The following is a 56,977-nucleotide window of genomic DNA, read 5'->3' as shown; positions in this document are numbered from 1 at the left end:
AGCTGCGCGACGGCTTCGACGTCGACGGCTCCGGCCCGTACACCCTCCAGGCCGACGTCAAGAACAACGCGATCACCAGCATCACCTTCACCAAGAACCCTTCCTACAAGGGCAACGTGACGGTGCACAACGACGCGGTCGAGCTGCGCTCCTTCAGCGACGCCGACGCCATGGGAACCGCGCTCGGCAAGGGTGACATCGACGTCATGACGCGCACCATGTCGCCCGCGCAGATCCAGAAGCTGGACGCCGGCAGCGACGACAAGGCCGACCTCGTCGGCATGCCCGGCCTGGAGATCCGCTACCTGGCCTTCAACACCAACGCCACCAGCGTGAAGTCCAAGGCCGTACGCCAGGCGATGGCACAGGTCATCGACCGCGGCGAGCTGGTCTCCAAGGTCTACGGCACCCAGGCCGAGCCGCTGTACTCGCTGGTCCCCGCCACCGTGACCGGCCACTCCAACTCGTTCTTCAACAAGTACGGCAACCCCAGCGTCGACAAGGCCAAGAACCTGCTCGCCAAGGCCGGCATCACCACGCCGGTGAAGCTGACCCTGCACTACACGACCGACCACTACGGCTCGGCCACCAAGCAGGAGTTCCAGATCCTCCAGCAGCAGCTCAACGACAGCGGTCTGTTCGACGCCTCCGTCCAGGGCCACCTCTGGAAGACCTTCCGGCCCGCCGAGCAGAAGGGCGCGTACGACGTCTACGGCATGGGCTGGTTCCCCGACTTCCCCGACGCCGACAACTTCCTCGCCCCCTTCCTCGACAAGGACAACTTCCTCGGTTCGCCGTACGCCAACAGCACCATCCAGCGCTCGCTGATCCCGCAGTCGCGCCGTGAGGCCGACCGGCTCGGCGCCGCCAAGAGCCTGACCGAGATCCAGGACATCGTCGCCGACGACGTGCCGGTCCTGCCGCTGTGGCAGGGCAAGCAGTACATCGCCGCCCGGGACAACGTCACCGGGGTCTCCTACGCCCTCAACTCGTCGTCTACGCTCCAGTTGTGGGAGCTCGGCCGTGGTGTGAGCGGCTGACGGCTCTCCGCACCCGGGGGCCAGGGACGGCTGCCCCGGGTCCCGGGGCCAGGACGGCGGCCCCGGGGTGACGAACCGACGACAAGGCACCTTTCAAGTGAACAAGCGCAACCCGTGGCCAGTCCTGCCCCTCGTGGCGGGGCTGGCCTCCGGCCTGTTGACCGGCTGCGGCTCGGAGACCGGCGGTTCCGGGGGAACCGGCTCGGCCGTGGTGATGGGGATGTCCGACGACGTCCTCGCCACGGACCCGGCGTCCGGCTACGACCCCGGCTCCTGGCTGTTGTTCGACAACGTCTTCCAGTCGCTGCTCAGCTTTACCAAGGGCGCGACCGAACCCGGACCGGAACTGGCGAAGCAATGCCGCTTCACCGACACCCGGGCCATGGTCTACCGGTGCGAACTGAAGGACGGCCTGAAGTTCAGCAACGGTGACCCCCTCACCTCCGCCGACGTGAAGTTCTCCTTCGAGCGCATCCTGAAGATCGACGACCCCGCCGGTCCCGCGATCATGTTCCCGATGCTCGGCACGATCGCGGCACCGGACGCGAAGACGGTCGTCTTCCACCTGAAGGTGCCCGACGCCACCTTCCCCAGCAAGGTCGCCTCCGGCGCCGGTTCCATCGTGGACCACCGCCAGTACGACGCGAACGGCCTGCGCACCGACCACAAGGCCGTCGGCTCCGGCCCCTACGAGCTGGACTCCTTCGACAAGGAGCAGGCGGTCTTCTCGGTCAACGACAACTACAAGGGGACCGTCCGGGTCAAGAACTCCGGCGTCACCCTGAAGTTCTTCCACGGCGACCGCACCGCCCTGAAGCAGTCCCTCCTCGACGGCGGCATCGACATCGCCTACCGCGGTCTCTCCGCCTCCGACATCGCCGGCCTCGACCAGCAGAAGGACGACAAGGGCGTCGACGTCATCGAGGGCACCAGCGCCGAGGTCCAGCACCTGGTCTTCAACATGAAGGACCCGGTGGCCGGCAAGCTCGGCGTCCGTAGGGCCATGGCCTACCTCGTCGACCGCGACGCCCTGATCGCGAACGTGTACCAGGGCACCGCCACCCCCCTCTACTCGATCATCCCGGCGGGCATCGCGGGCCACGACACCGCCTTCTTCGACACGTACGGCGCCCGCCCCTCCCGCGCCAAGGCCGCCGCCGCACTGCGCGCCGACGGCATCACCGGCAAGGTCAAGCTCACCCTGTGGTCCACGCCGTCCCGTTACGGCCCGGCCACCGACGAGGAACTGAAGGCCATCGCCGGCCAGCTGAACGCCAGCGGCCTGTTCGACGCCGATGTGCGGTCCGTCCCCTTCGGCCAGTACGAGAAGGAGATCGCCCGGGGCAGGTACGGCGTGTACGTGAAGGGCTGGGTGCCGGACTACCCCGACGCCGACAACTTCACGGCCCCCTTCTTCGGCAAGGGCAACGTGCTGGAGAACAACTACGGCAACCGCACCATCACCGGTTCGCTCCTGCCCGCCACCGCCGCGCAGAGCGACCGGGCCGCGACCGACAAGCAGTTCGGCAGGTTGCAGGACATCGTCGCCGACGAACTTCCCGTCCTGCCGGTCTGGCAGGCCAAGCAGTACGCGGTCGTCCGCGACGGCGTCTACGGCCTGGAGTACTGCCTGGACGCCTCGACGGTGTTCCGGTTCTGGGAAATCAGCAAGAGCTGACGCCGGTCACGACGAAGGGCGCCCCTCGCGCGTGGTGAGGGGCGCCCTTCGCCGTACCGGCGGGCCGGCCGCCTCGCCGCTACTGCGCGCCGGGGCGCACCAGCCCGCTCTCGTACGCGTACACCGCCGCCTGCACCCGGTCACGCAGGCCCAGCTTGGTCAGCACGTGGCCCACATGAGTCTTCACGGTCGTCTCGCTGACGAACAGGTCGGCCGCGATCTCCGCGTTGGACAGCCCGCGCGCCACCAGTTTGAGCACCTCGACCTCACGGTCCGTCAGGGTGTGCAGGGCGTCCGGCACCGGGTCCTCGCCGGAGGGCAGATGCGTGGCGTACTTGTCCAGCAGCCGCCGGGTGATGCTCGGCGCGAGCATGGCCTCGCCGGCCGCCACGACCCGGATGGCCTGCACCAGTTCGTTGGCGGGCGCGTCCTTGAGCAGGAAGCCGCTCGCCCCCGCGCGCAGCGCCTCCACCACGTACTCGTCCAGGTCGAACGTGGTCAGCACCAGCACCTTGGCCGGACCGTCCCGCCCGGGGCCGGTGATCTGCCGGGTGGCCTCCACACCGTCCATCCGCGGCATCCGGATATCCATCAGCACGACATCCGGCTGCAACGCCCGTACCTGGTCGAGGGCCTGGAGACCGTCACCGGCCTCGCCGACGACGGCGAGGTCCTGCTCGGCCTCCAGGATCATCCGGAAGCCGGTACGCAGCAGCGGCTGGTCATCGACCAGTAGGACGCGGATGGCCACGTGACACTCCTTCGCTAGTCCGCGCCCATTGTGCCCTGCGCCACCGCCCCCGACTCGGCCGCCCTCACCGGCAGCGGGTAGGGCGGGGGAGTGCCGCCGAACTCCGGGCAGTGCGCCTGGTGGTCGCACCAGCCGCACAGCCGGGTCGGCCGGGGCCGCCAGTTCCCCGTCTCCGTGGCCTGGCTGATGGCCTCCCACAACGCGTGCAGCTTGCGTTCGACCCGCTCCAGGTCGGAGAGGACCGGGTCGTACGTCAGCACGTCGCCGCTGCCGAGATAGACCAGTTGCAGCCGGCGCGGGATCACCCGCTTCAGGCGCCACACCACGAGGGCGTAGAACTTCATCTGGAACAGGGCGCCCTCTGTGTACTCGGGGCGGGGCGCCTTGCCCGTCTTGTAGTCGACGATGCGCACCTCGCCGGTCGGCGCCACGTCCACCCGGTCGATGATCCCGCGCAGCCGCAGCCCCGAGTCCAGCTCGGTCTCCACGAACATCTCCCGCTCGGCCGGCTCCAGCCGTGTCGGGTCCTCCAGCGTGAACCAGCGCTCCACGAGCCGCTCCGCCTCGGCGAGCCACCGGGTCAGCCGCTCACCCTCCGGATCGTCGGCGAACAGCTCGGTCACCTCCGGGCGGCTCTCCCGCAGCCGGTCCCACTGCCCCGGGATCAGCGCCTTGGCCCGCGGCGCGGTCCGCTCACCGGCGGGCGCGTCGAACAGGCGCTCCAGCACGGCGTGGACCAGCGTGCCCCGCGTCGCCGCCTCGCTCGGCCTCTCCGGGAGCCGGTCGATCACCCGGAACCGGTACAGCAGCGGGCACTGCATGAAATCACTCGCCCGGGACGGCGACAGGGAGGCCGGCGCCACGGCCGCCCGCTCCCCGCCGGCCTCCGGGGGCGCCGGCGGCGGGGCGTCCGGTGGCGTGTGCTCGGCGCCGGCCGGCGGGGCCGCTGCCTCCTCGATGCTGCTGTCCATGTCCACAGACCTTACGGCCCGGCACCGACAGTGACCCGCCCGCCGGCCGCGTCGGCCGGTGAGCGGGCGGCGAACACAAGGGGTGCCGGGGCGGAACGTGCCGCCAAGGCCGCATACCATCGAGCAGAGACCCTTCCGCCCGGCAGGCGCGGGAGACGCTTCGAACGAGGGGACACCGTGGACGTGAGCGGCGGGAGCGGGCAGCCGCGGTCCGGCAACGACGGGCCGGCCGACAACTCCGCCGACCCCACGGCCGAACCCGCCGACCACCCCGCGGACCGGACCCACGACACCCCCGACGCCCCCCGCCCCACGACACCGCACCCCGCCACCCGGCAGACCACCCGCTCCGACGATCCCCACCCGGCCGACGAAGCCACCGAGGCCGACCCGGCCGACGAGGATGAGACGGCTGCCGGGGGCGGCACCGCCGGTACGCCGAGCACACCTGTCCCGGATCACGAGGCCGACGGGGCCGACAGGGTCAGCGACCCCCGCCCGGCGGCGACGGACAGCGCCTCCCGTTCGGCCGGCTCGGGCAGCGCCCCCCGTACGGACGACACGGACAGCTCGCCGGAGGATACGGACAGCTCACCGCGCCAGGCGCATACGGACAGCGCCCACCCCCCGGCAGGGGAATCCGTGCCGCACGCCGGTGACTCCTCCGAGCACCGCTCCCTCGCGCACTCCGGTATCGCCAAGGGCGAGCCGCCCCGGCCGCGGCCCAAGGAGCCCGGCGGCGGCATTCTCATGGGACGGCCCTTCGGCGTGCCCGTGTACGTCGCGCCGAGCTGGTTCCTCGTCGCCGCGCTGATCACCTGGGTCTTCGGCGGCCAGCTCGACCGCGTGCTGCCCGAGCTGGGCGCCGCCCGCTACCTGGTCTCCCTCTTCTTCGCGGTCGCCTTCTACGCCTCCGTCCTGGTCCACGAACTGGCCCACACGGTCGCCGCGATCCGCTTCGAGCTGCCGGTCCGCCGCATCCAGCTCCAGTTCTTCGGCGGTGTCTCGGAGATCGAGAAGGAGGCCGAGACCCCCGGCCGGGAATTCGTGCTGGCGTTCGTCGGCCCGCTGCTCTCCCTCGTCCTGGCCGGGCTGTTCTACCTCGCCATGAAGCCCGTCGAGCCCGGCACCGTCCCCGGCGTGCTGCTGGCCGGGCTGATGGTCTCCAACCTCATCGTCGCGATCTTCAACCTGCTGCCCGGCCTGCCCCTCGACGGCGGCCGCATGCTCCGCGCCGTCGTCTGGAAGCTCACCGGCAGGCCGATGAGCGGCACCGTCGCCGCGGCCTGGGTCGGCCGTGCCCTCGCCGTCTCCGTCCTGATCGGCCTGCCGCTGCTCAACCACTCCGGCGCCCTCGGCGGCGGCGGTGAGGAGACGAACGGCATGGACACGGTCACCGACGCCCTGCTCGCCGCCATCCTCGCCGCGATCATCTGGACCGGCGCCGGCAACAGTCTGCGCATGGCCCGGCTGCGCGAACACCTGCCCGAGCTGCGCGCCCGCACCCTCACCCGGCGGGCCGTACCGGTCGAGAACGACACCCCGCTCTCCGAGGCGCTGCGCCGGGCCAACGCCGCCGGTGCCCGCGCCCTGGTCGTCGTCGACGCCGACGGCACCCCCCTCGCCCTCGTCCGCGAGGCCGCCATCGTCGGCGTACCCGAGCACCGCCGCCCCTGGGTGGCCGTGAGCGGCCTGGCCCAGGAGCTGACCGACGGCATGCGGGTCTCCGCCGAACTGGCCGGGGAGGACCTGCTGGACGCCCTCCGGGCCGCCCCCGCCACCGAGTACCTCGTGGTCGAGCAGACCGGCGAGATCTACGGCGTCCTGTCCGCCGCGGATGTCGAACGCGCTTTCGTGAAGGCGATGGCCCGGCCCACCCCGTAACCGTGGTCGGCGGCCTCCGGAAACGCCGGTAGGCTGGTCACATGTCCGAACCGACCGGTGCCGCCCGCAGGCGCGGGCCCTTCAAGGTCGGGGACCAGGTACAGCTGACCGACCCCAAGGGCCGCCACTACACGTTCACGCTCGAAGCCGGGAAGAACTTCCACACCCACAAGGGCTCCTTCCCGCACGACGAACTGATCGGCGCTCCCGAGGGCAGCGTTGTCCGGACCACCGGCAACGTGGCCTACCTCGCGCTGCGCCCCCTGCTCCCCGACTACGTCCTGTCCATGCCCCGTGGGGCAGCCGTCGTCTACCCCAAGGACGCGGGGCAGATCCTCTCCTTCGCCGACATCTTCCCCGGCGCGCGCGTCGTGGAGGCCGGCGTCGGCTCCGGTTCGCTCAGCAGCTTCCTGCTGCGGGCCATCGGCGACCAGGGCATGCTGCACTCCTACGAGCGCCGCGAGGACTTCGCCGAGATCGCGAAGCAGAACGTGGAGCGCTACTTCGGCGGCCCGCACCCTGCCTGGCAGCTGACCGTCGGCGACCTCCAGGACAACCTGTCCGACACCGACGTCGACCGCGTCATCCTGGACATGCTCGCCCCCTGGGAGTGCCTGGAGGCCGTCTCCAAGGCGCTCGTCCCGGGCGGCATCGTGTGCTGCTACGTGGCCACCACCACCCAGCTCGCCCGGACCGTGGAGTCCATCCGGGAGATCGGCTGCTTCAACGAGCCGACCGCCTGGGAGACCATGATCCGCAACTGGCACATCGAGGGCCTGGCCGTCCGCCCCGACCACCGGATGATCGGCCACACCGGTTTCCTGCTCACCGCCCGCCGCCTCGCGGACGGCGTCGAGCCGCCCATGCGCCGCCGCCGCCCCGCGAAGGGCGCGTACGGCGAGGACTACGCCGGACCCAACGCCGACGGCGGCACCGGCCGCTGACCGGCCCCGCACGCGTACAACGCAAGGGCGCCGTGCCCGAGTTCCCCACCGCATCCGGGAACTCGGGCACGGCGCTCCCGCGTTGAGCCGGTACCGGCATCGGCGCCTCCCGCGCGCGGGTCTGCCGCCCGGAGGGAATCCCGGTCCCCGCCGTTCCCCCGCACCGTGGCGTGTGGCAGCATGCAGGCCATCCCACCGGCACAGCCCTCACAGGAGACACTCCTAGTGCAGCCATCCGCCGTTCCGGAGCTCGCCCACACCCAGACCCGGCCGATCCACTGGGTCCTCACCGCCACGGCCGTCGCCGCCGTGGTGGCGCTCTCCACCGTCGCCCAGCCCGGATCGGCCACGGCCGCCCAGTCCGCCACCGGCACGCGGACGACCACCCAGCCCGCGGCCGCCGCGCCGGGCACGGCCGGGGCGAATTTCCCGCTGGACTGCGGACCGGTCAAGGCCCTGGTCGTCAAGAAGGCCGACGCGGACCTGGACGGTGACGGCAGGCCGGAAACCGTCGCGGTGGTCCACTGCGACGCCCCCATGGGCACCCCGCCGGACGGCGTCTACGTCCTCACCCGCTCCGCGGACGGCAGGCGGCCACGCGTGGTGGCCACCCTCGTCAGGCCCGAGGACCGGCTCACGGTCACCGGCTTCGCCGTACGCGCGCGTACCGTCTCCGCCACGCTGCTCGGCTACTCGTCGGACTCCGTGCCCAGTTGCTGCCCCGACCTGAGGACCCCGGCCGCCTGGCAGTGGAACGGCAGTGCCTTCATCCGCTCCACAGGGGCCGCGGCCCACAGCGTCTGAAGCGGGCTCAGTCCGCCTCGGGGCCGTACACCTCGACCCTGTCCTGAACGCGCCGCACGTGGATGCACTCGCCGGGACACTCCTTCGCCGAGTCCACCACGTCCGCCAGCAGCGGCAGCGGCACCGGCGTGGCCGCGCCCGGGGCCTGGAGCAGCTCGTCGTCGGCGCCCTTCACATAGGCCAGCCCGTCGATGTCCAGCTCGAACACCTCGGGGGCGTACTGGGCGCAGATGCCGTCGCCGGTACACAGGTCCTGGTCGATCCAGACCTCCAGCGCCTCGCCGCCCGGGGCCTCCTGCTGCACGGTCATCTCTCCTGCCGTCGGTTCGCCGGGCGGTCCGGGCGCCACGAGGGCCGGCCGGGTCCGCTCCAGCGGCTGTTGGACACCCTCGACCCTACCTCCGCCCGGTTCGCGCCCGGTCCGGGCCGGTCCGGGGTTTCCGGACCGGCCCGCTCGGGTACGAGCGCCGGGCCGGGACAGGGGTGCCCCGGCGGCCGGATCGATCACTTCAGGCCGCCCCCGCGGTGACAGCCCCTCCCGCTTTCGTCGCTCTGCGTGATGGCCGTGCGAGCGGCCCGAGGGCTGCCCGCAAACGGGCCGATCGGCCCGGAAAGGGCAACTCCGGCCAACCGCGAAGGCTTTCGGCCGCGTCCTGCGTGGAACAGGCTGCTTTCCCTTCACGTTGAGTGGGTATCCCCTCCATGCGAGGGAGTGCGCGCCGGGTGACCGACGACACACCTTGACAGTCTTTGTGATCTAGGGGTTTCAATCGACACCCACCCAGGTAGGGTCTGGAAGCGTCCAGCTCCCCTTGGAGGAGGTGAGGACCGTGGCAGCCCACGACGACGACATGAACCGCGGCATCCGCCCGGGACGCGGGTCCGACGACCCGGCCGGGCAGATCGCCTACCTTGAGCAGGAGATCGCCGTCCTGCGACGCAAGCTCGCCGACTCTCCGCGGCACACGAGGATTCTCGAAGAGCGGATCGTCGAGCTACAGACGAACCTGGCCGGCGTGTCCGCCCAGAACGAACGACTGGCCAACACCCTCCGCGAGGCCCGCGACCAGATCGTGGCCCTCAAGGAGGAGGTCGACCGGCTCGCCCAGCCGCCGGCCGGCTTCGGTGTCTTCCTCCAGGCGAACGAGGACGGCACCGCGGACATCTTCACCGGTGGCCGCAAGCTCCGGGTCAACGTCAGCCCGAGCGTCGAACTGGACGATCTGCGGCGCGGCCAGGAGGTCATGCTCAACGAGGCGCTCAACGTGGTCGACGCCATGGAGTACGAGCGCGTCGGCGACATCGTCACCCTCAAGGAGATCCTGGAGGACGGCGAGCGCGCCCTCGTCCTGGGGCACACCGACGAGGAGCGGGTGGTGCGGCTCGCCGAGCCGCTGCTGGACGTCACCATCCGCGCCGGCGACGCCCTCCTGCTCGAACCCCGCTCCGGCTACGTCTACGAGGTCGTGCCCAAGAGCGAGGTCGAGGAGCTGGTCCTCGAAGAGGTCCCCGACATCGGCTACGAGCAGATCGGCGGCCTCGGCAACCAGATCGAGGCCATCCGCGACGCGGTCGAGCTGCCGTACCTCTACCCGGACCTGTTCAAGGAGCACGAGCTGCGCCCGCCCAAGGGCGTCCTGCTCTACGGCCCGCCCGGCTGCGGCAAGACGCTCATCGCCAAGGCCGTCGCCAACTCGCTGGCCAAGAAGGTCGCCGAGGTCACCGGCCAGGCCCAGGGCAAGAGCTTCTTCCTGAACATCAAGGGTCCCGAGCTGCTCAACAAGTACGTCGGCGAGACCGAGCGGCAGATCCGCCTCGTCTTCCAGCGTGCGCGTGAGAAGGCCAGCGAGGGCACCCCCGTGATCGTCTTCTTCGACGAGATGGAGTCCCTCTTCCGCACCCGTGGCTCCGGTGTCAGCTCGGACGTGGAGAACACCATCGTCCCGCAGCTGCTCGCCGAGATCGACGGCGTGGAAGGCCTCCAGAACGTGGTCGTGATCGGCGCCTCCAACCGCGAGGACATGATCGACCCGGCCATCCTGCGCCCCGGCCGGCTCGACGTGAAGATCAAGATCGAGCGTCCGGACGCCGAGGCGGCGAAGGACATCTTCGGCAAGTACCTCACCGAGCGTCTGCCGCTGCACACGGACGACGTCGACGAGCACGGCGGTGACAAGACCACCACGGTCCAGAGCATGATCCAGACAGCGGTCGAGCACATGTACGCCGAGTCGGAGGAGAACCGCTTCCTGGAGGTCACCTACGCCAACGGTGACAAGGAAGTCCTCTACTTCAAGGACTTCAACTCCGGCGCCATGATCGAGAACATCGTGGGCCGGGCCAAGAAGATGGCGATCAAGGACTTCCTGGAGAAGAGCCAGAAGGGTCTGCGCGTCTCCCACCTGCTCCAGGCCTGCGTGGACGAGTTCAAGGAGAACGAGGACCTGCCCAACACCACGAACCCGGACGACTGGGCCCGGATCTCCGGAAAGAAGGGCGAGCGGATCGTGTACATCCGTACGCTCATCACCGGGAAGCAGGGCGCGGACACCGGACGCTCGATCGACACGGTGGCGAACACCGGTCAGTACCTGTAACGGCAGGGCGGCTGCGGGTGCCCTCGGCGGGTACCCGCAGCCGACTGTTTTCAGGGCCACGACCGGAGCAGCCAATGACGCAAATGATCTCCCCACCAGCGCAAAGGCGTTCTAGGCTCGTTCCTGCCGCCGAGTCGCGCCGTGCGGGAACGGGCACCGCGCACACACCGGAGCGCCAGCGGCACATGAGCGGCGCCCACGACCGAGGGTGCCGCCGGGCAAGGAGGGCCGCATGACCGTACGGCGAGTAATGGGAATCGAGACGGAGTACGGGATCTCCGTCCCCGGCCACCCGAACGCCAATGCCATGCTCACCTCGTCCCAGATCGTCAACGCCTACGCGGCCGCGATGCACCGGGCCCGCCGGGCCCGCTGGGACTTCGAGGAGGAGAACCCGCTGCGGGACGCGCGAGGCTTCGACCTCGCCCGGGAGACAGCCGACTCCAGCCAGCTCACCGACGAGGACATCGGCCTGGCCAACGTGATCCTCACCAACGGCGCGCGTCTCTACGTCGACCACGCCCACCCCGAGTACAGCGCGCCCGAGGTCACCAACCCCCGCGACGCCGTCCTCTGGGACAAGGCGGGCGAGCGGATCATGGCCGAGGCCGCCGAGCGGGCCGCGCAGCTGCCGGGGGCCCAGCAGATCCACCTCTACAAGAACAACACCGACAACAAGGGCGCCTCCTACGGCACGCACGAGAACTACCTGATGAAGCGGGAGACCCCCTTCTCGGACATCGTGCGCCACCTCACGCCCTTCTTCGTCTCCCGTCAGGTCTTCGCCGGAGCGGGCCGCGTCGGCATCGGCCAGGACGGGCACGAGCACGGCTTCCAGCTCAGCCAGCGCGCGGACTACTTCGAGGTCGAGGTCGGCCTGGAGACCACGCTCAAGCGCCCGATCATCAACACCCGCGACGAGCCGCACGCGGACGCGGAGAAGTACCGCCGGCTGCACGTGATCATCGGTGACGCCAACCTCTCGGAGATCTCCACCTACCTCAAGCTGGGCACGACCGCCCTGGTCCTGTCCATGATCGAGGACGGCTTCATCGCCGTGGACCTGGCCGTCGACCAGCCCGTACGCACCCTCCACCAGGTCTCGCACGACCCGTCCCTGAAGCGCCTGGTCACCCTGCGCAGCGGGCGCACGCTCACCGCGGTCCAGCTACAGATGGAGTACTTCGAACTGGCCCGCAAGTACGTCGAGGAGCGCTTCGGCGCCGACGCCGACGACCAGACCAAGGACGTCCTCGGCCGGTGGGAGGACACCCTGACCCGGCTGGAGCGCGACCCGATGAGCCTGGCCGGCGAGCTGGACTGGGTGGCCAAGCGGGAGGTGATGGAGGGGTACCGCCGCCGGGACGACCTGGACTGGGACGCCGCGCGGCTGCACCTGGTCGACCTCCAGTACGCCGACGTCCGCGCCGAGAAGGGCATCTACAACCGTCTGGTGGCCCGTGGGCGCATGAAGCGGCTGCTGGACGAGGACGAGGTCGAGCGGGCCCGTACGAAGCCGCCGGAGGACACGCGCGCGTACTTCCGCGGCCGGTGCCTGGAGCAGTACGCGGACGACGTGGCCGCGGCGAGCTGGGACTCGGTCATCTTCGACCTCCCCGGCCGCGATTCCCTCCAGCGCGTTCCAACCCTGGAACCGCTACGCGGAACGCGAAATCACGTCAAGGAGCTGCTGGACCGCTGCCGGACCGCGGAAGACCTGGTCAGGGTCCTGTCCGGCGGGTGAGCGGTGTCAGGGGGGTACTCGGTGCGCCCCGGGCGGTCGGGGTGGAAAGCCCACCGCCCGGGAATCATCGGGATGGCCCCCCGTTCGTTGGAGAAACTGCGGGGCCGATGTCGGACCCGGCTTGTAGGGTCTGATCATCACCGATCGGCAGGCGAACTGAGCGGGGTGAGGTTTATGGCGACCAAGGACACGGGCGGCGGCCAGCAGAAGGCCACGCGCTCCACCGAGGAGGTCGAGGAGCAGGCGCAGGACGCACAGGCGCAGGACGACCTCAAGGAGCGGCACGAGAAGCTCTCCGACGACGTGGACTCCGTCCTGGACGAGATCGACGACGTACTCGAGGAAAACGCTGAGGACTTCGTGCGGTCCTTCGTGCAGAAGGGCGGCCAGTAGGCTGCTTTCCCCCTCGGATCCAAGGTTCAGGGGCGTCGGAGTCGTGAGCGGCCGGCGAACGGACGACGAAGCACTGCTCGCGGCCGGAGAAGTCCGGGCCGCGGGCAGTCCTCGTCCCCGGGGAACGGCTTCCGCCGGGCAGGTGGATCACCGTCACCGGCCGGGTAAGGTCCGTGGCATACCGTGCTTCAACCGCAATTCGGCCATCGGCAAGTGGGGGAAGACGCCCCGGACCTGCCCGCCGGACTGCCGCTATGTGGAAGGAATCTCGTGGAAGCCAATACTCGTGGCACCGGGCGTCTACCAGCTGCCTTCCTGACGCCAGGATCCTCCTCCTTCATGGACTTCCTCTCCGAGCACCAGCCCGCGCTGCTGCCCGGCAACCGGCAGCTGCCGCCCACGCAGGGTGTCATCGAGGCGCCGCACGGCACGACGATCGTCGCCGTCACCTTCCCCGGAGGCGTCGTGCTCGCCGGTGACCGCCGGGCGACCATGGGCAACGTCATCGCGCAGCGGGACATCGAGAAGGTCTTCCCGGCCGACGAGTACTCGGCCGTGGGCATCGCCGGCACCGCCGGGCTGGCCGTCGAGATGGTCAAGCTCTTCCAGCTGGAGCTGGAGCACTTCGAGAAGGTCGAGGGCGCCCAGCTGTCCCTGGAGGGCAAGGCCAACCGGCTGTCGACCATGATCCGTTCCAACCTCGGCATGGCCATGCAGGGCCTGGCCGTGGTGCCCCTCTTCGCCGGGTACGACCTGGACCGCGAGCGGGGACGCATCTTCTCCTACGACGTCACGGGCGGCCGTTCCGAGGAGCACAACTTCGCCGCGACGGGCTCGGGTTCGGTCTTCGCCCGCGGTGCGATGAAGAAGCTGTTCCGGAACGACCTGACCGAGGAGCAGGCCACCACGCTCGTGGTCCAGGCTCTCTACGACGCGGCTGACGACGACTCGGCGACCGGTGGTCCCGATGTCGCCCGCCGGATCTATCCGATCATCACCGTGATCACCGAGGACGGCTTCCGCCGGCTCACCGAGGAGGAGTCGTCCGGGCTCGCCCGCGCGGTGCTCCAGAAGCGCCTGGAGGAGCCCGACGGCCCCAAGGCCGCCCTGCTCTGAGCCCGGCCCCGGTTCTTATCGAGGTGATCCAGTGACCATGACAGAAAGGGACGGATAACCGGTGTCGACGCCGTTCTATGTCTCACCCCAGCAGGCCATGGCCGACCGGGCCGAGTACGCCCGCAAGGGCATCGCCCGCGGCCGCAGCCTGGTCGTGCTCCAGTACGCCGACGGCATCGTGTTCGTCGGCGAGAACCCGTCCCGCGCGCTGCACAAGTTCAGCGAGATCTACGACCGGATCGGCTTCGCGGCGGCCGGCAAGTACAACGAGTACGAGAACCTGCGCATCGGCGGCGTGCGCTACGCCGACCTGCGCGGCTACACCTACGACCGTGACGACGTCACGGCCCGCGGCCTGGCCAACGTCTACGCCCAGACGCTGGGCACGATCTTCTCCTCGGCGGCCGAGAAGCCGTACGAGGTGGAGCTGGTGGTGGCCGAGGTGGGGGAGACCCCCGAAGGTGACCAGATCTACCGGCTGCCGCACGACGGTTCCATCGTGGACGAGCACGGCTCGGTCGCGGTCGGCGGCAACACCGAGCAGATCAGCAGCTTCCTGGACCAGCGTCACCGCGACGGCATGAGCCTCGCGGAGGCCCTGAAGCTGGCCGTGCAGGCCCTGTCCCGGGACACCAACGGCAGCGAGCGGGAGATCCCCGCCGAGCGGCTGGAGGTCGCCGTGCTGGACCGCACGCGCCCGCAGAAGCGCAAGTTCAAGCGCATCGTGGGCCGTCAGCTCGGCCGCCTGCTGGAGGCGGGCGGCGCGACCACGGAGGCGGAGAGCGCCGACGAGGAGTGACCCCCTCGGACCAGGTGTGCCCCGGCCGGTCCTCCGGCCGGGGCACCTGCCGTTCCGGCGGTGACCGGCAACCGGTCTACGCCTCGCGGGGCGGTGCCGTGGAGCCCCGGACGACCAGTTCGACGGGGATGTCCCCGCTCTGCGGCGCACGGCCCTCCAGCACCGCCAGCAGGGCCCGCATCCCGTGCTCGCCGAACAGCTCGGCGTCCAGCCGTACGGTCGTCAGCTCCGGGTCGAGGGCGGTGGCCAGGGCCAGGTCGTCCAGGCCGGTGACCGAGACGTCGTCCGGGACACGCAGGCCGAGCCGGCGCAGCGCCTTGTACGCGCCCGCGGCGAGCTTGTCGTCGTCGCACACCACGGCCGTGGGCCGGGGGCCGGGCGCGGTGAGCGCGGCCTCGGTGGCGGCCAGCGCGCCCTCGATGGAGATCGGGGCCCGGGCCGTACGCACACGCGTGCCCGGGACCGCGGCCAGGCGCGCGGCCAGCTCGCGCGCGCGGATCTCGAACGTCCAGGACGGCACGTCCGCGGCGAGGTGCAGCACCCGGCGGTGGCCGAGGCCCAGCAGGTGCTCGGCGACCTGGCGGACGCCGTCGGTGATGTCCAGGTTCACGGTCGCCGCGCCCAGGCTGCCCGCGGGATCACTGTCCAGCATGACCAGGGGCAGCTGGTCGCCGCGGATCGCGGTGAGGGCGTCGGCGGCCATCGAGGAGGCGATGACGCCGTCCAGGGCGGCCTGTGCGGAGGCGAAGGGGTCGCGGGCCGGGCCGATGCCCTCGGGCGAGGGGTAGAGCACCACACCGAAGCCGTGCTCGGCCGCCACGCGCGCGGCGCCCGTGTAGACCCCGGCGAAGAACTCCGTCGTCAGGGCGGGCACCACGAGCAGGACGGTGCGGGTGTGGCCGAGGCGAAGGTTGCGGGCGGCGAGGTTGGGCCGGTAGCCCAGCTCCCGCGCGGCCTCCCGGACCCGTTCGGCGGTGGCCTCGGACACCCGGCCGCGCCATTTGTCGCCGAGGACGAGGGAGACGGCCGCCTGGGAGACGCCGGCCGCCCGGGCGACGTCACGGCTGGTCGGGCGGGTGCTGCTGGGTGCCACCGCGGGCCTGCTCCTCTGCTTCGGCCGTCCGTCCGGGGCGCTCGGCGCGCCCGCGGGTCACCGTCGGCCGTCTGGACGTGTGAACAGCGCACATGGTACGTATGGACGGGGACGTTATACGTAACACTTCGGGCCGTCGAGGCGTCCCGCGAGCCACGGAAGGGCTGGACATGGCCACGGGATACCTGGAGATCCTCAGAGCGAGGCACGCGTGCCGGCTGCTCACCGGCACCCTGGTGGGCCGCCTGCCCAACGCCACCGCGGCCATCGCCCTGGTGCTCTTCGTCCGCGCCGAGGGCGGCAGCTACAGCCTCGCCGGCGCCCTCGCCGCGGTGTACGGCGTCGCCAACGCCGCCGGCCAGCCGGTCCTGGGCCGGCTCGTGGACCTGTACGGCCAGCCGCGCGTCCAGCTGCCCGCGGCGGTCCTGGCGGCCCTCTCGATGACCGCCTTCGCCTTCCTGGGCACCGGCTCGCTCCCCGTCGCCCACGCGACCGTGGCGGCGGCCGGCCTGTTCGCCCCGCCCCTGGAGGGCGGCCTGCGCGCCCTGTGGCCGTCCGTGCTGCGCCGCGAGGACCAGGTGCACACCGCGTACGCCATGGACGCGGTCGCTCAGGAGATCATGTTCACCGCCGGCCCGCTGCTGGTGACCCTGTGCGTGTCCCTGTGGGACGAGCGCGCCGCCCTGCTCGTGCTGAACCTCCTCGGCGTGCTGGGCGCGCTCTCCGTGGTCCTCTCGCCGCCCTCGCGCGCGTGGCGCTCCGCCCCGCGCGAGGCGCACTGGCTGGGCGCCCTGCGCTCGCCCGGCCTGCTGGCGCTGCTCGCGGCCTTCCTGTTCGTCGGTATCGCGCTGGGCTCCATCACGGTCGCCTCGGTGTCGTACGCCGACGGACACGGCGGTGACGCCGTCTACGGCTGGCTCATGGCCGGACTCGGCCTCGGCGCGCTCGCCGGCGGCAGCGTCTACGGCGCCCGCCGGTGGGCCGGCGCGCCCGAACGGCGACTGACGGTGCTGGTGGCCCTGCTGGCGGTCTGTTACCTGCCGCTGACGCTGACCCCCGGCACGGTCGCCATGGTGCTGCTGAGCGTGGTCTCCGGCGTCTTCCTGGCGCCCTGCATCGCCTGCGCGTTCATCATCGTCGACCGGCACGCGCCGGCCGGGACCGTCACCGAGGCGTTCTCCTGGCTGGTGACGACGTTCACCGTGGGCGCCTCGGTCGGAACGGGCCTGGCGGGACCGGTCGTCCAGGCCGGTGGCACCCTGTGGGGTTTCGCCCTGCCGGGCGCGGCCGGGGCCGTGTCCCTGCTGGTCCTGCTGGCCACCGGACGGGTCCTGGCGGCTCCCGCGCGGGGCGGGGTCGTTGCGGCTTCATCGGAAAATGATCCAAATCGTGCCGTCGAACCTCGTTTCAGCTCGGGGGATCGGGCGTAATGTTCCCTCATGGACCGCCGCATTTTCGGGCTGGAGAACGAGTACGGCGTCACGTGCACGTTCAGGGGACAGCGCCGTCTGTCTCCTGACGAGGTGGCGCGGTACCTCTTCCGCCGTGTCGTGTCATGGGGCCGCAGCAGCAATGTGTTTCTGCGCAACGGCGCCCGGCTCTATCTCGACGTGGGCTCACATCCGGAATACGCGACCCCCGAGTGTGACGACGTGACCGAGCTGGTCACCCACGACAAGGCCGGCGAGCGCATTCTCGAAGGACTCCTGGTGGACGCGGAACGACGCCTGCACGAGGAGGGCATCGCAGGCGACGTCTACCTCTTCAAGAACAACACCGACTCGGCGGGCAACTCCTACGGCTGCCACGAGAACTACCTGGTGGCCCGGCACGGGGAGTTCTCCCGGCTCGCGGACATTCTCATCCCCTTCCTCGTCACCCGGCAGCTGCTGTGCGGCGCCGGCAAGGTGCTCCAGACCCCGCGCGGCGCCGTCTACTGCGTCAGCCAGCGCGCGGAGCACATCTGGGAGGGCGTCTCCTCGGCGACGACCCGCTCCCGCCCCATCATCAACACCCGCGACGAACCGCACGCGGACGCCGAGCGCTACCGCCGGCTGCACGTCATCGTCGGTGACTCGAACATGTCCGAGACGACCATGCTGCTCAAGGTCGGCGCCACCGACCTCGTGCTGCGCATGATCGAGGCGGGCACCGTGATGCGCGACCTCACCCTGGAGAACCCGATCCGGGCGATCCGCGAGGTCAGCCACGACATCACCGGCCGGCGCAAGGTGCGCCTGGCGAGCGGCCGGGAGGCCTCCGCGCTGGAGGTGCAGCGGGAGTACTTCGACAAGGCCGTGGACTTCTGCGAGCGCCGGGGCATCCGCACCGGCACGGTCGCGGAGGTCCTGGACCTGTGGGGCCGCACGCTCGACGCGATCGAGGCCGAGGACCTCGACCGGATCGCCACCGAGATCGACTGGGTCATGAAGTACAAGCTCATCGAGCGGTACCGGGCCAAGCACAACATGACCATGTCGCACCCGAGGGTCGCGCAGATAGACCTCGCCTACCACGACATCCACCGCCGTCGTGGCCTGTACTACCTGCTGGAGAAGAAGGGCCAGGCCGCCCGGATCTGCAACGACCTGAAGATCTTTGAGGGCAAGTCGGTTCCCCCGCAGACCACTCGGGCCCGGCTGCGCGGCGACTTCATCCGGCGGGCGCAGGAACAGCGCAGGGACTTCACGGTCGACTGGGTCCACCTGAAGCTCAACGACCAGGCGCAGCGCACCGTGTTGTGCAAGGACCCGTTCCGTTCGGTGGACGACCGGGTGGAGAAGCTGATCGCCGGTATGTAGGCGAAGGGCCGGGTCGAGCGTTCCGGCTCCGAAATGCCGGAACGCCACACGGGCGCCGTACGTTTTCCGTACGGCGCCCTTCTCACGCCGTAGAGTTGCGCGCACGCCATCCGCAAGATCGACCGATTACGAGGCTCTCCGTGCGCCGACGCTCACTCCTCCTCGCCGCTGTCCCCGCAGGACTGGTCACGCTCGCCGCCTGCGGTGACGACTCGTCCGACTCCGGCAAGACCAGTGCCTCGCCGTCGCCGTCGGCGTCCGCCGCGCCCCCGCCCAAGATCGTGGACGGACCGCTGCCGGCGGTCACGGCGGGCACGAAGTTCGGCGAGAAGCCGGTCATCGCCAAGGGGCCGGGCGAGCCGTCGAAGAACCTCGCGGTCAAGACGCTGATCCCGGGCAGTGGCCGCACGGTCGCGGAGAACGACTTCGTCCAGGCGAACTACCTCGGCCAGATCTGGGACACCGCCAAGGTCTTCGACAACTCCTACGACCGCAAACGCCCGCTGGTCATGCAGCTCGCCCAGGGCAGCATCATCGACGGCTGGCGGTACGCCCTGGCCGGCAAGAAGACCGGCAGCCGGGTCGAGATCGCCGTCCCGCCCGCCCTGGGCTACGGCAAGTCGGGCCAGCCGGACGCCGGCATCAAGGGCACCGACACCCTGGTCTTCGTCATCGACGTCATCGACTCCTTCAATTCCAAGAGCTCCGCCAAGGGCAAGCCGGTCGCACAGAACGACCCGGCGCTGCCGAAGGTGGCCACGAACACCGACGGCCAGGTGCCCAAGGTCACCATCCCCAAGTCGGACCCGCCGAAGAAGCTCGTCTCGGAGTACGTCCTGGAGGGTGACGGCGCCGAACTGAAGGCCGACCAGACGGTCCTGTGCCAGTTCCAGGGCCTGGTCTGGGAGAGCGGCAAGACCTTCCAGCGGACGTACGGCTCCGGCCGGCTCAGCCAGTTCTCCCTGGAGCAGATGCAGCAGGCGGTCAAGGGTCTGGCGCAGGGACTGACCGGCAAGAAGGTGGGCAGCCGGGTCCTGATCGTCGTCCCGCCGCAGCTGGGCTACGGCGACAACCCGCCGAGCGGCGGGATCATCAAGAAGGGCGCCACCCTGGTGTTCACGGTGGACATCCTCGCGGCGATGTAGCCGGGGGACGCCCAGGGCGGGCGACGGGCCCGCGATGATGAAAGACTGTCCGCGTTCCGTGTCGTACACAAGCAGGAGCTTTTGACGTGAGCATCGACAAGCCCGAGATCGACTTCCCGGAGGGCGCGCCCCCGGCCGACCTCGAGATCAAGGACATCTGGGAGGGCGACGGCGCGGTCGCCGAGGCGGGCCAGAACGTCACCGTCCACTACGTGGGCGTCGCCTTCAGCACCGGCGAGGAGTTCGACGCCAGCTGGAACCGCGGTACTCCGTTCCGCTTCCCGCTGGGCCAGGGCCGGGTCATCCAGGGCTGGGACCAGGGCGTGCAGGGCATGAAGGTCGGTGGCCGCCGCCAGCTGACCATCCCCGCCCACCTCGCCTACGGCAACCAGAGCCCGACCCCGGCGATCAAGCCCGGCGAGACGCTCATCTTCGTGGTCGACCTGCTCGGCGTCTGATTCACGGCCCGGATCCGACCGGATCCGACCACCTGGGGCCCACGCCTGTTCGGGCGTGGGCCCTCGGCTTTTGTCACCGCCCCGCGGAGCGGTACGGTCATCGGTCAGAAGCACCATAGGGAAGGCGAAGGGCGTCGATGGCCATTGCCAAGGCCGAGCGGCTGATGAACCTCGCGCTGTGTCTGCTCGGGACGCGGCGGCCGCTCAGCAAGCGCGAGCTGCGGGCGTCCATCGAGGCCTACCTCGAAGCGGGGAGCGACGACTCCTTCAACCGCATGTTCGAGCGGGACAAGGACGACCTGCGCGAGCTGGGCCTCGTCATCGAGACCGTCGAGAACATCGACGGCGAGGTCGGTTACCTCGCCCGCCGCGACAGCAACCGTCTGCCCCCCATCACCCTGGACGCCGAGGAGGCCGCCGCCCTCGGCCTCGCCGCCAAGGTCTGGCAGCAGGCACGGCTGGCCGGCGCGGCCAGCGGCGCCCTCCAGAAACTGCGCGCCGCGGGCCTGCCCGAGGACGTCGACCCGTACGAGGCGCACAGCGCCCTCGAACCGCGCATCCCCGTGCACGAGGCCGCCTTCGAGCCGCTGATGCTGGCCCTGCGCGACCGCCGACCGGTCCTCTTCGAGTACCGCAAGGCCTCCGCCGCCCACCCCGAGCCCCGGCATGTCGAGCCATGGGCGCTGGAGTGCTGGCGCGGGCACTGGTATCTGGCCGGCTGGGACCGCGACCGGGGCGCCGAGCGCGTCTTCCGGCTCTCCCGGATCACCGGCAGGGTCCGCACCCGGGGCACGGGTTTCACCGTGCCCGTGCCGGACGTCGTCACCGTGCGCGAGACCGTCGCGAGCTGGGCCGGCGAGATCGCCGACCGCTCGGCGCTGATCCGGCTGCGCTCCGGCGCCGGTTACCCCCTCCGTGCGAAGGCCACCGCGGTCCGGGAACTCGGCGACGGCTGGGACGAGTTGGAGATTCCGTACGGGCACGGACTGGACGCCTGGCTGGTGGAGTTCGGACCGGACGTGGTGGTGCTGGAGCCGGCCGAGCTGCGTGCGGACGTGGTGGACCGGCTGCGTGCCGTGGCCAAGGGCTGAGGGGGAGCAGGACTGTGGCAGGCAAACCGGTCAGGCCCGTGAACGCCATCGACCAGACCCGGCGGATGCTCTCGCTGGTGACCTATCTCCGGGAGCGCCCCGGCGCCCGGATCGCCGACGTGGCGCGCGCCTTCGGCATCACCGAGGACGAACTGGTCGCCGACCTCGACCTGCTGCCCATGTGCGGCACCAGCTTCCGCGGCGGCGACCTGCTGGACATCGACACCGACGGCGAGCGCATCTGGTGGCACAACCCGGCCGCGCTCGGCGAGGAGGCGGCCGAGCCGCTCCGGCTCGCCGCCGACGAGGCCACGGCCCTGCTGGTCGCCGCCCGCGCGGTGTCGACACTGCCCGGCCTGCGGGAGGGTGACCGCCAGGCCCTGCTGCGGGCCACCGCCAAGGTGGAGACCGCGGCCGGCGAGGCCGCCGGGGCCAGCTCCCGCCTGTCGGTGACCTTCGAGTCCGAGGGCGGTGTCTTCGCCGACGTCGACCGGGCGATCTCCGAGCGCCGCCGGCTCTGGATCCGCTACTACTCCCCGGCGCGCGACGAGATCACCGAGCGCGAGATCGACCCCATCCGGCTGGTCAGCGTCGGCCACACCTATGTGGAGGCCTGGTGCCGCCGCTCCGAGGCCCGGCGCACCTTCCGGCTCGACCGGGTCGCCGAGATCAAGGTCCTCGACGAGCCGTCGGCCCCGCCCGAGGTGGAGCTGCGCGACCTCTCCGAGGCCCTGGTGCAGCCGGCCGCCGAGGACCCGGAAGTGGTGGTCGAGGTCGGCCCCGGCGGTCGCTGGGTCGCCGAGTACTACCCGCACGACAGCGCCGATGAGCTGCCCGACGGCGGACTGCGTATCACTCTGCGCACCCCCGATCCGGCCTCCCTGCGCCGGCTGGCCCTGCGGCTCGGCCGTGACGGCCGGATCGTCTCCCCGGCCGAGCTGGCCGAGAGCGCCCGCCGCGCCGCCCACGAGGCCCTGGCGGCGTACGACGGTCCGGCGGACGCGGGTGCGGAGCGCCCGGTGACGGCCGGGACCTGAGGCCCGCGTGAGCCGGGGCTGCGCCCCGGTGGCGGACGAGCCAGAGCGACCAGAGGAAGAGGAGCGAGGGCTGTGAGCGAGTCCCCGGTGTCCGGTGCGGGTGAGATGACGGCGGCTTCGGCCTTCGCCGGGATGCGCGGAGCGGTCCCGGTGGTCTTCCGGGCCGGCTGCCCGGACTGCCGGGGCCGTTTCGAGCTCGCCGCGAGCGCGCTGCGCCTCGCCATCGGCGCCACCAGCCGGACGACGTTCTACTCCTTCACCTGTCCCGACTGCGGCACCCCGGTCCGCAAGCCCGCGGGGGAGCGGATCGTCGAACTGCTCACCGGCGGCGGCGTCCGGACCCTGCGGCTGCACTCCACGGTGTAGCCGGCTGGGCTCCGCCGCGGCGGACGGACTAGTCTCGGCGTCATGTTCTGGCCGATGTTCGCGGTAGCCATGGGGTTCCTGGGTCTCGCCGTCCTGGGGGTGTTCGCCGTCCGGGTGTTCCTGGAGGCGCGGCGCCTCGGGCAGCAGGTCGCCGATTCCGGGCGCCGCATCACCAGGGCGGCGGAGGATCTGGAACGGGCGGCCGTGAGCGCCGCCCGTGCCGTGGACACGCTGTAGCCGTGCCGGGCGGTGCCGGTGATTCCGGATCCGCCGTGCGGTGTCGGTCACTCGGCTCTGTCACCCCGCCCACCCGGACAGGTACGCTGCTGGTGCTGGTAGCGGCCCGATGACGAGGCGCGGTCCGCGAAGCAGGAGTACGCCGGGGCATTGTCCCGCGTTCATCCCCAGGCGTTACGATCGCAGCCAGCATGACGTCCGGACAAGTGTCCGACCTGTCGGACGTGCCCGCCTCGGTGAGAAGGTGAAGATTTATGTTCCGCAACGGACTTGAGCCGTGGCACCTGCTGCTCCTCGTTCTGGTGATCGTCCTGGTGTTCGGCTCCAAGAAGCTCCCGGACATGGCGCGCTCGCTCGGCAAGTCCGCGCGCATCCTCAAGAGCGAGGCCAAGGCGATGAAGGACGACGGCAAGCAGCCCGAGGGCACCGCCCAGTCCACCGCCGAGGAGCCCGCTCCGGCTCAGCGCACGATCCAGGCCGCCCCCGGTGACGTGACCAGCTCCCGCCCGGTCACCGAGCCGACGGACACGACCAAGCGCTGACGCGAGGACCGGGACATCCGGTCCGCTGCACGAGATGAGGATGTGGGTTGCCCAAGCCTGCCCGCAAGAAGGAGAGGGATCCCGAGGGGCGGATGCCGCTCGCGGATCACTTGCGTGAACTTCGCAACCGGCTCGCGAAGGGTGTCCTGGCGATCGTGGTCGTCACGATCGTCTCGGCCTTCTTCTATCGGGACATCATCGAAGTCATCACCCGGCCGATGCTGGACGAGATCGGCTGCCACCAGTCCTTCGGGGAACTGGCCGACGCCAAGAACGTCCGCTGTGCGCACATCACCGTCAGTGGTCTGCTGGGCGCGTTCAACCTGGCCCTGAAGGTCTCCCTCATGGCCGGCATCGTGCTGGCGTCGCCGGTCTGGCTCTACCAGCTGTGGGCGTTCGTCGCACCGGGTCTGCACCGCGGCGAGAAGAAGTACGCCTACGCGTTCGTCGGCTTCGGTTTCCCGCTCTTCCTCGGCGGCGGCTACCTCGCGTTCCACATGCTGCCCACCACGGCGAAGTTCATGATCGAGCTCACGCCCGCGGGTGCTGAGAACCTGTTGCCGCTGGACGACCTGCTGGACCTCATCACCCGCATGATCGTCGTCTTCGGCCTCGCCTTCGAGATGCCGCTGCTGCTGGTCATGCTCAATCTCACCGGGGTGCTGTCCGGGCGGCGCATGCTGGGCTGGTGGCGCGCCATGGTCGTCGGCATCACCGCCTTCGCGGCCGTGGCCACGCCCAGCCCCGACCCGATGACGATGCTGGCGCTGGCGGCACCGATCTGGGCGCTGTACTTCATCGCCGTGGCCATCGCGCTGCTCAACGACCGGCGCCGGGCCCGCCGCGAGGCCGACGGTCCCGGCGACGACGAGGCGTCCGAGCTGGACCTCACCCCCGAGGACATCGGCGCCGTCGAGCCCGTCCCGGCCGCCCGGGCACTGCCCGAGCAGGCGAGCACCGACCGGGTCAACGGCTACGACGACGTGACCTGAGCCCCTCCCACCACGCGCGATGCCCCCGTTCCCGGAGCCCTCCGGGGGCGGGGGCATCCGTCTTTGCCGATCAGCCCACGTTCCGGATAATGATCGTCCTGTTGTCGGTGGGGCCCGGTACGCTCGAAAGCACGATGACAGAGGACCTCTCACCGGCCGAGCGGTACGCGGCAGCCCGCAGGCGGGCTGCCGAGCAGGCCACCGCGCTCGCCTCCTTCCGCGAGATGTACGACTTCGGCCTCGACCCCTTCCAGATCGAGGCCTGTCAGGCACTCGAAGCGGGGAAGGGTGTGCTGGTCGCCGCGCCCACCGGCTCGGGCAAGACGATCGTGGGCGAGTTCGCCGTCCACCTCGCCCTCCAGCAGGGCAAGAAGTGCTTCTACACGACGCCCATCAAGGCCCTGTCGAACCAGAAGTACGCCGACCTGTGCCGGCGGTACGGTGCCGCGAAGGTGGGCCTGCTCACCGGCGACAACAGCGTGAACTCCGACGCCCCGGTGGTCGTGATGACCACCGAGGTGCTCCGGAACATGCTGTACGCCGGCTCGCAGACCCTGCTCGGTCTCGGCTACGTGGTCATGGACGAGGTGCACTACCTCTCCGACCGCTTCCGGGGCGCCGTCTGGGAGGAAGTGATCATCCACCTCCCCGAGTCGGTGACCCTGGTCTCGCTCTCCGCGACCGTGTCCAACGCCGAGGAGTTCGGTGACTGGCTGGACACCGTCCGCGGCGACACCGAGGTGATCGTCTCCGAGCACCGGCCCGTGCCGCTGTTCCAGCACGTGCTCGCCGGACGCCGGATGTACGACCTGTTCGAGGAGGGCGAGGGCCACAAGAAGGCCGTCAACCCCGACCTCGTCCGCCTCGCCCGGATGGAGGCGCAGCGGCCGTCGTTCCAGGACCGCAGGCGCGGCCGGTCGATGCGCGAGGCCGATCGCGAGCGGGAGCGCCGGCAGCGTTCGCGCGTGTGGACGCCCAGCCGCCCCGAGGTCATCGAGCGCCTGGACTCCGAGGGCCTGCTCCCGGCCATCACCTTCATCTTCAGCCGCGCCGCCTGCGAGGCCGCCGTCCAGCAGTGCCTGCACGCCGGCCTCCGGCTCAACGACGAGGACGCGCGCGAGCGGGTCCGCGCCCTGGTCGCGGAGCGCACCGCCTCGATCCCGCCGGAGGATCTGCACGTCCTCGGCTACTACGAGTGGCTCGAAGGGCTGGAGCGGGGCATCGCCGCCCACCACGCGGGCATGCTGCCGACCTTCAAGGAGGTCGTGGAGGAGCTGTTCGTGCGCGGCCTGGTGAAGGCCGTGTTCGCCACCGAGACCCTCGCGCTCGGCATCAACATGCCCGCCCGTTCGGTCGTGCTGGAGAAGCTCGTCAAGTGGAACGGCGAGCAGCACGCCGACATCACGCCCGGTGAGTACACCCAGCTGACGGGCCGGGCCGGGCGCCGCGGCATCGACGTGGAGGGCCACGCGGTCGTCCTGTGGCAGCGCGGCAGCAGCCCCGAGCACCTCGCCGGTCTCGCGGGCACCCGCACGTACCCGCTGCGCTCCAGCTTCAAGCCGTCGTACAACATGGCGGTCAACCTGGTCGAGCAGTTCGGCCGGCACCGCTCGCGCGAACTGCTGGAGACGTCCTTCGCGCAGTTCCAGGCCGACAAGTCGGTCGTCGGCATCTCCCGCCAGGTGCAGCGCAACGAGGAGGGCCTGGAGGGCTACAAGGCCTCCATGACCTGCCACCTCGGCGACTTCGAGGAGTACGCGCGGCTGCGCCGCGAACTGAAGGACCGGGAGACGGAGCTGGTCCGGCAGGGCGCCAACCAGCGCCGCGCCGAGGCCGCCGTCGCCCTGGAGAAACTCAGGGCCGGCGATGTCATCCACGTGCCGACGGGCAAGTACGCCGGTCTGGCCCTGGTGCTGGACCCCGGCCTGTCCGCCGGCCGGGCCGACGGCCATCGCGGCTTCGAGCACCAGGACGGTCCGCGCCCGCTGGTGCTGACCGCGGAGCGGCAGGTCAAGCGGCTGGCCTCGATGGACTTCCCGGTACCGGTCGAGCCGCTGGACCGGATGCGGATCCCGAAGTCCTTCAACCCCCGCTCGCCGCAGTCCCGTCGGGATCTCGCGTCCGCGCTGCGCACCAAGGCCGGGCACATCCCGCCGGAGCGGGTGCGCAAGCAGCGGTCGCAGGCCGCCGACGACCGCGAGATCGCGCGGCTGCGCACGGCGATCCGCGCGCACCCCTGCCACGGCTGCGACGACCGTGAGGACCATGCCCGCTGGGCCGAGCGCTACCACCGGCTGCTGCGCGACACCTCGCAGCTGGAGCGGCGGATCGAGGGCCGTACGAACACGATCGCGCGGACCTTCGACCGGATCGTGGCGCTGCTGACCGAGCTGGACTACCTGCGCGGTGACGAGGTCACCGAGCATGGCAAGCGGCTGGCCCGGCTCTACGGCGAACTGGACCTGCTGGCCAGCGAGTGCCTGCGCGAGGGCGTCTGGGAGGGCCTCGGCCCCGCCGAACTCGCCGCCTGCGTCTCGGCGTTGGTGTACGAGTCCCGGACGGGCGACGACGCGCTGGCGCCGAAGCTGCCGTCGGGCGGGGCGAAGGCCGCGCTCGGTGACATGGTCCGGATCTGGGGGCGGCTCGACGCCCTCGAGGAGGAGTTCCGGATCAGCCAGACCGAGGGGGTCGGCCAGCGGGAGCCGGACCTGGGGTTCGCCTGGGCGGCGTACATGTGGGCGACGGGCAACGGGCTGGACGAGGTGCTGCGCGAGGCGGACATGCCCGCCGGTGACTTCGTGCGGTGGTGCAAGCAGGTCATCGACGTGCTGGGGCAGATCTCGGCGGCGGCCCCCAGGGAGGGGTCGACCGTGGCGAAGAACGCGCGCAAGGCGGTGGACCAGCTGCTGCGCGGCGTGGTGGCCTACTCGTCGGTGGGGTGACCCGCCGTCCGGCGGGTGGGGGCGCGCCGCGGCCGGGCGCGCGGGCCCCCGCACCCGCCGAGAGCCGGTAGGGCGCCGGCCGGGGCACGGCTCCGGGGGAAGTGGCTCACTCTTCAGGTTCACCTTCACGGTGAGCGGCATCCGCATGCCCGTTCGCCACTACGAAGAGTGTTCGAACAGCAGCACAGTGTGTAAATGGCTTCGAGCGTACTCCTGTTGCGGGGGCGATTTCCGATGCTTGCCGAAGAGGGCACGGCGATGATCCGGTCGGACTAAGCTCGCCCGAGGCGCACCGAGTTGAGGTAATTCGTGCGCCTGTTCCCCTTGTGCGAAACAGATCCCGATCGTCCGTGAACCTTCCCCCCGCAAGACCCCCCGACACCCAGCCGACTCATCTCAGAAGGCATCCATGGTGAGTGTTCAGAAGCCTCCCGGCGGCCGTGAACGTCCCTGTGCGCGCGTGCTGTTGGCGCCGGCCATAGCGATGGCCGCCGCCGCCGGGGCCGCCGTCGCCCTGGTACCGCCCACCGCCCGGCTCGCCGTCGGCGTGTGCGGAGCGCTGGCCGTGCTGCTGGTCCTCGGCGCGGCCGGGGAGGCCGTCCGCCGTGGCCGCCGCCTCCGCGAGACGCAGGCCGAACACGCCCGGCACGCCGCGTATCTGGAAATGCGGATCGCCGCCCACAACGCGCTGATCGACCGCATCACCACCGACATCCTGCCCACCGGTTTCTACCGGCTGCGCCGCGGCGAGGCGCTCCGGGACACCGTGAGCAACGTCTACGACGCGGACCCCGACCTGCGCGGCCTGCCCGAGGGTTACCGCGAACTGGTGCGCGTCGCCTGGCGCGGCGCCGACCACGAGATCTCGATGCGCGACGCCACGGAGCGCTCCTTCGTGAGCATCGCCCGCCGCGTCCAGGCCATCGTCCACCAGCAGGCCAAGGAGCTCCGCGAGATGGAGGAGGACCACGGCCGCAACCCCGAGGTCTTCGACGACCTGCTGCGCATCGACCACGGCACCTCGCTGATCGGCCGCCTCGCCGACACCATCTCGGTGCTCGGCGGCGGCCGGCCCGGCCGTCAGTGGCCCCTGCCGGTCTCCCTCTACAGCGTGCTGCGCGGCGCCATGTCCCGCATCCTGGAGTACCGCCGGATCGAACTCAGCTCCATCGTCAACATCAACATCAAGGGCACCGCGGTGGAGCCGGTCCTCCACGCCGCCGCCGAACTCCTCGACAACGCCACCCGCTACTCACCGCCCTCGACCAAGGTGCACGTCACCGCCGTCGAGGTCCAGTCCGGTGTCGTCATCGAGATCGAGGACGCGGGCGTCAGCCTCAGCGAGGAGTCCCGCGCCCGTATCGAGCAGGCGATCGAGGACGCCAAGAACAACGACGACGCCGACAACCTCGGTGAGAACCCGCGCCTCGGCCTCGCCGTCGTCGGCCGTCTCTGCAAGCAGTTCGACATGGAGGTCTCGCTGCGCTCCTCCGCCTACGGCGGCGTCCGCGCGATCCTCATCGTGCCGCGGGTGATGACGACCACCGAGCCCGGCGTGGGCGCCGCACACGGCATCGGCGCCACCGGCATCCCGAAGCCCGAACTCGGCGCCGTCGAGGGCCCCAAGCGCCCGCCCAAGAAGCGCCGCCCCACCAGCCCCAAGATCCCCGCGGGCATCTCCATGGAGGACGACGTCCCGGAGGTCACCGAGTGGACCGCGGGCGGTCTGCCGCAGCGCCGCAGCCGGGTCAAGACCCCGATCGGCCAGCGGATCGCCGAGCAGGCCGCCATCGAGCGCGCCGAGCGCGAGGGCAGGCCGACCATCTGGTCCCAGAGGAGGCAGGAACCCGAGCCGGAGATCGACCCCGAGCGCAAGAAGCTCATGGACCGGCCGCCGGGCATGTGGATGGAAGCGTTCTGGGACGGCCTGCGCAAGGGCATGCCCGCGGACGCCACCGCCTCGGAACTGACCGACTTCACGCTCAACCCGACCAAGTACCTGCATCTGCTCAACGATTCGGCCGATCCCGGCGAGGGCGCCACCGAGACCGACGACGAGGGGAACCTCAAGTGATCCAGCAGCGCGCGAACCTGGACTGGATGCTCAAGCAGCTGAACGACGGTGTGCCGGGTATCGAGATGATCGTGGTCCTCTCCGCCGACGGACTGCGCATCGCCCGCTACGGCGGCGACCCCGACGCCGCCGACCGGGTGGCCGCCGCCTGCGCGGGCGTCCAGAGCCTGGCCGGTGCCATCATCCAGGAGATCCCCGGCGCCGGTGACATGAAGGTCGTCGTCTTCGAGATCGACGGCGGCTACTTCTACCTCATGAACGCGGGTGCCAATGCCTACCTCGCCGTGCTCGCCGACGTGACCTGCGAACCGGGGCGGATGAGCGGCATGATGCGTGACCTCGTCGTCCGGATCGGAGCCCACCTGACCAGCCCGCCCCGGCGCAACGGACAGGCCGTATGACGCCTCCACGACGCAAACGGCGCCAGCCGCAGCCGGTGGCGCCCCCGCCGGCCCCGCCGCCGTCACCCCGGCCGGCCGGCGGCCAGGAGCCGCCCAGGAACCCCGAGCGGCTGTACACCATCGCGGGATCCGCCGACGGCGCCCGCGCCGAACTCGACCTGGTGACCCTGGTCGTGGCGCGCTCCTCGCCGCAGCCGTCCGCCTCGCCGGAGGAGGCGGCCGTGCTCCGGCTCTGCGCCGCCCCGCTGTCCGTGGCCGAGCTCTCGGCCTATCTCCAGCTGCCGTTCAGCGCGATGACCGTACTGATCACCGAGCTGATCGGGGCGGAACTGGTGCAGGCGCGCGCCCCCATCGTCCGCCGGTCGGTCCCCGACCGTTCACTTCTCGAAGCGGTGATGCATGGACTTCAACGGCTCTGACACGGTCCCCGGCCCGCGCACCGAGGACCATCTGCCGCACACGGCCCAGGCCGCGGTGAAGATCGTGATCGTGGGCGGCTTCGGTGTCGGCAAGACCACCATGGTCGGCTCCGTCAGCGAGATCAGGCCGCTGACCACCGAGGAGACCATGACCCAGGCCGGTATCGGCGTGGACGACGACTACGGCTCCGACTCCAAGACGGCCACCACCGTGGCCATGGACTTCGGCCGGATCAGCGTCACCGACCAGCTGGTGCTCTACCTCTTCGGCACCCCCGGCCAGGAGCGCTTCTGGTTCCTGTGGAACGGCTTGTTCGAAGGCGCCCTCGGCGCGGTCGTCCTGGTCGACACCCGGCGCCTGGAGGTCAGCTTCGATGTGATGGGCCGGCTGGAGGAGCGCGGGGTGCCCTTCGTCGTCGCCGTCAACACCTTCCCGGACGCGCCCCGTTACCCGGTCGAGGACCTGCGTGCCGCGCTGGACCTGGCACCGGCCGTCCCGATCGTCGACTGCGACGTGCGCCGCCGGGCCTCCAGCAAAGACGTGCTGATGACCCTGATGCGCTTCCTGCACTCCCTCGCCCTGTCCGGCGCCCGCACCTGACCCGCCGCCCGACCGTTCTCCCCCACCATCCGTTCCGGAGCGACACCGTGACGTCTGAATCCCCCTCCCTCACCGGCACCGACCCCGCGTCCGGCCCGCCGCCGGGCTGCCCGGCGCACGGCCTCGGCCCCGGCGGGCTGCACCGGCTCTACGGCCCCGACGCCGAGGACCTCGGCAGCCTCTACCAGCGCCTGCGTGAACAGCACGGCCCGGTGGCCCCCGTGCTGCTCCCCGACGACGTACCGATGTGGGTGGTGCTCGGGCACGCCGAGAACCTGCAACTGGTGCGCAGCCCCTCGCAGTACACCCGGGACAGCCGCATCTGGACCCCGTTGCTGGAGGGCACGGTCCAGCCCGACCACCCCCTCATGCCGCACATCGCCTGGCAGCCCATCTGCTCCCACGCCGAGGGGGACGAGCACCAGCGGCTGCGCGCGGCGGTCACCGCGGCCATGGCCACCATCGACCACCGCAGCGTCCGCCGCCACATCGGCCGCCACACCCAGGCCCTCGTCAACGGCTTCTGCGAGCGGGGCCGGGCCGACCTGGTCTCCCAGTTCGCCGAGCATCTGCCGATGGCCGTCATGTGCGAGATCCTCGGCATGCCCGAGGAGTACGACGACCGGATGGTGCAGGCCGCGCGGGACGCCCTCAAGGGCACCGAGACCGCCATCCAGAGCCACGGGTACGTCATGAGCGCGCTCAGCAGGCTCACCACCCGGCGCCGTGCCCTGCCCGAGGACGACTTCACCAGTCACCTCATCGCCCACCCGGCCGGACTCTCCGACGACGAGGTCCGCGAACACCTGCGGCTCGTGCTCTTCGCGGCCTACGAGGCCACGGCGAACCTCCTCGCCAACGCGCTGCGCATGGTCCTGACCGAGCCGGGCTTCCGCGCCCAGCTCAACGGCGGCCAGATGACGGTGCCGGAGGCGATCGAGCAGTCACTGTGGGACGAGCCGCCGTTCAGCACCGTCTTCGGTTACTACGCCAAGCAGGACACCGAGCTGGGCGGCCGGCGCATCCGCAAGGGCGACGGGCTGCTGTTCGCTCCCGCGCCGGGCAACCTCGACCCGCGGATCCGCCCGGACCTGTCGGCCGGCATGCAGGGCAACCGGTCCCACCTCGCCTTCGGCGGCGGACCGCACGAGTGCCCCGGCCAGGACATCGGCCGCGCCATCGCCGACGTCGGCGTCGACGCGCTGCTGACGCGGCTGTCCGACATCCAGCTGGACTGCGCGGAGGAGGAGCTGAGCTGGCGGTCGTCCATCGCCTCGCGGCATCTGGTGGCCCTGCCGGTGCGGTTCGAACCCAAGCCGCAGCAGGATGTGGAGATGCCGCCCCGGCCGGTGGCCGTCCCGCCGCAGCGCTCCGCCTGGCAGGTCGGCACCCTGAGCAGCGACCCGGCCCCGGCCGCCGCGTCCCGGCCGGCGCCCCCCGGGCCGCCCCGGACCCCGGCCCCGCTCCCCGCGCCCGCGGAACCGTCCCGCGCCCCGGGCGTCTGGCGCCGACTGCTGGCCTGGTGGCGCGGCGAGTGACACACCGGCCTCTCCCGGGGTGGCCCCGCCCTCCCCGGTCCGGGACGGCCTCCGGCCCTGACTAGTGCCCGGCGGCCCACTCGTCGTACGACGTCCAGGCTCGGAGTGCGCGTCCGGTGACGAACGTGTGCTCCGTGCCGGTGACCGGGTCGGTGAACGCCAGGCTGCGGGCGAGCAACTGGAGCGGGCGGCGGAAGTCGCCGGCCGGTACGGGGCCGGTCACCTCGGGGTAGAGCGGATCACCGAGGACGGGCACGCCGAGGGCGCTCAGATGCACTCGCAGCTGGTGGGTCTGCCCGGTCGCCGGGAGGAGCCGGTAGCGGGCCAGTCCGCCCCGGTGGCCGGCGAGCTCCACCCGCGTCTCGGCGTTCGGCTCGCCCGCCACCTCTCGGGCGGCCGGCACCCCGCGCTCCTTCACGATCCTGCTGCGCACGGTGCGGGGCAGGACGAGCGCGGGATCGTACGGGGCTACCGCCTCGTACTCCTTGCGCACCAGCCGGTCCCGGAACAGCGTCTGGTAGGCGCCCCGCTCAGCGGGCCGCACGGTGAACAGTACGAGCCCCGCGGTGAGCCGGTCCAGGCGGTGCGCCGCCGTCAGCTCCGGGAGGTCCAGCTCGCGCCGGAGCCGGGCCAGCGCGGTCTCGGCGACATGCGAGCCGCGCGGGGTCGTGGCCAGGAAGTGCGGCTTGTCGGCCACCACGATGTGCTCGTCCCGGTGGACCACCTCCACCGGGAACGGCACCGGCACCTCCGCGGGCAGCTCGCGGTGGAACCACACGAACAGCCCCGGCCGGTACGGCGCCTCGGGGGGCACGGGCCGTCCGTCGGCGCCGACCACCAGCCCCGCGTCGAACATCGACGCGACGACCCCGGGCCCGGCGCCGGTGAGCCGCTCCACCAGATGCTCCCGCACGGTCGCCCACGTCCCGTCCACGGGCAGCCGCACCCGTACGGGGTCGACACCGTGGCGCTGGGGGAGCGGGGCGGGCGGGGGCGGCGTACGGCGTCTCACCGAATCAAGGGTACGTGGGGCGGTCACCCGGGCGGCGGCCGTAAATGAGTGGGCGACCGGCCACAGGATCGGCAGGATGGGGATCATGCCGTTCCTCAGCAGCCCGGTCCTGTTCCCCGGGGCTCTTTCCCGCGTCCCCCAGCCCGTTCTCGCTGCCGGTGACGGCCTGGTCCTGCGCCCGTGGCGGGCCGAGGACGCGCGCGCCGTGCACGCGGCCTTCCAGGATCCGCTGATGCACCAGTGGCACCTCAGGTCCTCCGACTCGGCCGAGGAGGCCGCCGACTGGATCACCCGGTGGCGCAAGGGGTGGGAGGCCGAGCAGGACGCCCAGTGGGCCGTCGCGGACGAGAGCACGGACGAGCTGCTGGGCCGGGTCGCGCTGCGCCAGATCCTGCTCGGGGACGGCGCCGCCGAGGTCGCGTACTGGACGGTGGCGCGGGCCCGCGGCCGGGGCATCGCCGCGCGTGCCACGTCCGCGCTGGCCCACTGGGCCTTCGAGGAGATCGGCTTCCACCGTCTGGAGCTGAGCCACGCCCTCGCCAACGAGGCGTCCTGCCGCGTCGCCGTCAAGGCCGGCTTCACCCTGGAGGGCACCAAGCGCAGCGCCCTGCTGCACCCGGACGGCTGGCACGACATGCACCTGCATGCACGCGTGCGGGGCGACGGCGCCTGAGCGGGACCGGCGGCCCCGCCGCGCCTGCCGGTCCTGCTCAGGCCGCCGTCGCCGCGCTCTCCTGCTCGGCCTCGATGCGGGCGTTCCACTCCCGCTTGGAGGCCTGCCAGCCGTCCTCGTTGTGACCGAGGCGCCAGTAACCGGAGATCGACAGATCCTCGCGCGGGAGCTCCCGTTCCACGCGCAGCAGCCGGCGCAGTTCCTTGACGAATCCCGCCTCCCCGTGCACGAACGCCTGCGGCCGGCCCTCGGGGAACCGCAGTCCCCGTACGGCCTCCAGCAGGGCCTCGCCGACCGGCCGGTCCCCGCGGTGCAGCCAGACGACCGGCACCTCGGTGTCGATCTTCTGCTCCTCCTCGGGCCCGGACACCTCGACGAAGGCGTGCGCACGGGTGCCGGCGGGCAGGGACTCCAGGGCGCGGGCGATGGCGGGCAGGGCGCTCTCGTCACCGGCGAACAGATGCCAGCCGGCCTCCGGGTCGGGCGCGTAGGCGCCACCGGGGCCCATGAAGCGCACGGTCTCGCCGGGACGCACGCGGGCCGCCCACGGCCCGGCCAGGCCCTCGTCACCGTGGATCACGAAGTCGAGGGTCAGTTCCCGCTGTTCGGGGTCCCAGGCGCGCACGGTGTAGGTCCGGGTCACCGGCCACTGCTCGCGCGGGAACTCGGCGCGGATCCGTTCCATGTCGAAGGGCTCGGGGTAGGTGACGCCGGGCGCGCCGAACAGCAGCTTCACATAGTGGTCGGTGCAGGTGTCCGCGGGCAATCCGGCGAGGCCCTCGCCGCCGAGCACCACACGCTGCATGTGCGGGGTCAGTCGTTCGGTCCGCACCACCTGGGCGGTATGGGGCTTGCGCGGCTTTCGTCCGGGACGTTCTGCCATCACGGCCTCCTGCATATTGGTTAGGTATACCTAAGTTAGCACTCGCTTTCCGTGAACACCCCGTTCCCGAGGGGTCGGTGAAGACCCTTTGCCGGAATATTCCGTCAGGTTCCCGTCAAGGCCGCTCGGCCAGCGTGGCCAGCAGCCGCTGGAGGGAGCCGCCGAGACCCCACCGCCGCGCCAGGTCCTCCAGGGCCGCCGGATCACGCGGGACGCGCGGCAGCCCGGTGTCGACGTCCGGCAGCGGCACGTCGTCGGCCACCCGCACCACCTTCGGCGCGACCGCGAGATACGGCCGGGCCTCGGTGAGCCGCCGGCGCTGCGACGGTGTGAGCCTCGCCCGCGGATCGTCGGCCGCCGCCATGATCCCGGCCAGGTCGCCGAACTCGGCGAGCAGCTTGGCGGCCGTCTTCTCGCCGATGCCGGCCACGCCCGGCAGGCCGTCGCTCGGGTCGCCGCGCAGCAGCGCCAGATCCGCGTACCCCCGGCCGTCGACGCCATACTTCTCGCGCAGCGCGGCCTCGTCGGTCAACTGGAGCGTGCCGACGCCCTTCAGCGGGTACAGCACCCGGATCCCGCGCCCGTCGTCCACCAGCTGGTACAGATCCCGGTCGCCCGTGACGATGTCCACCGGTTCACCGGCACGCGCGGTGAACGTGCCGATCACGTCGTCGGCCTCGTACCCGGCGACCCCGACGCGGGCGATCCCGATCGCGTCCAGTACGTCCTCGATGACCGGCACCTGCGGGGCGAGCGTGTCGGGCACCTCCTCCTCGTCCGGCGCGTCCGCGCGCTCCGCGGCGACCCGGTGCGCCTTGTAGGTGGGGATGAGGTCGACCCGCCACTGCGGCCGCCAGTCGGCGTCCATGCAGGCCACCAGCCGCTCCGGCCGGTGATCGCGGACCAGCCGGTCGATGAAGTCCAGCAGTCCGCGCACGGCGTTGACGGGCGTGCCGTCCGGCGCCTTCACGGAGTCCGGGACGCCGAAATAGGCGCGGAAGTACAGCGAGGCGGTGTCGAGGAGCATGAGTCGTCCGGTCACGCTCGCATCATGCCGTACGGCACCGACAGCGACCCGGCTCCGGCGGTGCCCCCGTCTACGGAAAAGATCAGGACAATCACCCAAGGTGACGGGTGGCGGTGCGGGCGGGGGTGCCCGGCCCAGCTGGTCGGCGTGTTCCTCCGCCGACGGGGCCGGATTTCCGGGTGGTGCCGGTGCCTGCGATGCTGGCGCGAAAGGTGAGGTCGGCGGGTCACGGGCATGTCAGGGATGTGACAGCACGTGAAACGCTTCGCCGAACATGCGTAGGGTGCAGAGAAGTCATCGGGAGAGGTGTGCCCCCGGGCGGGCACCCGGGTAGCGGCACGACGAGTGAGGGAGGGAGCCGGAGCGATGGGCGACCACAAAGAGCAGCAGCCCGTGCGGGTGGGCGCGGCCGTCCGGCGGCGCCGGCGCGTGCTGGAACTGACCCTCGCCGTCGTGGCCGAGCGCAGCGGCCTGTCGGTGCCCTTCCTCAGCCAGGTCGAGAACGACCGGGCCCGTCCGAGCCGTACCTCCCTGGAGAAGCTGGCCGACGCCCTGCGCACCACGGCCGTCGAACTCCTCGCCGCGGCCGATCCGGCGGCCAGCGTGGACGTGGTCCGGGCCGAGCAGGTCGCCGAGGGTGACTTCGACCCGCGGACCCGCTCCCTGGTGCGCGGCCACCACCAGCTGCACGCCTCCGAGTTCACCGGCGACCACGACGCCGGCCGCGAGTTCCAGCACCGCAACGACGAGCTGATGTACGTCGCCGACGGCGCCGTGGAGATCGAGGCCGAGGGCCGGGCCTACCGCCTGGGACGCGGCGACACCCTGTACCTGACCGGCGGCGTCCGGCACCGCTGGCGGGCCACGGTCCCGGACACCCGGGTCGTCGTGGTGGCGGTCGCCGAGCACATCGAGGCCGTCCAGGACCGGTCGCGTTAGGGTCTTTCGCGCGAGCCCGGCATGATCCGAACGGGAGGCCGTGGATGCGGGTCGTCTCCCTCGTCCCGTCGCTGACGGAGGCGGTCGCCGTCACGCTCCCCGGGGTGCTGGCCGGCGCCACGGACTGGTGCGACCGTCCGGCGGGCCTGGACGTCGCCCGGATCGGCGGCACGAAGAACCCGGACGTGGACCGGATCGTCTCCCTGGCCCCCGATCTGGTGATCGCCAACGAGGAGGAGAACCGCGCCCCCGACCTGGCCGCCCTGCGCGCGGCGGGGCTGGCGGTGCTGGTCACCGAGGTGCGCACCGTGCCGCAGGCCCTCACCGAGCTGGACCGGGTGCTCACCGCGTGCGGCGCGGCCGGGCGGCCGGCCTGGCTGGCCGAGGCGGAGGCGGCCTGGGCGGGCCTGCCGGAGCCGGCGGAGCGCAGGACGGCGGTCGTACCGGTCTGGCGCCGCCCCTGGACGGTCCTCGGCCGGGACACCTTCGCCGGTGACGTCCTCGCCCGCCTGGGCGTGGACCACGCGTACGCCACCCACCCCGAGCGGTACCCCCGCGTCCCGCTGCCCGAGCTGCGCGCGGCGGACCCGGACCTGGTCGTCCTGCCCGACGAGCCCTACCGCTTCACCGCCGGCGACGGCCCGGATGCCTTTCCCGGCCTGCCCTGCGCCCTGGTCAGCGGACGGCACCTGACCTGGTACGGGCCGTCGCTGGTGCGGGCGCCACGGGTGCTGGCCGCGGCCCTGCGAGCAGCTCGCCGCTGAGCAGGCCGCGCACGGTGCCGCAGGCCGCCGCGAGCCAGGCCGCCACCAGGACGGCGTACAGGCCGGTGGCCAGAACGTCGTACACGGCGAGGCCGGTGTGCCGGGCGAGGGCCGCCGACCCGGTCACGCAGGTGCCCACCGGGAAGGTGAACGCCCACCACGTCAGCGTGAACCCCATGCCGTCGCGCCGGGCCCGCACCACCAGCGCGGCCGACAGCCCCAGCCACAGCAGCGCGAACCCCATGACCGGCACCCCGTACAGCACGGCGAAGACCGCGAGGCCACGGTCGTACGGGGCCGGTACGACCCCCGGAGCGCCGTCCGCGACCAGTGCCACGGCCGTGGTGGACTGCCCGAGCGGGCCCAGGACCAGGAACAGGGCCGGGGTGAGCGCGGGCGGCAGCGGCCCGGACGTGATCAGCCGGGCGAAGACCAGCGGCAGCGTCAGCAGCACGGCCAGCAGGCTCAGCCCGAACAGCGCGAAGCAGCCCAGCAGCAGGGTCGCGCGCGGCTGGCCCGGCGGCAGATGCGGCACCAGCAGCGGGCCGGCCGCGGCCGACACCATGGGCGCGACGAGCGGCAGCAGCCACACCGGCGTGGCCTCGGCGGCCCCGGGGCGGTGCCGCACGGCCATCAGGTACGGGACGGCCACGGCGGCCCCGAGCCCGGTCACGGTACCGGCGGTGAACAGCACGGCGTCCAGGGCGACCGCCGCGCGCGTGCCGATCAGTTCCCGCCCGGCCGTCAGGGCGCCGCCGCCCACCGCCAGCAGGGCCATCGCCAGACAGCCGTAGAAGGGGGCCGTCGCCGGGTCGAGGAGGTGGGCGCGGGCCTGGTCGCAATGGCGGGACCAGTGCAGCGTCCGGGCGGCCAGCAGGGCCACCAGCAGGAGCAGGGACAGCGCCCAGACGGCCGCGAAGACACCGTGCGGGCCGTGCGCGCGCCCGGGCAGCGCCACACCGGCGGAGCCGACGATCGCGGTGCCCATGACGCAGGCGTACCAGTTCGGGCCGAGGTGCCGGAACCGGGCGGCGCGGGGCGGGGGCAGGGGCTGGGCTGCGGTGACCATGCGTCCACGGTGCCGTCACCGGCCGCCCCTGACCAGGGAGTTCCGTCCTATGGGGGCATAAGCTGGTCTTATGAGTGAGGTGGAGGGGCGGCAGACACGCACCGAATCGCTGGCGCACCGGGTGCCGGACCTGGGCGCGCTGGAGCTGCTGCTCGCCGTGGCGCGGCTGGGCAGTCTGGGTGCGGCGGCCCGCGAGGTCGGCATCACCCAGCCCGCCGCCAGCAGCCGGATCCGCTCCATGGAACGGCAGCTCGGGGTGGCCCTGGTCGACCGCTCGCCGCGCGGCTCCCGGCTCACCGACGCGGGCGCCCTGGTGACGGACTGGGCCCGCCGGGTGGTGGAGGCCGCAGCGGCCTTCGACGCGGGGGCGCAGGCGCTGCGGGACCGCCGGGACTCACGGCTCAGGGTCGCGGCGAGCATGACCATCGCCGAGTACCTGCTGCCCGGCTGGCTCCTCGCCCTGCGCGCCCAGCGGCCCGACACGGCCGTGTCGCTGCTCGCCGGGAACTCCGCCAAGGTCGCGGAACTGCTGCTGGCCGGCGAGGCCGACCTGGGCTTCGTGGAGGGCCTGACGACGCCGGCGGGCCTGGACTCGGCGGTGATCGCCCACGACCGCCTGATCGTCGTCACCGCGCCCGGCCACCCGTGGGCCCGCCGCCGGCGCCCGCTGACCGCGGCGGAACTGGCCGCGACCCCGCTCATCCTCCGCGAGCGCGGCTCCGGCACCCGCCAGGTCCTGGACACGGCCCTCGGCGGCCTGGCCCGTCCGCTGATCGAACTGTCGTCGACCACGGCGGTGAAGGCGTCCGCGGTCAGCGGCGCGGGCCCCTCGGTCCTGAGCGAACTGGCGGTGGGGGAGGAGCTGGCGACACGACGGCTGGTCGGCATCCCGGTCCAGGACATCTCCCTGCGCCGAGCGCTACGAGCGGTATGGCCCACGGGCCACCGCCCCACAGGCCCGGCCCGAGACCTCCTCACCCTGACCAGAACCTGACCCACACCCCGGCATCCCCCCGAGGGGCGCGGGGAACTGCGCGCCCGGCCACGACGAACCCGCACCCGCGAACGCCCATGCGCCACCCCCCGCCTCAACGGCAAACGGCCCTGCGACCCCCTGAGGGGCGCGGGGAACTGCGCGCCCGGCCACGACGAACCCGCACCCGCGAACCGCGCCCACTCCCGACGCCGCACCCGAGAACCGCCCCCCACTCACGACGCCGCCCCCACCAACCCCCGCATCACCCGCAGGTCCTCACCCATCTCGGGATGCCACTGCACCCCCAGCACCCAGCGGCCCCCCTCCACCGGCAGCTCGACCGCCTCCACCGTGCCGTCCGCCGCGTAGGCCGACGGCACGAGACCGGCCCCGAGGCGCTCCACCGCCTGATGGTGGTACGTCGGCACGGTCAGCTCCTCCGGGACGAGCCCGGCGTACAGCGTGCCCGGTACCGGCTTCACCGGGTGCCCGCCGAACACGCCGACCCGTTCCGCGTGCCCGTCCAGGTGCTGCACCAGCGTGCCGCCGAGGGCCACGTTCAGCAGCTGCATGCCCCGGCAGATGCCGAGCACCGGCACGCCCGCCGCCAGCGCCGCGTCGATCAGGGCCAGCTCCCAGGCGTCCCGCTCCGGCGCGGGCGGCCCCGTACGGGCCGAGCGCTCCGCGCCGTACCGCGACGGGTCGACGTCCGGACCGCCCGCGATCACCAGCCCGTCGAGCCGGGCGACCGCGGCCGGTGCCCGCCCGGGTGTGTCCGGCGGCAGCATCACCGCCAGCCCCCCGGCCCGCTGCACCAGCCGGGGATACGCGGCCGGCAGCAGTGCCGCCTCCAGCTCCCAGACACCCCAGCGGGTCCCGGCCTCCAGATACGTGCTCACACCGATCAGTGGTCGTACGGTCATGCCGCCCTCCCGGACGCCGGGCCGTCGGACGGTCGCCCGTCAAAAGGTTGATCCGAGGACCATCACACCACCGGCTCACGCCAGGAACCCCCGCAGCAGCGCCGCGGTCCCCGCGCAGTGCTCCCGCGTCATCTCCCGGGCCCCGTCGGCGTCCCCGTCCAGCACCGCCTCCACCAGCGCGGTGTGCTGCCGCTGGGAGTGCTCCAGGTTGCGTACCAGCAGCGGGATGCAGTCCAGCAGGTCGTTCACCGTGGCCCGGACCGCCGCGTAGTGCGCCGTCAGCGACGGCGAGCCGCACAGCTCGGCCAGGGTCAGGTGCAGCAGCGTGTCCGCCCGGCGGTAGTCCGCCAGCGGCGCGTCGCGGGTGTGGTCCAGCGCCGCCCGCAGCCGGTCCGCCTGCTCACCGGTCAGCCCGTGCGCCGCGCACAGCCCGGCGGCCCCCACCTCCAGCACTTCCCGGAACCGCAGCACGTCCTCGATGTCGGTCCCGGCGACGCGGCGCCGCAGCTCGTCCTCGCCGCCCGCGTCCGTGCGGGGCAGCACGAACGTTCCGCCGTACCGCCCGCGCCGCGCCTCCACCAGTCCCTGGTCCTGGAGCACCTTCAGCACCTCGCGCAGCGTCACCCGGCTGATGCCCAGCCGTCCGGCCAGCTCCCGCTCGGCCGGCAGCCGCCCGCCGTCCGGCACCAGGCCGAGCCGGACGACCTGGAGGATCTGCTCCAGCGCCTCCTCGAATCCGTTGCCCGCCCGCACCGGCCGCAGCACCGGAGCGAGCCGGTCACCGGTGCCGGGCGCCCGCGCCCCCTGCCGTTCCGTCTCCCGCGACACCCGCCGTGCCCCCTTCCCAAGCAATGGTTCTCAGCAATACCTTATGGTTCCCGGCCCGGCCGAGAAGCGCGATGGCGCCGAAGGAGGCTCTCCCGTGGCAGTCCGCACAGCCCCGCTCAGCGTCGAGGAACTGCACGCCCTCGTCGCGGGCGGTGAGATCGACACTGTCGTCCTGGCCTTCCCCGACATGCAAGGGCGCCTCCAGGGCAAGCGGTTCGCCGCCCGCTTCTTCCTCGACGAGGTCCTGCACCACGGCACCGAGGGCTGCAACTACCTGCTCGCCGTCGACACCGAGATGAACACCGTCGACGGCTACGCGATGTCCTCCTGGGAGCGCGGCTACGGCGATTTCGCCCTGCGCCCCGACCCGGCCACCCTGCGCCGCGTCCCCTGGCACCCGGGCACCGCCCTGCTCCTCGCCGACCTCGCCTGGGAGGACGGCTCCCCGGTCGTTGCCGCCCCGCGGCAGATCCTGCGCCGCCAGCTGGAGCGGCTGGCGGAACTCGGCTACACCGCCCAGGCGGGCACCGAGCTGGAGTTCATCGTCTTCCGGGACAGCTACGAGCAGGCCTGGGACGCCGGCTACCGCGGCCTGACCCCGGCCAACCAGTACAACATCGACTACTCCATCCTCGGCACCGGCCGCATCGAGCCCCTGCTGCGCCGCCTGCGCAACGACATGGCCGGCGCCGGCCTCACCGTGGAGTCCGCCAAGGGCGAGTGCAACCCCGGCCAGCACGAGATCGTCTTCCGCTACGACGAGGCCCTCGTCACCTGCGACCAGCACGCCCTGTACAAGACGGGCGCCAAGGAGATCGCCGCGCAGGAGGGGGTGTCGATCACCTTCATGGCGAAGTACAACGAGCGCGAGGGCAACTCCTGCCACATCCACCTCTCCCTCGCGGACGCCGACGGGAACAACGCCATGGCCGGGCCCGACGGGATGTCCGAGGTGATGCGGTACTTCCTCGCCGGACAGCTCGCCGCCCTGCGCGACTTCTCGCTCCTCTACGCCCCCAACATCAACTCCTACAAGCGGTTCCAGCCGGGTTCCTTCGCCCCCACCGCCGTCGCCTGGGGGCACGACAACCGCACCTGCGCCCTGCGCGTGGTCGGCCACGGCCGTTCCCTGCGCTTCGAGAACCGCCTGCCCGGCGGTGACGTCAACCCCCACCTCGCCGTCGCGGGACTGGTCGCGGCCGGTCTGTACGGCATCGAGCAGAAGCTGGAACTCCCCGAACCCTGCGCCGGCAACGCCTACACCGCCGGCTTCGCGCACGTGCCCACCACCCTGCGCGAGGCCGCCGAACTCTGGGAGAACAGCCCGATCGCCCGGGCCGCCTTCGGCGACGAGGTCGTCGCCCACTACCGCAACATGGCGCGCGTGGAGCTGGCGGCCTTCGACGCCGCGGTCACCGACTGGGAGCTGCGCCGCTCCTTCGAACGCCTGTGAGCCGCCCCCGCACGCCAGTCACGCGCCGTCGCCTGTGAAAGGTCCTCACGTGTCCGACCCCCACGAGTCGCCCGGCCCGCAAGACCCGCACGACCCGCACGAGCTGGAGATCCTCAACCCCGCCACGGAGGAGGTCGTCGCCACCGTCCCCGCCGCCACCGCCGAGGACGTGCACGCCGCCGTCGTACGGGCCGGCCGCGCCCAGGCCGGGTGGGCCGCCCTCGCCCCCGCCGACCGGGCCCGCCTGCTCCGCCGGTTCGCCGACGTCGTCGACACCCACACCGAGGAACTCGCCCGGCTGGAGGTCCGGGAGGCCGGCCACACCATCGGCAACGCCCGCTGGGAGGCCGGCAACGCCCGCGACCTGCTCCTCTACGCGGCCGGTGGCGCCGAACGCCTGCTCGGCCGGCAGATCCCGGTGCCCGGCGGCTGGAACGTCACCTTCCAGGAACCCCTGGGCGTGATCGGCGTGATCGCCCCGTGGAACTTCCCCATGCCGATCGCCGCCTGGGGCTCCTTCCCCGCCCTGGCCGCCGGCAACGCGGTCGTCCTCAAGCCCGCCGAGACCACCCCGCTCACCGCGCTCCGGCTCGCCGCGCTCGCCCTGGAGGCGGGCCTGCCCGAGCACGTCTTCCAGGTGCTGCCCGGTCACGGCCACACCGCCGGCCGCGCCCTGGTGGACCACCCGGACGTCGCCAAGATCGTGTTCACCGGCTCCACCCGCACCGGCCGCGAGGTCATGGAGCGCTGCGCCCGCCTGGTCAAACCGGTCACCCTGGAACTCGGCGGCAAGAGCCCCAACGTCGTCTTCGCCGACGCCGACCTCGAAGCCGCCCTCGACCCGTTCTCCTTCCTGGACAACTCCGGCCAGGACTGCTGCGCCCGCACCCGGATCCTCGTCCAGGAGACGGTGTACGAGGAGGCCCGCGAGTTCCTCGCCGGCGCGCTGGCCGCCGTCGTCGTGGGCGATCCCGCCGACGAGCGGACCGGGATGGGCCCGCTGATCTCCCGGCGGCAACTCGACCGCGTCCGCTCCTACGTCCCCGGGGACGCCCCCGCGCTGCGCGGCAGCGCCCCCGACGGCCCCGGCTTCTGGTTCCCGCCGACCGTCCTCACCGGCGAGCGGCCGGGCGGCAGGGCCGCCCGCGAGGAGATCTTCGGCCCCGTCGCCGTACTGCTGCCCTTCACCGACGAGGAGGACGCCGTCCGCCTCGCCAACGACACCCCCTACGGCCTCTCCGGGTCCCTGTGGACCCGGGACCTGGGCCGCGCCCTGCGCCTGTCCCGGGCCGTCCGCGCGGGCAACCTGTCCGTCAACTCCCACTCCAGCGTCCGCTACTGGACCCCGTTCGGCGGCTTCAAACAGTCCGGCCTCGGCCGCGAACTCGGCCCCGACGCCCTGACCGCCTTCACCGAGACCAAGAACGTCTTCCTCAGCACGGAGGGCCCCGCACAGTGACCGCTCAGCACACCGACACCGTCTGCCGCCGTCTGGCCGGCCGTACCGCCGTCGTCACCGGAGCCGGCAGCGGCATCGGACTCGCCGCCGCCCGCCGGCTCGCCTCCGAGGGCGCCCACGTCGTCTGCGCCGACGTGGACGAGGCCCGGGGCAGGGCCGCCGCCGACGAGACCGGCGGGCTCTTCGTGCAGACCGACGTCACCGACCCCGAGCAGGTCGAGACGCTGTTCCGGACGGCGTACGACACGTACGGCAGCGTCGACATCGCCTTCAACAACGCCGGCATCTCCCCGCCCGACGACGACTCCATCCTGGAGACCGGCCTGGAGGCCTGGAAACGCGTCCAGGAGGTCAACCTCACCTCCGTCTACCTGTGCTGCAAGGCCGCCCTGCCCTACATGCGCCGCCAGGGCAAGGGCTCCATCATCAACACGGCGTCCTTCGTGGCGCGGATGGGAGCGGCCACCTCGCAAATCTCCTACACGGCCTCCAAGGGCGGCGTCCTCGCCATGTCCCGCGAGCTGGGCGTGCAGTTCGCCCGCGAGGGCATCCGGGTGAACGCCCTGTGCCCGGGCCCGGTGAACACCCCGCTGCTCCGGGAGCTGTTCGCCAAGGACCCCGAGCGGGCCGCGCGCCGCCTGGTGCACATCCCGGTCGGCCGGTTCGCCGAGGCGGAGGAGATCGCCGCCGCCGTCGCCTTCCTGGCCAGCGACGACTCCTCCTTCGTCAACGCCACCGACTTCCTGGTGGACGGCGGCATCTCGGGCGCGTACGTCACCCCACTGTAGGGACGAAGGTGTACGGTCCGCGCATATGCGACAGCACCTCGCGTGGCTCCTGGCAGCGGCCGCCGCACTGGCGGCCGCGCCCACCGCGCCGACGACGGCACACCCCGCCGACTGCCCGCGCCTGCACGGCAGTTGGTACGGCGGCAACCGCGCCCGCCTGCAACAGGTCATCGACGCCTACGGCACCTGCTCGGGACACACCGGAGCGGTCGCCGCATTCGACTGGGACAACACGGTCACCAGGAACGACGTCACCGACGCCACCCTCTCCTGGGCCCTGCGCCACGACCGCCTGCCGCGCCCGGCCCGCTGGAAGGACACCAGCGCCTGGCTGACGGATGCCGCCGACCGCGCCCTCACCGCAGCCTGCGGCACCGGCGCCGGCACGTCCCTGCCGACCTCGGCCCGGCCCCGCTGCACGGACGAGATCGTGGAGATCCGCGACAACGGCACCACCATGAGCGGCGCCCCCGCCTTCGCCGGCCACTGGAACCACCGCCGTACCGTCCCGCAGTACGCCTGGGTGTCCCCGCTCTTCGCCGGCCGCACCCCCGCCGACCTCGCCTCCTACGCCCGCGCCGCCCGCCGCGAGGCCCTGGCCGCCCCCGTCGGCGCGACCCGCGCCCTCGGCACCCACACGGTCCCCGCCTACGTCCGCTACTACGACCCGCAGCGCGCCCTGATCGACACCCTGCACCGGGCCGGCTTCCGGGTGTACGTCGTCTCGGCCGGCGTCGAGCCCGTCACCGAGGTCTGGTCCCGCGCGGTGGGTGTGGACGCCGCGCACACGCTCGCCATCCGCCCGGTCCTCGACCGCCGGGGCCGGATCACCGTGCGCACCGAGGGCTGCGGCGGCGTCCCGGACGGCCGGGGCACGGTCATCCCGTACATCGACGGCAAGCGCTGCCTGCTCGACGAGCAGGTGTACGGCGTCCGGGGCGCGCGGGCCTGGCAGCGGCAGCCCCGCGAGCGCCGGCCCGCCCTCGCCGCCGGGGACGCCGACACCGACGTCACCTTCGTCGGGGACGCCACCGGCGCCCACCTCGTGATCAACCGCAACAAGCCCGAGCTGATGTGCCGGGCGTACGACGACGCGGACGGCCGCTGGCTGGTCAACCCCATGTTCCTCGCCCCGCTGCCACGCCGGCCCGCCCCCTATCCCTGCGCGACGACGGCGTACACCGCGCCCGACGGCACGCACGGACCGCTCCGCCGCCCGGACGGCTCGGTGGTGCCGGACCAGCCGGACACGGTCTACCGACCGGCCCTCACAGGAACGTCCGCCCCTCGCCGCGGTAGGTCGGCACCGCCGCCGTCACCGCGTCCCCCTCGATGAGGTGCAGCGTGTCGAACCGCTCGCACAGCTCACCCGCCTTGGCGTGCCGGAACCACACCTTGTCGCCGACGAGCAGGTCGTCGGCGGGCGAGCCGAGCAGCGGGGTCTGCACCTCGCCGGGGCCCTCCTGCGGGTCGTACGCCAGCCCCTCCGGCAGATACGGCACCGGCAGCCGGTCGCGGCCGGCGGCGCCGGAGGCCGGATAGCCGCCGCCCAGCACGGTGACGACACCCACGCCGGGCCGCCGTACGACCGGCTGGGCGAAGAGGGCGGCCGGCCGGCCCGTGAACGAGGTGTAGTTGTCGAACAGGCGCGGCACGTACAGCCCCGAACCGGCCGCGATCTCCGTCACCGCGTCCTCGGCGGCCGTGTGCTGCACGCTGCCCGTACCGCCGCCGTTGACGAACTCCAGGTCCGGCACGACGGCCCGCACCGCCCGCACGACCGCGGCCCGCCGCTCGGCCAGCTCCCGCCGGGCGGCGGCCTGCATCAGCCGGATCGCCCGCGAGCGCAGCGGCCGCCCGGCCACCGCGTCCCCGACCCCGGCGACATGCCCCTCGTACGCCATGATCCCCACCAGCCGGAATCCCGGCCGCCGGGCCACCGAGCGTGCCAGCTCGGCGAGTTGGGCGGGGGAGCGCAGGGGCGAGCGCCGGGCGCCCACCCGTACCCGGCCGCCGAGCAGTTGCAGCGAGGTGTCCAACTCCAGGCACACGCGCACCACTTCGCGCCCGCCGTCGCGGGCGGCGTCGATGAGGTCCAGCTGCGCCGGGTCGTCGACCATCACCGTGACGGCACCGGCCGGTTTCGGATCGGCGGCCAGCTCCGCGAACCCGGTGCGGTCGGCCGACGGATAGGCCAGCAGGATGTCCTCGAACCCCGACCGCGCCAGCCACAGCGACTCCGCCAGGGTGAACGACATGATGCCCTGGAAGCCGTCCCGGGCCAGGACCCGTTCCAGCAGGGCCCGGCAGCGTACCGACTTGCTGGCGACGCGGACGGGCTTGCCCCCGGCACGGCGGACCAGGTCGGCGGCGTTGGCGTCGAACGCGTCCAGGTCCACGATCGCGAGAGGGGCGTCGAGATGGGCGGTGGCCCGGTCGTAACGGGCCCGGTCAGCGGCGCGCGCAGTCATGACGGAAGACTGCCAGACAGGATTACCGCAGGGTAGAGGGATGTTCCGGGCAGATGCCGCGTGCCCGCGCACCGGTTCCGTCCCGGCCCCCGCCAACCCGTAGAGTGACGCGCACGTACGGCGCGACGCGCCCGGCACACCCGTCTGAACCGGGATGCCGGTCCGGCCGTACGGGTATGCGTGCCCGACGGGAGCTTCCGTACCGGGCGCGGCCGAGCAGCACAACGGCCCGCGTACGACAAACGGCCCGGGCACGAGGAAACGGGGAGTGCATGAGCACGGAAGCGCGGCACGCTCCCGTCCCGCGACGTCCGTCGAGCCCGCCCGGACAGCCCGCCGGCACCGGGCCGCTCCCGCCCGGTGCACAGCATCCGCCGGCCCGCTCCACCCCCGCCCGCCCGGCCTCCGCGCCACTCACCGGCGACCCCTTCGACCCCGACGACGAACCCTCGGTCTTCACCCCCCGCACCTCGCACCCACGGCCCGGCCGGGCCGTACCCGAGGTCGCCGACCCCGTGAGCCCGCCGCCGCCTCCCGCCTCGGCCCGCTTCCCCGACGCCCCACCGAACCCCGGACACCAACCTGACCGCGGCGCCCCTGTCCCACCGCGGCCGTCCCGCCGACCCGCAGAGGCGGCAGGCTCGGCCCCGACGACCCCGGTGAGCGGGTCCGGCCCGATGACCTCGTCAGGCCAGGAGACCCGGGCAGGGCAGGGGGCCCGGGAGGTCCGGGGGGCCTCGGCGGTCCCGAGGGCCTCGGGGGAACAGCGGACCCCGGAGGGACGGGGGGCACAGGGGCTTTCGGCAGCCCGGCCCCCACGGTCAGGCCCGGCCACCTGGGCAGGTCCGGCGACCCCGGCAGGTCAGGCGGCCTGGGCAGGCCGCACTGTCCCGGCAGGTCCGGTGACCTCCGCAGATCAGACGCCTCCAGCGGGTCAGGCGGCCTCGGCAGGCCCCGCGGCTCCGGCAGGGCGGACGGCGTCGCCCGGCCGCCCGGCGACCCCGGCAGGCCTCGCGGCCCCGGCGGCCGTGCCGGGCCCGATGACGCCGGCAAGCCCGACGGTCCCGGCAGGCCGGGCAGCCCCCGCGGACGGCGAGCGCCCCGCAGCCCAGGCGGCCCCGGTCGCCGCGGGGGAGACCCCGTCGGAGACGGCCTCCGGGGTGACCGCCCGGTCGCGCCCCGGCAGGGAGTCCCGGGGGCAGGGCGGCGCCCCGGCGGAGACCATGTCGGAGACGACGGCCCGGCTCCGCCCGATCCGCCCGGCGTCCTCGGCGTCGTCACCCCCTTCCGCACCCCGCCCGACGTCCTCGGCCCCCTCGCCGTCGTCGCCCCCCTCCGCACCCCCGCAACCCCGGCGCCCCGCCTCCGCACCCCCGATGCCCTCCGCACCCCCCGTACCCTCCGCGCCTTCCAGGCCGGCCACGCCCCCCGCGTCGGGGCGGCCCGACGCGACGACGCCCGCGGGGACCGCGCGGGGATCTCGTGGCGGCGTCGGTGGGGTGGCCGGTGCCGGTGATGAGCGTGTCCGGGGCGGGTCCGCCGAGCCCGTGTCCGGCGCCTGGAGTCCGCCGGCGCCCGCCCGCCCCGCGGGCTCCCCGCCCGATCCGGCCCACTCCTGGAGTGCCGCCCCGGCCACCCGTCCCGTCGTGACGTTCGCGGTGCCCGAGGCGTTCGGCGAGCGGACGCCCGGCCGTCTCGGGCCGCGCACCGCCGCTGCCGCCGCCTGCCTCGTGCTCGGTCTCGGCCTCATCGGTGGTGCCGTCACCGGGAGTTGGCTCACCGGGGACGGCGGGGACCACGCCTCCGCCGACGCGTACACGGCCGCCGGGACGCTCTGGCACAGCGTGCCCGTGGACGGGCTGTTCCCGCCCACCGTCCAGGGCACCGGCGCCGGTCCCGGCGGAGCCGACCGCACCTGGACCCGGATCGCCGTCGCCCCGGACAGCGGCTGCGCCCACGCCTTCGACCCGCTGCTGGGCAAGGTCCTCGCCCCCGTCGGCTGCCGGCGGCTGCTCCGCGCCACCTACACCGACGCCACCCAGAGCCATGTCACCACCGTCGGCCTGCTGTTCACCGAGGCCGACCCCGCCGCCATGTCCGCGCTCGCCGCCCGCTTCCGCACCGAGCACCTGGACCGGCGCGCCGACCTGATGCCCCGGCCGTACGCCGCCCCGGGCACGGCCGCCGCCGCGTTCGGCGACCGCCAGCGCGCGTCCTGGACGATCTCCGTCCTCACCGACGCCCCCGTCGTCGCCTACGCCATCTCCGGCTGGGCCGACGGCCGTACCGTCGACGCCCCCCAGCCCGCCGCGGACGCCGTCGGCTCCGGCGCGGCCACGGCACCGGCCCAGGCCGGCCTCGGCAACGAGGCCCAGGGCCTGGCCGACCGCATCGAACGGCGCCTGCGCAAGACCGTCGGCACAGCCTCGGAGAAGCCCGCATGACGCACATCCGCGCGGCGGCGCTGAGCCTACTCCTCGCCGGCTCCCTCGCCCTGCTGCCGGCCACCACCGCCCACGCCGACGGCATCCGCGACCGGCAGTGGGCCCTGTCCGCCCTCCACCTGGACCGGGTCTGGCGGACCACCAAAGGCCGGGGTGTCACCGTCGCCGTCCTGGACACCGGCGTCGAGGCCGATCACCCGGACCTCGCCGGAAACGTCCTGCCCGCCAAGGACATGATCGGTTTCGGTGCGGGTCCCGGAGACCGCACGTGGGCCCGGCACGGCACCGCCATGGCCGGGATCATCGCCGGGCACGGCCACGGCCCCGGCGACACCGACGGCGTCATGGGCGTCGCCCCCGAGGCGAGGATCCTGCCCGTGCGGGTGATCCTGGAGGACGGCGACCCGGCCCGCGCCAAGGCCCGTACCGAGCGTGGCAGCGCCCTCGCCGACGGCATCCGCTGGGCCGCCGACCACGGCGCCGACGTCATCAACCTCTCCCTCGGCGACGACTCCGACTCCGCGCATCCGGAGCCCGGCGAGGACGAGGCCGTGCAGTACGCCCTGAAGAAGGGCGTGGTCGTCGTGGCGTCCGCGGGCAACGGCGGCGACAAGGGCGACCACGTCTCCTACCCGGCCGCCTATCCGGGCGTCATCGCGGCCACCGCCGTCGACCGCTACGGCACGCGCGCCTCGTTCTCCACCCGCCGCTGGTACGCGGCGGTCAGCGCGCCCGGCGTCGACGTCATCATCGCCGACCCCGACCACAAGTACTACGAGGGCTGGGGTACGAGCGCCGCGTCCGCGTTCGTCTCCGGCGCGGCGGCGCTCATCCGGTCCGCCCACCCCGCGCTGGCCCCGGCGCAGATCAAGAAGCTGCTGGAGGACACCGCGCGGGACGCGCCGGTGGGCGGCCGGGACGACTCCCGGGGCTTCGGGATGATCGACCCGGCGGCGGCCCTGGAGTCGGCGGCCCGCCTGAAGCCGCAGCGTCTGCGCCCGGCGTCGTACGGCGAGCGGTACTTCGGTACCGGCCCCGACGTCCCCGGAACCGCGTCCTCGGCCTCCGGCTGGGCGGGCCCGCTGGCGGGCGGCGCCGGCGGGGTCATGCTGGTCGCGGGCGTCGTCCTGTGGCGGGGCGGCAGGAAGAGACGGCTCAGCCGGCGGTGAACGCGGAGACGGCCGCCTTCGCCGCCGCCTCCACCAGCGCGATGCCCTCCGTCTGGCTCCGGGTGCCGTCCGACAGCACCGCCACCAGGCAGCCGGTGCCGTCCACCGTCACCCGGCCGACGCTGTTCACGTCCCACAGCCCCGTCGTGCCGCGCGGCAGCCAACCGTTCTTCAGCGCCGGGGAGGTGCCCCGGGCGGCGGCCGACACCCCCCACCGCTGGTCCGCCCGGACCGACTCCATCAGCCCCCGCACATAGGTGCGGGAGGCCGCGCTCAGCCGGGAGTCCTCCCCGAACACCTGCCGCAGCAGGATGAGTTGGTCCGCGGCCGTCGTCCGCGTCAGCCCCCACAGCCCGTCCGCGCCGCCGAAGGTCGCGCTCAGGCCGAAGCGTGCGTCGGCCGCGTCCAGGCCGACCGCGCCCCCGATCGTGTGCCACAGCGCCGTCACGGACGCGTTGTCGCTGCTCTCGATCATCTTCGTGGCGTACGCCCGCTCGGCCGCCGTCGGCCCCCGACCCGCGTCCTGGGCCCGGAGCAGCAGCGCGGCCAGGATGTCGACCTTGACGATGCTCGCGGTGTCGAAGGCCGCGTCGCCGTACACGGCGCTGCCACCCGTGTCCGTCTCCAGCACCGCCACCGACACCCGCGCCCCGGACGGCACGGCCACCCGCGCCATCGCCCCGGACAGCAGCGCGTCCCGGTCCACCGCGGGTTCTGTGACGGGTTCCACCGACGCCTCCTCGCCCGCCCCGAGGGGGAGGCCGGGAGTGTCGCCGCCGACGATACGGCCGCGGTCCCCGAGCGCGCCCGCTCCCGCACGCGGACCGCGCCGCCGGCGGTGACCCCGCCCACGGCGACGACGGCGAGCGCGGCACACAGGAGGGGACGGCGCCGGGCGCGCGCGGCGGCGACGGCGGGCTCGGGTGAGTTCCATGCCCGCGATGCTCGGGGCGCGGACTGCGCGCCCCCTGGGGCCGGGCCGAGGGCCACGTCAGGGAATGCCGGGATTCCTGTGAGCGGGGTGTCACCGGCCCCGCGGCCGGCCGGCGGCCTCCCCCCGATAGGGTCGGTGACCGTGGCGAACAAGAACATCCCCGACCCCGGCTTCTCCGGCGACGACGGCTCCGCCGACCCCCGGCTGAGCGCCGCCCTCGCCGCCTGGGCCGAGGACCGCGGTGCCCTCGGGCCCGTCCTGGAGGCGCTCAAGGGCGCCCGCCTGCTCGTCCCCGTCGTCGCCGTGCTCGGCGAGGTGGAGGAGGACGAGAACGGGCTGCGCCGCGAGAAGACCAGCGACATGGCCGTCCCCACCCTGAAGGCCGGCGACCGCACCGCGCTGCCCGCCTTCACCTCCACCGACTCCCTGGCCCGCTGGGACCCCGCGGCCCGCCCGGTCGCCGTACCCCTGCACCAGGCGCTTGAGGCCGCGGCGCACGAGAAGGCCGACACGGTCGTGCTGGACCTCGCCGGCCCGGTGCCGTTCGAGCTGACCGGCCCGGCGCTGCTCGCCCTCGCCGAGGGCCGCACCAGCATCGACCCGCTCGCCGACCCGGCGGTCGTCGAGGCCGTCCGTGCGGCGGTGGCGGCGGAACCCGCCGTGCTCCGCGCCCACCTCGGGCCCGGGCGGGCCGACGGCGTCCTCGCGCTCGTCCTCGACCCGGCGGTTGCGCCCGCCGAGGCCGCCCGGGCGGTCGCCGAACGCCTGGCGGCCGACGAGACACTGCGGGCCCGCCTGGTACGCGGCCTCGACCTGGCACTGCTGCCGGCCGGGACCACGCCGCCGGGCGAGCCCCTGTACGTGCGCGGATGAACGTGTGGTCGAGCGGGACGGACTAGCCGTAGACGGGGCCGGTGTACTTCTCGCCCGGTCCCTGGCCCGGCTCGTCCGGGACGAGCGACGCCTCGCGGAACGCCAGCTGGAGCGACTTCAGGCCGTCGCGCAGCGGGGCCGCGTGGAAGGAGCTGATCTCGGTCGTGCTCGCGTCCAGCAGGCCGGCCAGCGCGCTGATCAGCTTGCGGGCCTCGTCCAGGTCCTTGTACGACTCGCCCTCCTCGCTCAGCCCGAGCTTCACGGCGGCGGCGCTCATCAGGTTGACGGCGACCGTCACGATCACCTCGACGGCGGGGACCTCGGCGATGTCCCGGGTCATCGCGTCGAAGTCGGGGGATTCGGGAGGGGTGTCACTCATGCCCCACACGATAGGTGGTCCCGGCGGGCCTCCCTCAATTAGCCCCCGCCAGGTGATGCTGCTAGTCTGAAAGACGACCGGCCGGACATCTTGTGCGGCCCACAAGTGGAGGCTCCGATCTCCCACCCGACCATCCTCCGGGACGGCGGGTTATCCGGTCAGGCGGCCCCCATCGTTCCGTACGGACGATGGAGTCGCCCGAAAGTGCGCCCCGCGGCATCGCGGCGGTGCTCCGGTAGTGCTCGGAGTCCCGCATGTGATCGTGCGGGGCATTTTTTGTGCCTCGGCGCGGTTGGTCTTACGAACACAGACGTAACGCGGCTGTCCGCCAGACCGCCGCGTGGTGCTACCGAGGAGGATCCATCAGCGCCGAGCCCCGCATCAACGACCGGATTCGCGTTCCCGAGGTGCGACTTGTCGGTCCCAGTGGCGAGCAAGTCGGCATCGTGCCGCTCGCGAAGGCACTGGAGCTTGCGCAGGAGTACGACCTGGACCTGGTCGAGGTCGCGGCGACCGCCCGTCCGCCCGTGTGCAAGCTCATGGACTACGGCAAGTTCAAGTACGAGTCGGCCATGAAGGCCCGTGAGGCGCGCAAGAACCAGGCGCACACGGTCATCAAGGAGATGAAGCTCCGGCCGAAGATCGACCCGCACGACTATGACACCAAGAAGGGTCACGTCGTCCGGTTCCTCAAGCAGGGCGACAAGGTCAAGATCACGATCATGTTCCGTGGCCGTGAGCAGTCGCGCCCCGAGCTGGGCTACCGACTGTTGCAGCGTCTCGCGGAGGACGTCCAGGACCTCGGGTTCATCGAGTCGAACCCGAAGCAGGACGGCCGAAACATGATCATGGTTCTCGGTCCGCACAAGAAGAAGACCGAGGCGATGGCCGAGGCCCGTCAGGCGCAGGAGGCCCGCAAGGCCGACGCGAAGGCGAACCCCGGCAAGTCGCAGAACGCCGCCGAGGCCGACGAGCACGACGAGGCCGAGGTCCAGGCCGAGGTGCCCGCCGAGGAACCTGCCGAGGCGTGATCCCGGGGGACGTGCGTCCCCGAGGATGTAACCGACAGAAATGAGCGACGCTCCATCGTGCCCGGTTTCACGACCGGGCACCGGGGCGCCACCGACGAGGAGATAACGGCGCTATGCCGAAGAACAAGTCGCACAGCGGTGCCAGCAAGCGCTTCAAGATCACCGGCTCCGGCAAGGTGCTCCGCGAGCGCGCCGGCAAGCGCCACCTGCTCGAGCACAAGTCGTCCCGTGTCACGCGTCGCCTCACCGGCAACGCCGAGATGGCCCCGGGCGACGCCGCGAAGATCAAGAAGCTTCTCGGCAAGTGACGCCGCGGCGCCGCCTGAGCGCCGTGCGTCTGGACCGGGACCGAATCGTTTCCGGGTCGTGTGAGCATCACCACGACCCCGCTACAAGGAGTTAACAAGTGGCACGCGTCAAGCGGGCAGTCAACGCCCACAAGAAGCGCCGGGCGATCCTCGAGCAGGCCTCCGGCTACCGCGGTCAGCGTTCGCGCCTGTACCGCAAGGCCAAGGAGCAGGTCACCCACTCGCTGGTCTACAACTACAACGACCGCAAGAAGCGCAAGGGCGACTTCCGGCAGCTGTGGATCCAGCGCATCAACGCCGCTGCCCGCGCCAACGGCATGACGTACAACCGCTTCATCCAGGGCCTGAAGGTCGCGAACGTCGAGGTCGACCGCAAGATCCTGGCCGAGCTGGCCGTGAACGACGCCAGCGCCTTCGCGGCGCTCGTCGAGGTCGCGCAGAAGGCGCTGCCGTCGGACGTCAACGCCCCGAAGGCTGCGTGACGTTCCGGCCCGGAGCCGACGTGACCGAAGGACCCGCAGGCTGCACGGCTTGCGGGTCCTGCTGTTGCCGACGACGCCTCGCGGCCACGGGCGGCCGCGCCGTCCCACGGGCGGGTCCGCCGCGGCGCGGGACACACCGCGCCCTCCCCGCAGCGGGGTGCGGCACCGCCTGAATCCGCCGTCGCGGCCCGTCTCCGCCGCGGCGGACACGAGTTTTCGAAGGTAAGAGGATGCCCCCCGTCTCCCCCGAACTCATCTCCCCCCGGTCCGCCCGGGTGAGCGCCGCGCGGCGGCTCGCCAAGCGGAACTTCCGGGGGAAGGACCGGCTCTTCCTCGCGGAGGGCCCGCAGGCCGTACGGGAGGCCGCCGGGCACCGGTCCGGCGGGCAGGCCACCCTGGTCGAACTGTTCGCCACCGTCGAGGCCGCGGAGCGCTACGCCGACATCGTGGGGGAGGCGCGGGACGCGGGCGCCCGGCTGCACCTGGCCTCCGAGGAGGTCATCGCCGAGATCTCCACCACCGTCACCCCACAGGGACTGGTCGGGGTCTGCCGGTTCCTGGACACCCCCTTCGAGGACATCCTCGCCGCCCGCCCCCGGCTCGTCGCCGTCCTCGCCCATGTGCGCGACCCCGGCAACGCCGGCACGGTGCTGCGCTGCGCCGACGCCGCCGGCGCCGAGGCCGTGGTCCTCACCGACGCCTCCGTCGACCTGTACAACCCCAAGGCCGTGCGGGCCTCCGTCGGCTCCCACTTCCACCTGCCCGTCGCCGTCGGCGTCCCCGTCGAGCGGGCCGTGGCGGGACTGAGGGACGCGGGGGTGCGGATCCTGGCCGCCGACGGCGCCGGGGACCGCGACCTGGACGAGGAGCTGGACCGGGGCACCATGGGCGGGCCGACCGCGTGGGTGTTCGGCAACGAGGCCTGGGGGCTCCCGGAGGAGACCCGCGCCCTCGCCGACGCCGTCGTACGCGTCCCCATCCACGGGCGCGCCGAGAGCCTGAACCTCGCCACGGCCGCCGCCGTATGTCTGTATGCGTCGGCCCGCGCACAGCGTGCCTCCGGAGGGTGCCGATCCGTCACCCAGAGCTAGTAGGGTGACCGACTCGGGGCCTGCGCGGTCTGAGAGGTGGGGTACGGGGATGACTGTGGCCGGCACGAGCACCGCGCCGGAGGGACGGGACGCGCGACGGGCCTCCGCGCCCCGGCACCGCGACGCGGCCCTCGGTCTCGATCCCGACCAGCTGCCCGACGGCCTCGTCGTCGCCGACGCGGACGGCCGCGTGGTCTGCTTCAACGCCGCCGCCGCCCGCATCACCGCCGTACGGGCCGCCGACGCCCTCGGCCGGCCGCTGGAGCGGGCGCTGCCACTGGAGGACCTGGAGGGCCGCCGCTGGTGGCAGCTCACCGACCCCTACGGCGGGCTCGCCATCCGGGTCCGGCAGCCGGAGCGCAACCTGCTGCTGCCGGGCGGCCGGGAGGTGCTGGTCTCCGCCCGCTACGTCCGGGAGGAGCCGCTGGGGCCGGTGCGCAGCGTGGTCGTCTCCCTGCGGGACACCGAGGCCCGCCGCCGTACCGAGCGCAGCCACGCCGAGCTGATCGCCACCGTCGCGCACGAGCTGCGCTCCCCGCTCAC

At 72.6% G+C, this 56,977-nt stretch carries 56 protein-coding genes (2 of these 56 only partly in view); 43 read left to right on the top strand and 13 right to left on the bottom strand.

The features are described from left to right. Both AB0F03_RS08925 and AB0F03_RS08920 read left to right on the top strand, forming a co-directional pair. Positions 1 to 1,040 carry the 3' portion of an ABC transporter substrate-binding protein gene (locus AB0F03_RS08925; protein WP_361987960.1) on the top strand. It extends 565 nt beyond the left edge of the window, so only the last 1,040 of its 1,605 coding nucleotides appear in the window; the start codon falls outside the window, past its left edge; it ends in the stop codon at positions 1,038 to 1,040. A gap of 97 nt (positions 1,041 to 1,137) precedes the next feature. Further along, positions 1,138 to 2,718: an ABC transporter substrate-binding protein gene (locus tag AB0F03_RS08920; protein WP_361987958.1), complete on the top strand. Its 1,581-nt coding sequence runs from the start codon at positions 1,138 to 1,140 to the stop codon at positions 2,716 to 2,718. A gap of 79 nt (positions 2,719 to 2,797) precedes the next feature. Here the strand turns inward: AB0F03_RS08920 and AB0F03_RS08915 are convergent, their stop codons facing one another. Then, the gene (locus AB0F03_RS08915; protein WP_361987956.1) at positions 2,798 to 3,469 is read right to left on the bottom strand and encodes a response regulator transcription factor; all 672 of its coding nucleotides are present in this window, start codon (positions 3,467 to 3,469) and stop codon (positions 2,798 to 2,800) included. Positions 3,470 to 3,483: 14 nt separating this feature from the next. Beyond that, positions 3,484 to 4,440, bottom strand: coding sequence for a RecB family exonuclease (locus tag AB0F03_RS08910; RefSeq protein ID WP_361987954.1), 957 nt, complete (start codon positions 4,438 to 4,440; stop codon positions 3,484 to 3,486). A 177-nt stretch (positions 4,441 to 4,617) separates the two neighbouring features. On the opposite strand from AB0F03_RS08910, the gene AB0F03_RS08905 reads away from it, so the two are divergent. The 3 genes from AB0F03_RS08905 to AB0F03_RS08895 all read left to right on the top strand — a co-directional run bounded on the left by AB0F03_RS08905 (position 4,618) and on the right by AB0F03_RS08895 (position 8,072). Beyond that, on the top strand, positions 4,618 to 6,324 hold the full coding sequence (locus AB0F03_RS08905; RefSeq protein WP_361987952.1) for a site-2 protease family protein: 1,707 nt from the start codon (positions 4,618 to 4,620) through the stop codon (positions 6,322 to 6,324). Positions 6,325 to 6,365: 41 nt separating this feature from the next. After that, on the top strand, positions 6,366 to 7,268 hold the full coding sequence (locus AB0F03_RS08900) for a tRNA (adenine-N1)-methyltransferase (protein WP_361987950.1): 903 nt from the start codon (positions 6,366 to 6,368) through the stop codon (positions 7,266 to 7,268). A gap of 225 nt (positions 7,269 to 7,493) precedes the next feature. Then, positions 7,494 to 8,072: a hypothetical protein gene (locus AB0F03_RS08895; protein ID WP_361987948.1), complete on the top strand. Its 579-nt coding sequence runs from the start codon at positions 7,494 to 7,496 to the stop codon at positions 8,070 to 8,072. 7 nt (positions 8,073 to 8,079) lie between these two features. Here AB0F03_RS08895 and AB0F03_RS08890 read toward each other — a convergent pair whose 3' ends face one another. After that, a complete protein-coding gene (locus tag AB0F03_RS08890) occupies positions 8,080 to 8,382 on the bottom strand; it encodes a ferredoxin (protein ID WP_361987946.1) in 303 nt (100 codons plus the stop codon). A 520-nt stretch (positions 8,383 to 8,902) separates the two neighbouring features. Between AB0F03_RS08890 and arc the strand changes: the two genes are divergently transcribed. From arc to prcA, 6 genes are all read left to right on the top strand, one after another. After that, positions 8,903 to 10,669: a proteasome ATPase gene (gene arc / locus AB0F03_RS08885; RefSeq protein ID WP_361987944.1), complete on the top strand. Its 1,767-nt coding sequence runs from the start codon at positions 8,903 to 8,905 to the stop codon at positions 10,667 to 10,669. A 232-nt stretch (positions 10,670 to 10,901) separates the two neighbouring features. Continuing rightward, entirely contained in the window at positions 10,902 to 12,413 is a 1,512-nt protein-coding gene (gene dop / locus AB0F03_RS08880) for a depupylase/deamidase Dop (RefSeq protein ID WP_361987942.1), read from the top strand. Positions 12,414 to 12,587: 174 nt separating this feature from the next. Next, positions 12,588 to 12,806 (top strand): ubiquitin-like protein Pup, encoded by a 219-nt coding sequence (locus AB0F03_RS08875; RefSeq protein WP_361987940.1) that lies wholly within the window; start codon positions 12,588 to 12,590, stop codon positions 12,804 to 12,806. Between the two features lie 43 nt (positions 12,807 to 12,849). Then, a complete protein-coding gene (locus AB0F03_RS08870; protein WP_361987938.1) occupies positions 12,850 to 13,125 on the top strand; it encodes an endonuclease domain-containing protein in 276 nt (91 codons plus the stop codon). Continuing rightward, a complete protein-coding gene (gene prcB, locus AB0F03_RS08865; protein WP_361987936.1) occupies positions 13,077 to 13,922 on the top strand; it encodes a proteasome subunit beta in 846 nt (281 codons plus the stop codon). Before AB0F03_RS08870 ends, prcB begins: the two co-directional genes overlap by 49 nt. A 61-nt stretch (positions 13,923 to 13,983) precedes the next feature. Then, positions 13,984 to 14,721 (top strand): proteasome subunit alpha, encoded by a 738-nt coding sequence (gene prcA, locus AB0F03_RS08860; RefSeq protein ID WP_361987934.1) that lies wholly within the window; start codon positions 13,984 to 13,986, stop codon positions 14,719 to 14,721. A 76-nt stretch (positions 14,722 to 14,797) separates the two neighbouring features. Here prcA and AB0F03_RS08855 read toward each other — a convergent pair whose 3' ends face one another. After that, the gene (locus AB0F03_RS08855) at positions 14,798 to 15,814 is read right to left on the bottom strand and encodes a LacI family DNA-binding transcriptional regulator (RefSeq protein WP_361987932.1); all 1,017 of its coding nucleotides are present in this window, start codon (positions 15,812 to 15,814) and stop codon (positions 14,798 to 14,800) included. A 170-nt stretch (positions 15,815 to 15,984) separates the two neighbouring features. Between AB0F03_RS08855 and AB0F03_RS08850 the strand changes: the two genes are divergently transcribed. The 16 genes from AB0F03_RS08850 (at position 15,985) to AB0F03_RS08775 (ending at position 32,458) form a co-directional block, all read left to right on the top strand. Next, positions 15,985 to 17,244 carry an MFS transporter gene (locus AB0F03_RS08850; protein ID WP_361987930.1) on the top strand — a complete coding sequence of 420 codons (1,260 nt, stop codon included), beginning with the start codon at positions 15,985 to 15,987 and terminating at the stop codon, positions 17,242 to 17,244. Between the two features lie 9 nt (positions 17,245 to 17,253). Further along, positions 17,254 to 18,615 (top strand): Pup--protein ligase, encoded by a 1,362-nt coding sequence (pafA, locus tag AB0F03_RS08845; protein WP_361987928.1) that lies wholly within the window; start codon positions 17,254 to 17,256, stop codon positions 18,613 to 18,615. Positions 18,616 to 18,755: 140 nt separating this feature from the next. Further along, positions 18,756 to 19,760: an FKBP-type peptidyl-prolyl cis-trans isomerase gene (locus AB0F03_RS08840; RefSeq protein ID WP_361987926.1), complete on the top strand. Its 1,005-nt coding sequence runs from the start codon at positions 18,756 to 18,758 to the stop codon at positions 19,758 to 19,760. 86 nt (positions 19,761 to 19,846) lie between these two features. Then, positions 19,847 to 20,218: an FKBP-type peptidyl-prolyl cis-trans isomerase gene (locus AB0F03_RS08835; protein ID WP_361987924.1), complete on the top strand. Its 372-nt coding sequence runs from the start codon at positions 19,847 to 19,849 to the stop codon at positions 20,216 to 20,218. 137 nt (positions 20,219 to 20,355) lie between these two features. Further along, entirely contained in the window at positions 20,356 to 21,309 is a 954-nt protein-coding gene (locus tag AB0F03_RS08830) for a WYL domain-containing protein (RefSeq protein WP_356821684.1), read from the top strand. 14 nt (positions 21,310 to 21,323) lie between these two features. Beyond that, a complete protein-coding gene (locus AB0F03_RS08825; protein WP_361987922.1) occupies positions 21,324 to 22,346 on the top strand; it encodes a WYL domain-containing protein in 1,023 nt (340 codons plus the stop codon). A gap of 72 nt (positions 22,347 to 22,418) precedes the next feature. Further along, positions 22,419 to 22,712 (top strand): hypothetical protein, encoded by a 294-nt coding sequence (locus AB0F03_RS08820; RefSeq protein WP_361987920.1) that lies wholly within the window; start codon positions 22,419 to 22,421, stop codon positions 22,710 to 22,712. A gap of 42 nt (positions 22,713 to 22,754) precedes the next feature. Beyond that, on the top strand, positions 22,755 to 22,949 hold the full coding sequence (locus tag AB0F03_RS08815; RefSeq protein WP_121789648.1) for a hypothetical protein: 195 nt from the start codon (positions 22,755 to 22,757) through the stop codon (positions 22,947 to 22,949). 254 nt (positions 22,950 to 23,203) lie between these two features. Beyond that, positions 23,204 to 23,491, top strand: coding sequence for a Sec-independent protein translocase subunit TatA (gene tatA, locus AB0F03_RS08810; protein WP_356821679.1), 288 nt, complete (start codon positions 23,204 to 23,206; stop codon positions 23,489 to 23,491). A 47-nt stretch (positions 23,492 to 23,538) separates the two neighbouring features. Further along, on the top strand, positions 23,539 to 24,483 hold the full coding sequence (gene tatC / locus AB0F03_RS08805) for a twin-arginine translocase subunit TatC (protein ID WP_361987918.1): 945 nt from the start codon (positions 23,539 to 23,541) through the stop codon (positions 24,481 to 24,483). Between the two features lie 89 nt (positions 24,484 to 24,572). Next, positions 24,573 to 27,425 carry a DEAD/DEAH box helicase gene (locus AB0F03_RS08800; RefSeq protein WP_361987916.1) on the top strand — a complete coding sequence of 951 codons (2,853 nt, stop codon included), beginning with the start codon at positions 24,573 to 24,575 and terminating at the stop codon, positions 27,423 to 27,425. A 409-nt stretch (positions 27,426 to 27,834) separates the two neighbouring features. Then, the gene (locus AB0F03_RS08795; RefSeq protein ID WP_361987914.1) at positions 27,835 to 29,499 is read left to right on the top strand and encodes an ATP-binding protein; all 1,665 of its coding nucleotides are present in this window, start codon (positions 27,835 to 27,837) and stop codon (positions 29,497 to 29,499) included. Continuing rightward, entirely contained in the window at positions 29,496 to 29,900 is a 405-nt protein-coding gene (locus AB0F03_RS08790; RefSeq protein ID WP_356821672.1) for a roadblock/LC7 domain-containing protein, read from the top strand. The genes AB0F03_RS08795 and AB0F03_RS08790 overlap by 4 nt, the downstream gene beginning before the upstream one ends. Next, entirely contained in the window at positions 29,897 to 30,319 is a 423-nt protein-coding gene (locus AB0F03_RS08785; protein WP_361987912.1) for a DUF742 domain-containing protein, read from the top strand. The genes AB0F03_RS08790 and AB0F03_RS08785 overlap by 4 nt, the downstream gene beginning before the upstream one ends. Next, positions 30,300 to 30,920 (top strand): ATP/GTP-binding protein, encoded by a 621-nt coding sequence (locus AB0F03_RS08780; protein ID WP_361987910.1) that lies wholly within the window; start codon positions 30,300 to 30,302, stop codon positions 30,918 to 30,920. The genes AB0F03_RS08785 and AB0F03_RS08780 overlap by 20 nt, the downstream gene beginning before the upstream one ends. Before the next feature lie 47 nt (positions 30,921 to 30,967). Next, entirely contained in the window at positions 30,968 to 32,458 is a 1,491-nt protein-coding gene (locus AB0F03_RS08775) for a cytochrome P450 (protein ID WP_361987908.1), read from the top strand. 61 nt (positions 32,459 to 32,519) lie between these two features. Here AB0F03_RS08775 and AB0F03_RS08770 read toward each other — a convergent pair whose 3' ends face one another. Next, entirely contained in the window at positions 32,520 to 33,470 is a 951-nt protein-coding gene (locus AB0F03_RS08770; RefSeq protein WP_361987906.1) for a pseudouridine synthase, read from the bottom strand. A gap of 85 nt (positions 33,471 to 33,555) precedes the next feature. Between AB0F03_RS08770 and AB0F03_RS08765 the strand changes: the two genes are divergently transcribed. Next, on the top strand, positions 33,556 to 34,143 hold the full coding sequence (locus AB0F03_RS08765; RefSeq protein WP_361987904.1) for a GNAT family N-acetyltransferase: 588 nt from the start codon (positions 33,556 to 33,558) through the stop codon (positions 34,141 to 34,143). 37 nt (positions 34,144 to 34,180) lie between these two features. Here AB0F03_RS08765 and AB0F03_RS08760 read toward each other — a convergent pair whose 3' ends face one another. After that, positions 34,181 to 35,026: a siderophore-interacting protein gene (locus AB0F03_RS08760; protein WP_361987902.1), complete on the bottom strand. Its 846-nt coding sequence runs from the start codon at positions 35,024 to 35,026 to the stop codon at positions 34,181 to 34,183. A gap of 115 nt (positions 35,027 to 35,141) precedes the next feature. Further along, the gene (locus tag AB0F03_RS08755) at positions 35,142 to 36,068 is read right to left on the bottom strand and encodes a 5'-3' exonuclease (protein ID WP_361987900.1); all 927 of its coding nucleotides are present in this window, start codon (positions 36,066 to 36,068) and stop codon (positions 35,142 to 35,144) included. 351 nt (positions 36,069 to 36,419) lie between these two features. Between AB0F03_RS08755 and AB0F03_RS08750 the strand changes: the two genes are divergently transcribed. Together AB0F03_RS08750 and AB0F03_RS08745 are read left to right on the top strand one after the other, a co-directional pair. Then, positions 36,420 to 36,992 carry a helix-turn-helix domain-containing protein gene (locus AB0F03_RS08750; protein WP_356821650.1) on the top strand — a complete coding sequence of 191 codons (573 nt, stop codon included), beginning with the start codon at positions 36,420 to 36,422 and terminating at the stop codon, positions 36,990 to 36,992. A gap of 44 nt (positions 36,993 to 37,036) precedes the next feature. Further along, the gene (locus tag AB0F03_RS08745) at positions 37,037 to 37,756 is read left to right on the top strand and encodes a helical backbone metal receptor (protein WP_361987898.1); all 720 of its coding nucleotides are present in this window, start codon (positions 37,037 to 37,039) and stop codon (positions 37,754 to 37,756) included. On the opposite strand, the gene AB0F03_RS08740 is transcribed toward AB0F03_RS08745, so the two are convergent. Next, positions 37,668 to 38,825 (bottom strand): TDT family transporter, encoded by a 1,158-nt coding sequence (locus tag AB0F03_RS08740; protein ID WP_361987896.1) that lies wholly within the window; start codon positions 38,823 to 38,825, stop codon positions 37,668 to 37,670. The genes AB0F03_RS08745 and AB0F03_RS08740 overlap by 89 nt on opposite strands. Before the next feature lie 70 nt (positions 38,826 to 38,895). Between AB0F03_RS08740 and AB0F03_RS08735 the strand changes: the two genes are divergently transcribed. Next, on the top strand, positions 38,896 to 39,819 hold the full coding sequence (locus AB0F03_RS08735) for a LysR family transcriptional regulator (protein WP_361987894.1): 924 nt from the start codon (positions 38,896 to 38,898) through the stop codon (positions 39,817 to 39,819). A gap of 215 nt (positions 39,820 to 40,034) precedes the next feature. Here the strand turns inward: AB0F03_RS08735 and AB0F03_RS08730 are convergent, their stop codons facing one another. After that, entirely contained in the window at positions 40,035 to 40,724 is a 690-nt protein-coding gene (locus AB0F03_RS08730; protein WP_361987892.1) for a gamma-glutamyl-gamma-aminobutyrate hydrolase family protein, read from the bottom strand. A 75-nt stretch (positions 40,725 to 40,799) separates the two neighbouring features. Next, positions 40,800 to 41,552 (bottom strand): FCD domain-containing protein, encoded by a 753-nt coding sequence (locus AB0F03_RS08725; RefSeq protein WP_361987890.1) that lies wholly within the window; start codon positions 41,550 to 41,552, stop codon positions 40,800 to 40,802. A gap of 94 nt (positions 41,553 to 41,646) precedes the next feature. Here AB0F03_RS08725 and AB0F03_RS08720 point away from each other — a divergent pair, with 94 nt between their 5' ends. From AB0F03_RS08720 to AB0F03_RS08705, 4 genes are read left to right on the top strand one after another with little or no spacing between them, the layout of a single operon-like run. After that, positions 41,647 to 43,005 (top strand): glutamine synthetase family protein, encoded by a 1,359-nt coding sequence (locus AB0F03_RS08720; RefSeq protein ID WP_361987888.1) that lies wholly within the window; start codon positions 41,647 to 41,649, stop codon positions 43,003 to 43,005. Between the two features lie 49 nt (positions 43,006 to 43,054). After that, positions 43,055 to 44,464, top strand: a complete 1,410-nt coding sequence (locus tag AB0F03_RS08715) for an aldehyde dehydrogenase family protein (protein ID WP_361987886.1) — start codon at positions 43,055 to 43,057, stop codon at positions 44,462 to 44,464. After that, positions 44,461 to 45,252 carry a 3-oxoacyl-ACP reductase gene (locus tag AB0F03_RS08710; RefSeq protein WP_361987884.1) on the top strand — a complete coding sequence of 264 codons (792 nt, stop codon included), beginning with the start codon at positions 44,461 to 44,463 and terminating at the stop codon, positions 45,250 to 45,252. Before AB0F03_RS08715 ends, AB0F03_RS08710 begins: the two co-directional genes overlap by 4 nt. Positions 45,253 to 45,277: 25 nt before the next feature. After that, positions 45,278 to 46,588 (top strand): haloacid dehalogenase-like hydrolase, encoded by a 1,311-nt coding sequence (locus AB0F03_RS08705; RefSeq protein ID WP_361987882.1) that lies wholly within the window; start codon positions 45,278 to 45,280, stop codon positions 46,586 to 46,588. On the opposite strand, the gene AB0F03_RS08700 is transcribed toward AB0F03_RS08705, so the two are convergent. Beyond that, positions 46,521 to 47,723, bottom strand: a complete 1,203-nt coding sequence (locus tag AB0F03_RS08700; protein WP_361987880.1) for an amino acid deaminase/aldolase — start codon at positions 47,721 to 47,723, stop codon at positions 46,521 to 46,523. The genes AB0F03_RS08705 and AB0F03_RS08700 overlap by 68 nt on opposite strands. Positions 47,724 to 49,369: 1,646 nt before the next feature. Here AB0F03_RS08700 and AB0F03_RS08695 point away from each other — a divergent pair. Both AB0F03_RS08695 and mycP read left to right on the top strand, forming a co-directional pair. Next, positions 49,370 to 50,167, top strand: coding sequence for a hypothetical protein (locus AB0F03_RS08695; protein WP_361987878.1), 798 nt, complete (start codon positions 49,370 to 49,372; stop codon positions 50,165 to 50,167). Further along, positions 50,164 to 51,336, top strand: a complete 1,173-nt coding sequence (mycP, locus tag AB0F03_RS08690; protein WP_361987876.1) for a type VII secretion-associated serine protease mycosin — start codon at positions 50,164 to 50,166, stop codon at positions 51,334 to 51,336. The genes AB0F03_RS08695 and mycP overlap by 4 nt, the downstream gene beginning before the upstream one ends. Here mycP and AB0F03_RS08685 read toward each other — a convergent pair. Then, positions 51,323 to 52,066: a hypothetical protein gene (locus AB0F03_RS08685; protein ID WP_361987874.1), complete on the bottom strand. Its 744-nt coding sequence runs from the start codon at positions 52,064 to 52,066 to the stop codon at positions 51,323 to 51,325. The two genes, mycP and AB0F03_RS08685, sit on opposite strands and share 14 nt — an antisense overlap. 345 nt (positions 52,067 to 52,411) lie before the next feature. Here AB0F03_RS08685 and AB0F03_RS08680 point away from each other — a divergent pair, with 345 nt between their 5' ends. Beyond that, positions 52,412 to 53,143: an SseB family protein gene (locus AB0F03_RS08680; RefSeq protein ID WP_361987872.1), complete on the top strand. Its 732-nt coding sequence runs from the start codon at positions 52,412 to 52,414 to the stop codon at positions 53,141 to 53,143. A 22-nt stretch (positions 53,144 to 53,165) separates the two neighbouring features. Here the strand turns inward: AB0F03_RS08680 and AB0F03_RS08675 are convergent, their stop codons facing one another. Next, entirely contained in the window at positions 53,166 to 53,522 is a 357-nt protein-coding gene (locus AB0F03_RS08675) for a DUF1844 domain-containing protein (protein WP_356824699.1), read from the bottom strand. A gap of 362 nt (positions 53,523 to 53,884) precedes the next feature. On the opposite strand from AB0F03_RS08675, the gene infC reads away from it, so the two are divergent. The 5 genes from infC to AB0F03_RS08650 all read left to right on the top strand — a co-directional run. Further along, positions 53,885 to 54,553, top strand: coding sequence for a translation initiation factor IF-3 (infC, locus tag AB0F03_RS08670; protein ID WP_356824703.1), 669 nt, complete (start codon positions 53,885 to 53,887; stop codon positions 54,551 to 54,553). 113 nt (positions 54,554 to 54,666) lie between these two features. After that, the gene (gene rpmI, locus AB0F03_RS08665; RefSeq protein ID WP_003977225.1) at positions 54,667 to 54,861 is read left to right on the top strand and encodes a 50S ribosomal protein L35; all 195 of its coding nucleotides are present in this window, start codon (positions 54,667 to 54,669) and stop codon (positions 54,859 to 54,861) included. 98 nt (positions 54,862 to 54,959) lie between these two features. Next, positions 54,960 to 55,343, top strand: coding sequence for a 50S ribosomal protein L20 (rplT, locus tag AB0F03_RS08660; protein ID WP_361987870.1), 384 nt, complete (start codon positions 54,960 to 54,962; stop codon positions 55,341 to 55,343). Positions 55,344 to 55,573: 230 nt separating this feature from the next. After that, on the top strand, positions 55,574 to 56,434 hold the full coding sequence (locus AB0F03_RS08655) for an RNA methyltransferase (protein WP_361987868.1): 861 nt from the start codon (positions 55,574 to 55,576) through the stop codon (positions 56,432 to 56,434). A 49-nt stretch (positions 56,435 to 56,483) separates the two neighbouring features. Continuing rightward, positions 56,484 to 56,977 carry the start of an ATP-binding protein gene (locus AB0F03_RS08650; protein WP_361987866.1) on the top strand. It continues 652 nt past the right edge of the window, so 494 of the gene's 1,146 nt are visible here — the first part of the coding sequence; it begins with the start codon at positions 56,484 to 56,486; the stop codon falls past the right edge of the window.

Source organism: Streptomyces sp. NPDC028722 (assembly GCF_040637655.1).
In the GTDB taxonomy this organism is placed as follows: Bacteria; Actinomycetota; Actinomycetes; order Streptomycetales; family Streptomycetaceae; genus Streptomyces.
The sequence above is the reverse complement of the archived record's forward strand: the minus strand, read 5'-3'. Positions and strand labels throughout refer to the sequence as shown.

Bases quoted from the DNA above. Each gene is read 5' to 3' on its own strand.
- AB0F03_RS08730 (WP_361987892.1), bottom strand. From the start codon at position 40,724: ATGACCGTACGACCACTGATCGGTGTGAGCACGTATCTGGAGGCCGGG.
- rpmI (WP_003977225.1), top strand. From the start codon at position 54,667: ATGCCGAAGAACAAGTCGCACAGCGGTGCCAGCAAGCGCTTCAAGATC.
- AB0F03_RS08850 (WP_361987930.1), top strand. From the start codon at position 15,985: ATGGCCACGGGATACCTGGAGATCCTCAGAGCGAGGCACGCGTGCCGG.
- AB0F03_RS08795 (WP_361987914.1), top strand. From the start codon at position 27,835: ATGGTGAGTGTTCAGAAGCCTCCCGGCGGCCGTGAACGTCCCTGTGCG.
- AB0F03_RS08675 (WP_356824699.1), bottom strand. From the start codon at position 53,522: ATGAGTGACACCCCTCCCGAATCCCCCGACTTCGACGCGATGACCCGG.
- AB0F03_RS08800 (WP_361987916.1), top strand. From the start codon at position 24,573: ATGATCGTCCTGTTGTCGGTGGGGCCCGGTACGCTCGAAAGCACGATG.
- AB0F03_RS08655 (WP_361987868.1), top strand. From the start codon at position 55,574: ATGCCCCCCGTCTCCCCCGAACTCATCTCCCCCCGGTCCGCCCGGGTG.
- tatA (WP_356821679.1), top strand. From the start codon at position 23,204: ATGTTCCGCAACGGACTTGAGCCGTGGCACCTGCTGCTCCTCGTTCTG.
- AB0F03_RS08750 (WP_356821650.1), top strand. From the start codon at position 36,420: ATGGGCGACCACAAAGAGCAGCAGCCCGTGCGGGTGGGCGCGGCCGTC.
- mycP (WP_361987876.1), top strand. From the start codon at position 50,164: ATGACGCACATCCGCGCGGCGGCGCTGAGCCTACTCCTCGCCGGCTCC.
- AB0F03_RS08760 (WP_361987902.1), bottom strand. From the start codon at position 35,026: ATGGCAGAACGTCCCGGACGAAAGCCGCGCAAGCCCCATACCGCCCAG.
- AB0F03_RS08900 (WP_361987950.1), top strand. From the start codon at position 6,366: ATGTCCGAACCGACCGGTGCCGCCCGCAGGCGCGGGCCCTTCAAGGTC.
- AB0F03_RS08785 (WP_361987912.1), top strand. From the start codon at position 29,897: ATGACGCCTCCACGACGCAAACGGCGCCAGCCGCAGCCGGTGGCGCCC.
- AB0F03_RS08890 (WP_361987946.1), bottom strand. From the start codon at position 8,382: ATGACCGTGCAGCAGGAGGCCCCGGGCGGCGAGGCGCTGGAGGTCTGG.
- AB0F03_RS08875 (WP_361987940.1), top strand. From the start codon at position 12,588: ATGGCGACCAAGGACACGGGCGGCGGCCAGCAGAAGGCCACGCGCTCC.
- AB0F03_RS08765 (WP_361987904.1), top strand. From the start codon at position 33,556: ATGCCGTTCCTCAGCAGCCCGGTCCTGTTCCCCGGGGCTCTTTCCCGC.
- AB0F03_RS08700 (WP_361987880.1), bottom strand. From the start codon at position 47,723: ATGACTGCGCGCGCCGCTGACCGGGCCCGTTACGACCGGGCCACCGCC.
- dop (WP_361987942.1), top strand. From the start codon at position 10,902: ATGACCGTACGGCGAGTAATGGGAATCGAGACGGAGTACGGGATCTCC.
- AB0F03_RS08740 (WP_361987896.1), bottom strand. From the start codon at position 38,825: ATGGTCACCGCAGCCCAGCCCCTGCCCCCGCCCCGCGCCGCCCGGTTC.
- AB0F03_RS08910 (WP_361987954.1), bottom strand. From the start codon at position 4,440: ATGGACAGCAGCATCGAGGAGGCAGCGGCCCCGCCGGCCGGCGCCGAG.
- AB0F03_RS08780 (WP_361987910.1), top strand. From the start codon at position 30,300: ATGGACTTCAACGGCTCTGACACGGTCCCCGGCCCGCGCACCGAGGAC.
- AB0F03_RS08745 (WP_361987898.1), top strand. From the start codon at position 37,037: ATGCGGGTCGTCTCCCTCGTCCCGTCGCTGACGGAGGCGGTCGCCGTC.
- AB0F03_RS08705 (WP_361987882.1), top strand. From the start codon at position 45,278: ATGCGACAGCACCTCGCGTGGCTCCTGGCAGCGGCCGCCGCACTGGCG.
- pafA (WP_361987928.1), top strand. From the start codon at position 17,254: ATGGACCGCCGCATTTTCGGGCTGGAGAACGAGTACGGCGTCACGTGC.
- AB0F03_RS08815 (WP_121789648.1), top strand. From the start codon at position 22,755: ATGTTCTGGCCGATGTTCGCGGTAGCCATGGGGTTCCTGGGTCTCGCC.
- AB0F03_RS08830 (WP_356821684.1), top strand. From the start codon at position 20,356: ATGGCCATTGCCAAGGCCGAGCGGCTGATGAACCTCGCGCTGTGTCTG.
- AB0F03_RS08735 (WP_361987894.1), top strand. From the start codon at position 38,896: ATGAGTGAGGTGGAGGGGCGGCAGACACGCACCGAATCGCTGGCGCAC.